Here is a 48,044-nt window from a genome sequence, read left to right as displayed (position 1 = left end):
GCCACCGACCGGGCGGTGGCCTCGCCCCGGCTGCCGCAGACCACCAACAGGCGCCGCAGACCGAGGCGTTGGGCCTCCTCCGGGGTCGCGTTCACGGACGCGCCGGGCCGGAAGACGACCCGCACGGGCCGGGTCTCGTACACGAAGTCGGCGGAGAATGTCATGACGCACGCTCCAGGACGAGGTCGAAGCACGCATGCCGGAAGGGGTTCGAGACGCCGAACTCCCGGGCCAGCGCCGGATCGTCGGTCTCCGTGAACTCCTGCACCAGGCTCTGCTTCACCGCGAACACGGCGTCGGAGTCCAGGTAGTCGCTGCCGGCCACGAAGATGTGTGTGGTGACGGGGGTATGTCCGTCGGCCGTGGCGATGAAGTGGATGTGCGCGGGGCGGTAGGGGTGCCGGCCGGTGGCGCGCAGCAGTGCGCCGACCGGGCCGTCGGTGGGGATCGGGTACGGGGCCGGTACGCAGGTGCGGAACCAGAAGCGCCCTTCGGCGTCGGCGGTGAACAGTCCGCGGCCGTTGCCCGCGGGCTGGAGGTCCGGCTGCTGTACGTCGTAGTAGCCCTCGGCGTCCGCCTGCCAGACGTCCAGGACCGCGCCCGGCAGCGCAGTACCGTCCCGGGACAGTACCTGGCCGCTGACGACGCACGGCTCGCCGCCGCCCACCAGGTCGATGTCGTCGCCGAGCCGCCGTACGGGCGACTCGGTCAGGTGGAAGGGGCCGAGGACGGTCGACTCGGTGGCGCCGGGGGCGCGGTCACCGTTCATGGTCTCGACGAGCATGGACAGACCGAGGACGTCCGACAGCAGGATGAACTCCTGCCGGGTGTCGGTGCAGGTCTGCCCGGTCGCTGTCAGGAAGCCGATGGCCTTCTCCCACTCTTCCTGGGTGAGCCGGGTCTCGCGCACGAAGTCATGCAGATGGCGGATCAGTCCGCTGAGCAACTTGCGCAGCCGGGGATCGGCTGCCCCGCGCAGACTGGCGACGGCCTCCTCGGTGACAGCCTCTCCCGTCCCGGTGGTCCCAATAGTCCCGGTGGTCCCGGTGGTCATGCCCGCTCCTCGTCGTCTACGCCGTCCCGCGTCCCGCTGCCCATAGCGACCGGCTTCCTCCATGGTCCCGTGCTCAAACGTGTCCGAGGATCTGCCGCACCGCGCCGGTCAGCAGTTTCCCGACGTCCGGGGCCGCAGCCGCGTACCGGAAGGCGACGAAGCCGCCGGGCCGCACCAGCAGGGCACCCGCGTCGGACACCTCGCTCAGCCCCCCGTCGCCGTACGGATCCTCGTACTCCTGCCCCGGGCTGATGACCACGGTGGCGATGTCGATCTCCTCTGCCTGTGCCGCGTGCACTCAGCCGTCGCCGCCGATGCCGGTCAGCAGGGTGATCGGCCCTTGCCGACCGTGTCGAGCGTGGAGAGCCTGCGGGTGCCGGAGGTGATCCAGGCGTGCGGCAGCTTGGCGCCCGCGCGGCAGGGGGCTGGTGGTACAGCTCCGGGTCACGGGCGGGGCGCGCTCGGCGGTGTATGTGCCGAGGAGCCGGGGGCGGCGGTCCCGTCGAGGACCTTCTTCAGCTTTCAGGCCAGGTTGTCCGAGTCCTGGACCGAGGTGTCGCAGCCGAGGCCGTTGGACGGCGGATGGCGGTGGGTGGCGACCGGCGCAGAAGACGGGCGGCTGTTGGCATACATCTCGGTGTACTTCTCGTTGACCGTCCACGCGGACGACGACTTGATGGTCACGGGGATGTCGTCGTCGCCGACGAGTTTGCGGACGACGGACTCGACGGACTCGACGGACTCGGCGGACTCGACGGTGAGGTCGGGGGCGCCCTCGGCGGCGCCGTACGTACCCCCGCACGATCAGCCACTCGTGCCACGGACGGACGCAGCGCACCAGCCCAGCGCCTGTGCCGCCGACCGTCGCGCCCGGGGCGAGCACCCACTAGAGGGTCGACGGACGATGCGGGGTGTACCGGGTCAGGTCCGTGTCCTCGGCGGCCTTCGAGCGGCCGCCGTCCGCGCCGATGAGGTACTCGGCGCGGATCCCCTACGTGTCCCCGCGCAGCCGGTCGCGGACGGTGACCATGACGCCGTCGGCGTCCTGGGCGCGGGGGAGGTACTCGGTCTGGAGGCAGAGCCGGGTGCCGCGGGCCACGGCCGCGTCGAAGAGGCCCGGCTCCATGAGGTGCTGGGGCATGTCGCACATACGGGTCGGGCTCGCGAGCTCGTGTGCGGCCTGTACCAGCGGGTCGTTGCCCAGGAGCGGACCCGGCCGACTTCCTCGCCGGCCAGGCTGGTGCAGAAGGCCGTGCCGCCCGTCAGGTGCTGCGGGGTGGCCCGGCCGATGACGTCTTGTTCGACGCCGAGGTCGCGCAGCACCTCCATTGGGCGCTGGTTGATGATGTGGGCGCGGGGCGTGTCGGCGAGGCTCGGCAGCACGGGCCACAGTGCGTCGAGCAGCTGGCCCGCCAGCAGCCGGCGAGCCAGAACCGGGCCTCGTCGGGCGTGCGCTGGTTCATCAGCGTCCCGGCCGACGTGCAGGAAAGCGGCACGAGTTGGAGCACGGCTGCGCGGCGGCTGCGACCTGGGCAATCCTTGAATCCTGTACCGGCTGGCGGCCTGCAAGGTGACATTGCTCACGAAAAAATCCCCCCGGTCCGGCAATCGCCGTCCTGCAGGGGAAAACGGACCTGCATCCGACGGCATCGCACCCTGGCTCGCTGCCCAGCGAATGAAGGACAGCGGTTAGGGTGACGAAGCGATCAATTCGCTTTGAACATGGACAGAGGTGGTGGAGGGCGCAAGGTGACGGTGGAGGCACGGCTCATCGCCGGTCGGTACCGGCTCATGGAGCAGATCGGCCGCGGCGGCATGGGCACCGTATGGCGGGCCATGGACGAGATGCTCGGCCGCGAGGTCGCGCTCAAGCGGCTGCACGTACAGCCTCACCTGTCCGCCGACGAGGTCACCACGCTGTACGAACGCACCCGGCGTGAGGCGCGCAGCGCCGCCCGTATCACCCACCCCAACGTGATCGTCGTCCACGACGTCGTGGACGACGACGGGCGGCCCTGCATCGTCATGGAGTACGTCCCCGGCAGTACGCTCGGTGACCTCCTGAAGGGCGGCGGAACCGTCCCGCCCGCGGAGGCCGCCCGTATCGGTCTCAGCATGATCGCCGCTCTGCGGGCCGCACACTCCGCCGGTGTGCTGCACCGCGACGTCAAACCCGGCAACGTGCTCCTCGGCGCCGAGGACCGCGTGGTCCTCACCGACTTCGGCATCGCCATGACGACTGGGGCGTCGACGCTGACCCAGACCGGCGAGATGGTCGGCTCCATCGACTACATGGCCCCGGAACGGATTCGCGGGCAGCAGCCCGGACCGGCGTGCGACCTGTGGGCGCTGGGCGCGACGCTCTACCAGGCCACGGAGGGCCGGCCACCGTTCCGCCGGGACACGGCGATGGAGACCGCGTACGCCATCGCCGTGGACCCGCTGGATCCCCCGACACAGGCCGGACCGCTGGCGCCCCTCGTCGAGGCACTCCTGTCCAAGAACCCCGACGAGCGGCCGTCCTCGGAACAGACGCAACGCGCACTGGAGGCGGCACGAGCTGCCGAGACGACAGTGGTGGCGCCCTCGGCGGACCCGGCGGGAGGCTACGACGGGCGCGGAGGCGGAACGGCGTCCGGACGCGAAGCCGACGGCGCGCCCACGCAGGAGCCGGAACCTCCCACGGTCACCCGGTCCGCCAGCCGTAACCACAGGAAGCGGCGGCGGAAGCGCACAGGCGCCGTCGCGGTGACGGCGGCCCTCGCGGTAGCCGCGGGCGCGGCGTTCTACGCGGTGTGGCAGCAGGATCAGGGCAGACCCGGTCCCGACCGGGTCCACCAGGCCGCAACACCGTTCCCCGCGACCTCCACCCTGCCCAAGGGCTACCGTCTGGTCCATGACGCCCGGCTCGGCGTCTCCTTCCCCGTGCCGGACGACTGGAAGGTCCGCAAGCAGGCAGCCGACGAAGTCATCTACGCAGACCCGTCCGGCCTGGCCGGCGTCACGATCGGGACCGTTGCCCCGGCCGGGCACACCCCCTCCGCCCACTTCGCCGACATCGAGTCCAACACCAAGGCCAACTACGCCACTTACCGCCGACTGCGGATGCAACAGACGACGTTCCGTGGGCAGCCCGCGGCCGTATGGGAGTTCACCTTCAAGGGACGTGCGCGCTCCTTCCGTGCGATCGACCTCGGCTACGGCCGCGAGGGCGGCCGCGAATACGACATCTACCTGTCGGCTCCCGAGGCGCAGTGGGACGCCTACCGTCCTGTCTTCGACCAGGTCACACAAGGCTTCACGGCAAACACCTCCTGACGGCAGCCGATTCGAGTCGACCGGCGACTTCACGGCAACTGCGAGTCGGAGGCACACATGTCCGATGCGGTGCGACGCGCCCACCGTGCAGAACCCGATCATCGCTGATCCGACCTTCCGGCCCGCAGGACACCGCACTTCCCGGTGCCTCGTGGGACGACGAGACGAACGACCAACCGGACGCCGCCGGGGAAGGCGGCCAGGAGTAGCAAGTCACCGTCACTCAGGAGCATCTGGGACGGTTGCTGAGGGCGATGAGCCGGTGCCTTTCAGCCGGCTCTTGCCCTCGTCCCGCCGTCCGGTAGGACATCAGGGTGGATCTTCGGTGTCGGCACGGTGAGGGTACCTACGGTGCCGTGCCCGGCCGTCATGCTCCTGGCGGGAGCGGCTGAAGCCGGTCCCGCACGAAAGGATGATCATGCCGCGAACCGCTAGAGCCATCATGACCGCCGTCCTGGGAGGCCTGCTGCTGACCACCGGCATCGCCCAGGCAACTCCCGCTCACAAGCCCGATCCTGAACAGTGCACCACGCCGATCTACATCGGCGACATTCAGCTCCTGGAGTCACGTCCTCGGCCCCCGGAGGGGTGCAAGACCCGCGGGACCCCTGCGTACAGCCCTCAGGCCCAGCGCCGGCTGCTGGGGTGGCCGGCGTGGCTGCAGGGCGAAGACCAGAGTTAGTGCGGTCGGCCTCGACGAGCCATCGGGCGTGCGCACCGCGGGCCGGCCAAGGGACCCGGCCCGGGGCGTGGGCCCACGCGGCCCAGTGGTGGCCACCGTCCCGCCGGAGTGCCGGCCTGGACCGAGCCGCGGTCATGCGACGCGGCCAAGCCCAGCCGTCGGGCGCTGCCTTGCGGTACGGGAGTCCCGCTGTCGCGGCCGTTCGGCCGTGACGACGTAGTAGTCGAGGATGCGCCGCTCGTAGGCTCGCAGGAAGTTCCGTGGCCAGGTTCCTGGTGCCCACCATCGGCTGAGCCGCAGATCCCGCTCCGGCCACACATGCGCGCCGATCGATTCGGCGCGCACTGCTGTGAGTCCTGCCCTGCTGATCGCGTCGGTGAGCGCTGTCACCCGGCGTGCGATGTCCAGGCCGTTCGCGAACGTCTCCAGCAGGCTTGCAAGTTCCTCGGTCCGGCCGGACTCATCGTCGACGGTGAAGAATCTTGTGCGGGGCTCTTCGCCATCCGTCCTCACCCATGGGGGTCGGGTTGGACCGTGTGTGGTCACCGGAAGCCTCCAAGGTGATTCCTGGGCGATCGCGCGGGCCGGTTCACTGAGGGGTACCTTCGGTAACCCCGCTGAGGTCCCGCTCGGCGATGCGCTCCACGTGCCGGGCGAATACGGCGGCGGCGTCGGGATTCATGCGGACCAACGCGACCATGCCGGTGACGATGACGTCGCAGACCTCCGCCTCGACATCCTCCCAGGTGTGGGAGTAGCCCTTCCGGGGGTTCTGCCCCATCGCTCCGATCACAGCCTCGGCGACCTCGCCTGCCTCCTCCTGGATCTTGAGCAGTTGAAGGAGGACGCGCTGTTCGCGCGGGAGCGTGGAATGGTCTTCCAGGCGATCGGCGAGGCGGGTAATCGTCTGCCAGGTGTCCGTCACTTGTGCCTCGATTCTGTTCTGTGCCGTGTGAGGGCGCTTACCGGTCTCAGCTCTCCTGGCGACTGGCCATCACCTGTCCTTCGCCAGGGCGAGAAGGTCGGCGAACAGGCCGCCCGCGTCCGCGAGTTCGTCGTATCGGCCCTGTTCGGTGATCCGGCCGTGCTCCATCACGATGATGCGGTCGGCGACCTTCGAGTTCTCCAACTGGTGTGTGACGACGATCGTGATGCGGTCCGAGGCGCCGCTCTTGATCTTCTCGAAGATCTGGTGCTCGCCACGGGCGTCCATCTGGGACGTCGGCTCGTCCAGGATGAGCAGTTCGGGCTTGCGGTAGATCGCGCGAGAGCAGGCCAGCCGCTGCCACTGTCCGCCGGAGAGTTCGGCGCCGCCGAAGACCTCTCGTGCGAGCAGGGTTTCGATGCCGCTGGGCAGGGCGTCGACTGCCTCACGCATCCCTACGGCGTCGATCGCCTCCCATACCGGGTCGTCGTGGTGGGTGCGGGGCTGGCCGAGGGTGACGTTCTCGCGTACGCGAAGGGGCCATTGGGCGAAGAGCTGCGGCACGAGGCCGGTGCGCGCCCAGACGGTGTCCTGGTCGGCGGTGGCGAGGTCCGATCCGTTCCACAGCACGCGCCCCTTGTCGGCGAGATAGATGCCGGTGATCAGGCGCAGGAGAGTGGACTTGCCGCTGCCGTTCTCGCCGACGATGGCCACGATCTCGCCGCGCCGCAAGGTGAGCGAGACCCCGTCGACGGCGGGCCGGTCCTTGCCCGGGTACTGGTACACGACCCCGTCGAGACGAATGTCGTTCACGGATGCGACGGTCAACTCACCGCGCTGAGGCGCTTGTCGGGCGGCGTCGTCGAGGAACGTCTGCATGTCCGTGAGGTAGAGGCTGGTGTGGAACAGCGCCGCCCCGTTGATGACGACCTGCGACAGTGCGGCCAGCGTGGTCTGCACGGCCACGACGGCGGTCGCGGCGACGGCCAGCTCGATGCGACCGGTCGTCGTCAGCCAGGCGAGCGCGGCCCACGTCAGGATGAGGAAGAACCCGCCGGCCGTGGAGGAGAGCAAGGTGATCCACAGGGTGCGGGGCGCGGCGGCGAGGAGACGGCGGTCGATGCGCTCCGACAGTGACCGGTACCAGAACAGCAGGTAGCCGGTCATGCCGTTGGCGCGGACCTCGTCGCCGTGCTTGGGGGTGGTGGCCCACCACCGCATCATGTGCCGTACGTTACGGTCCGAGACGTTCGTGTAGTGCATCTCGTAGTCGACCCGGGCCGAGAGAACCGCGCCGACGCCGGCCGGCAGCACCGCGAGGATCAGCAGCGGCAGCATCGCCCAGTGCAGCGTCGAAAGCACCCCGCTCGCGGCCACCATCCTGATCAGCGCGGACACGAACCGTTGCGCGTCGTTGACCATCACATGGGTGCGGATCACACCCATCTCCGCCGCTTCCTGCCGGTCGGCGAAGCCGTCCGTGGCATACGCGGCGGACTCGACCCGGCACACGGCCTCGACGAGCCCGGTGTCGGCGCACGTCGTCAACTGCGGGGTCAGCCTTCCGTCGGCGTAGGAGGAGAGGGCACCGGCCAGTCGGCCGAGGGCCGCCGTGCTCGTCACGACGAGCAGCGCGGGCAGTGCGTGATGGAGCCGGTCGCTCACCGCGCCCGCACCGAGGAGCGACTGCATGGCGTGGGCGGTCGCGGCCAGGCCCACGGCGGCGGCCGCACCTGTGACGAGCTGGCAGACGACGAGGAGTGCCGCCGCCCTGCGATCCAGCGCCCAGGCCATACGGCAGATGCGGTGCAGTACGGACGGCAGGCGGGCGCACATGTGCGTGAACGACACATCGCCGAGCGGATTGATCGAGTACTCGCCGCTGTAGTGGATCTCCGCCGGGGGCGGAGGCGGAGGTGTCTCCTCATACGCGGCCGAGGCGTCAGTCATCGTCACGTGCATCCCTCCCGGAGGTCGCTGCCGCACCTGGATGGCTCGGCGGTGCACGGCTTAACGACGTGCCACGGGATTCGAACGCGCTCGGTTCCGGACGCACCGGGGCCCTTGAAACGCAAGGGGGCGAACGCTTGGCCGCCGGGACAGGGCCGCCCTCGGGCGACGCGGACTGGCCGAATCGCCGGTGCCTGAAACGCGTGTGACGAATGAGGAAAGGGACCGGGTCCTGCCGGCTTCCGCGATGTACAGCTCAGGTTCCCGACGATGGTCGTGGCATGCGGTGTCTTGAGGTGTCCCCGGGCTCGGGGCGCCGCCGCCTCAGCGCCGTCGGCCGCAGTCGTAGAGGGCGAAACCACCCTCGGTGCGCCACCCGTAGGCTCCGGAGCGGATACGTGTCCAAGTGGGACTTCACCCAAAGCAGCAACGTCAGCGTGGCGGAGGCGTTCCGGCCTCAGCAGTTCTTCGATCCAGCGGCTGGTCTCCTGCGCGTGCCGGCGACCCAGGGCTGCCCGGCGTACGGTCGCAGGGGCACCGTATCGCGCCGTGCAGCCGCCCGACGCAGTCGGAAGCAGTCGCCCCGGCGGCGCGTTGCACGGGCGCCGAGCGGAACGGTTCCGGCCGTCAGTCGGTGCGGGGCGGGATGCGGAGGGCCACTTCGTAGCCGCCGTCGGCGGTGGGCCCGGACTCGAAGGTGCCGCCCAGGAGTTCGGCGCGTTCTCTGAGGCCGATCAGGCCCTGATGGGAACCGGGGAGAGGGAGTGAGGGGCGGGTGGGGGGTGTGTTCGTGACGGTCACGCCGAAGGCGGCGCCGTCGTCGGCGCGCCAGAGCCTCACGGTCGCCGAGGCGCCAGGGGCGTGTTTGCGGACGTTGGTGAGGGCTTCCTGGACGGTGCGGTAGACGGCGCGCTGTGCGGTGGTGCTGACCTCCGGAGGGAGTTCGCCGGTCAGTTCGGCGTCGATGCCGCTGGTCGTGACGAGCTTGTGCAGGTCGGCCAGAGTGGGTTGCGGGGTGAGCTCGGTGGCCCGGCCTCCGGAGGCCCGTAGCAATGTGACCATGTGGCGCAGTTCGTCGAGGGTGCCGACACTGAGGGACCGGATGGTGCGGGCGCCCTCTTTGAAGTCCGGGTCCGTAGCGGCGACTTGGAGCGCGCCGGCCTGTACGGCGATCAGACTGACCTGGTGGGAGACGACGTCGTGCATCTCGCGGGCGAGCTGGGCGCGTTCGCGGGCGAGGACGGCCTGGGAGTGCAGCAGGCGTTCGTGCTCGCGTGCTTCTTCGATCTCGACGAGCCGGCGGGCCAGGTCCCGGCGCGCCTGGACGAGTTGGCCGAGCAGGACGGGGGCGGCGGCGGTGGCGAGCGTGTAGAAGAAGTAGACCAGGGTCCAAGTCCGGTCGTGCGCGGTGAGGTCGTACAGCGGCCAGGGGGCGGCGGAGGCGAGCGCGAACAGGACGGCGCACACGACGAGCAGGCGGCGGTTGCGGGAGCGTTCGGCCAGTGTGAACAGGGCGGCGAACGGGGCGAACACGATGTCCAGCATGAGACTGGCGGGGAGAGTGAGCAGGAACACCGGAAGCGGAAAGCGTCGTCGTACGACGAGCGCGGCGCAGGCGAGGGCGGCCATGGACTGCGCGACGGGGCCGGCGTCCGCCAGGCTGAGCAGTACGTCCCCGACGGCGACCGCGACGACCATGGCGTCGATGACCGGATCGGGGACCCGCGTCCACCATGCCCTGGGCGCGGTCATCGCCCGGACTCCGGGCGCCGCTGTCCCTCGTCGAGCAGTCCCGCCCGCTGCGCGAGCAGCGCCGCCTGCACTCTGCTGCCGACCCGCAGCTTGGTCAGGATCGCGCTGACGTGATCCTTGACGGTGCCCGCGCTGAGATGGATCCGCGTACCGATCTCGGCGTTGGACAGCCCCTGCGCGATCAGCACGAGCACCTCGCGCTCGCGCTCGGTGAGCCGGCCGACGCGGGTGGCCTCCTCGTCGTCGACGACCTCCGCACCGGGGTGACTCTGCCAGACGGCGCGGGACGCCTTCGGTGACATCACGACCCCGCCCGCGGCCAGGGTGCGAACGAGCTGGGCGAGCTGGTCGGGCTCGGTGTCCTTGAGCAGGAACCCGGCCGCGCCGGAGCGCAGCGCGGTGAGGATGTACTCGTCGGCGTCGAAGGTCGTCAGCATCGCCACCACCGGCGGTTCCGGCAGGGCGCGCAACTGCCGCAGCACGGTCAGCCCATCCACGTCGGGCATCCGGATGTCGAGGAGCACGACGTCGGGACCTTTCCGCCGTACGGTGTCGACCGCAGCCGCGCCGGCCGTGGTCGCGACGACCTCGATGTCGTCGGCCGCGCTCAGGACGAGCTTGAAGCCGGAGCGCACCAGCGCCTCGTCGTCGACCACCATGACCCGGATCACGTGCGTCCCGCCTCGCCGTCCCTGTGCGTACGGCTCCGGCGGCCGCACGTCGATGTCGATGTCGATGTCACCGTTCCGACCGTAGCCCGGGACCCGCCGTCCGAGGCGGGGTGGCGGGACGTTCCCGCCGGTCGGGGGGAGGGTTCCAGCCGGACGGGGGGAGCCCGGGACCCATGGACCGGGTGGTTCCGGAAGGGTGAGGGATGGTGCCGTCGGGATCGCACCGGCTGTCCCGGGAGACCGGCCGCTCCGGCCCGGCACCCCCAGTTCCGAGGAAGCTTCCCATGCGTACCCGTGGGCCAGGGCCGAGGCGACGGCGGTGATCAGCAGCCACCGGGCGTCGTACAGCCGCTCGCCTGGTGCCGTCTCGCCGTACCGCGTCGGCGCGCTGCGTGTGCTGGCCGGCGAATGGCCCCTCCTCATGGCCACCGTGCCCACGACGGTGATGCTGCTCGGCGCGGGCTGGGGCTGGTGGTGCTCCGCGGGTATCGAGTACGTGGCCTTCGGTTTCAACATCGCCCTGCTCTTCGCCTGGGGTCTGTCCGCCGCCCGCGCATCGGGCCGCGCATGGCGCTCGGCTCTGGCGGTCGGCTGTGCGGACGCACTGCTGGGTGTGATCGTCGTGGTCGCCAACGCGGTCATCAAGTAGCGTGCGACACCGCCCGCGGGTCTCTCCTCGTCTGGCTCGTACCCCGCCGGGTGGCGGGGTAGGACCGGACAGTCGCCGGATACTCCTGGCCCGGGCTGATCTCCAGCCTGGAGATCATGACCCACAACGCAGACGACACGGCGCTCACGGCACCGGTCGGCGTCCCGCCGGGGGCAGCGGAGAACAACCCGTCCAAGGCTCCCGAGAGCCCACGAGTTCCGGTCGGCCGCCTGATAGGCGTGGACCTGGCCCGGGGCCTCGCGGTCTTCGGGATGTACGCGGCCCACGTCGGCCCCGACCCGTCCCGGGGCGGCGTCACCGGGCACCTCATGGAACTGGCGCACGGCCGCGCCTCGGCCCTCTTCGCCTTCCTGGCCGGTTTCTCGATCCTGCTGATCACCGGCCGCCGTACCCCCAAGACGGGCCTGGCGGGCCGTCAGGCGGTCGCCAAGGTGGTGATCCGTGCGCTCGTCCTGCTGGCGCTGGGCACCGCGCTGACCATGTGCGGCACCCCGGTCGAGGTGATCCTCGCCTTCTACGGCCTGTACTTCCTGCTCGTCCTGCCGCTGTACCGGCTCGGCGCCCGCCCGCTGGCCGTCATCGCCGCAGCCAGTGCTCTGGTCCTGCCGCAGCTCCTGTACGTCATCCAGCACGCGCTCCCCGCCGACGGCGCCGACGGCGTGTGGACCTGGCCCGCGGACGCCGACGGCATCGTCTCGCTCCTCTTCACGGGCAGCTATCCGGCCCTGACCTGGATCCCCTTCGTCATCGCCGGAATGGCGGTGGCCCGCCTCGACCTGGCCGCCACCGCCGTCCGCGTACGCCTCGCGCTCACCGGCATCGGTCTCGCCGTGCTCGGCCACGGCGGTTCCTGGCTGGCCCTGCACATGGTCCCCGGCGCGCTGTCGGAGTTGAGTGCCGGCGGTCGGAGCGAGGGAGGATCAGCCGCCTCCGCCTGGTGGTCCGACACCTGGGGCTACCCCGACGGCAGCACCCCGGCCGGGCTTCTGGTGGCCTCGCCGCACAGTGAGACGACCCTCTCGATCTTGGCCAACACCGGCGTGGCGATCGCGGTCCTGGCGGCCTGCCTCGCCGCGGTCGACGCCGTCCCGCGCGTCCAACGCCTCGCCCGCCCGGTCATCGCGGTCGGGTCGATGTCCCTGACCGCGTACGTCTTCCATGTCGTCGGCATCCAGTTCCTCGGCATCGAGGAACTGCCCGGCTCCCCGCCGCACGTCCTCCTCGGCTTCATCGCCGCCGTCACCGTGTTCGCGACGCTCTGGGCCCGCTTCTTCCGGCGCGGGCCGCTGGAGTGGCTGCTCGGCCAGGCCACGAGGGCCGCGGAGCTGGTGCGGTGAGCCGTCTGCCGCACGGCCGCGGGGAGTTGTGGTGGCTGACCGTAGCCGCGGTGGCCGCTGTCCTCGCCGTACTGCGCCCGGACCTGTACGCGGCTGCGGTGCGGCACCTCATCACCGCTGCCATCGGACACCGCTGACGCGCTGCGGAATCGGAACCGCGATCGATCCGCCGGCCCAGAGCCCTCGCGGCCCCCACCGTCTCCACGTGCGTGGCCGCGGTCGGCCCTGCACTGGGGGCCGCAACCCAAGGCCGGGCGGCAGCGTCAGGCGGTGTCATCGGGGGAGAGTGGCTGTGGACCACCTTGGGCAGTTGGGTGACCGCACGCTCCGACGCGTCCACGTCCGCACGGGTGTGCTGCACCGCCCATCTTTTGAGAGGGTTCAGTTCTGGGCCGTGGGCCGGACGACGATCTCGTTCACGGCGACGGTTGCAGGCTGCTCGATGACGAACGCGATGGCTTGGGCGATCGCCTCAGGCGGGATCGCGATCCGGTCTCGCATCTCCGTGATCTGCGATCGGACCTGCGGATTCGTTGATGCTTCGGCGAAGTCGGTGCCGTTTCCGGGTGATTGTCCGGAACGTGTCGGTGCTCCGGTGCCGCCCGGCTCAGGGATGAGCGGCCGGTGCATGGACGTCTTCGAGAGCGACCACGCCGGGCCCGGCACCCACACCGTGCTGTTCAACTGCGAAGACCCGAACAGCAAGAACGACGGCACCGGACACTGCTGGCAGGCGCAGCCCTACGCCGACGGCAGTCTGCGCTTCCGCAACGAGGCCACGCACCTGTGACCGCCGACATCGCGTGCCCGATCACCTCGGCCGGCCGCTCAGTGGTCTCCCGCATCTGACAACGGTTTTGAAGCCGTTCGCGCCACGAATCGGCAACGCATGGCGGGAATCGACGTCAGTCCGTGCCTTCAAGCCGGTCATGACACGGCATCGTCCTGCGCCGGTAGTACGCGACCGTCGTGGCCGCCAGGAGAGGCGCCCAGGCCAGCAACGGAGAGTAGCAAACCACGAGGAGCACCTGTTGGGTTGGCGTCTGTGTGACACGCTCAATCAGGCCTGCCGCCTGGCTACAGGTGAACCAGCCCCCTATCGTGCACAGCGCCGCTACCCCGAGCAGGGCTGGTATCACCGCCGCGAGCGTATGCACTCGCCGTCCGCCGATGAGCGGGAGCCAGCGGGGTGCGATCTCGCCCCAAGGCCGCACCAGTCCGAGGGTGAGCAGGGCGAGGCCTTCGGTTATCAAGGTCAGCAAGACCGCCACCACCACCTCGCGTCCGTTCCGGCCGAACTGCTCGGCCACCGGGAGCCCGGCAACCTGGGCGATCCGCCACAGGCCGGACGGCAGGGTGACGAGGGGCACGATGTGGGCGCCGAGGGCTGCCCAGCGTGGAACGTTGGGCAGCGTGTCGATCTTCAGCATGCGTCCCATCGTGCTCAGGCGGAGATGCCCGCACATCAGCACCCGGGATGACGTTCTCCCCCATACGGGGGGCGCCCGCTACGACGTCGGGATGACCGTCAAACGCGAAACTGACGATCGCCGCACATCATTCGGGATCCACGTCACAGCGATCGAGCCCGGCCCCTTCCGCACCGACTGGGCCGGACGGTCCATGACACGCGCTGCGCGGTCCCTCGACGACTACGACGAGTTGTTCACCCGATCCGTCGTGGACGAGGACATCCGCGCGTGGGAGACGCTCTCACGTACGACCGACTCCGCCGAGGGTGCTCAGCTCTGATGCCCGGCCACCACCCCGCGCGAAGCCGACGCACTACCGTACGAATGGGCGATGTCCGGGAGCGGCCATCCTGGACACCTGCGAAGCTCTGCCGGCGCAAATGGGCTACGCCGCCATGATCGGCGAGCTGTGGAACGATGCGACGTCGTTCATGCCGGTTTACAACGCGTGGTGTTGACTGGCGGCACCTGAACAGCCATGCGTCACTGGATGGTCCAGCCCACGCTGCCGACACCGGTGCTGTAGAACGCGCAGGAGCCCGTGGACTCGCCGTACTCTCCCGGGTTCAGCGTCACCCAGTTGCCGGAGACGTCCGGGGCCCAGCCGCAGACGATCTCGGCACGGAACGTGACGGCGTGGTCGGTGTTGTTCTGGCAGCCCGCGATGCCGACGTCCGAATCGTTGTTGTGCACCCAGCCGTCGCAGTCGACGGTCCCCTGGGCAGGGGCTGCCTGCGCCGGCACCGCCACACCGGCGACGGTGAGAGCCGCCGCGGAGATCGCGGTGGCCAGGCCGGCTGCAAGGATGCGCTTCCTGCTGTGCATGTGTACCCCCGTGAGTTCGAGCTGCTGTGTTCTGTGATCAGTGAAGACCACCGACGCCCGGGCGTGAACCTGAGACATCCGAGGGTGCACCCGCGACAACCAGCCCTCGATGGTGCCGAAATACCACTCCACGTACCGAAAGCTGGAGATGCCGCCACTCACCAGTCCTGGAGTACAGCGGTGGCGTGAGCAGTAGCTCGGCCTGAAGCTGCCTTGGGTTCCGACCCTGATCCGGGTGCAACGATGGCATCCGGGTGTGGACCGGCCCGGCGATGTCGCTCTCGCTCCTGCGCCACCTCAGGAGTTCGCCGCGCGTCCCGTCGCCTTCCGGCAAGCGATCTTCCAGTCTTCCCCCCACCCACCTACGAAGCCGGTTGTGGGTCGAAGGTCGAACACCTCACCCGTTTCCGCGACGCCCATCGCGGCGAGCTCACGGCTTGCCGGAATGCCGTCATCGACGAGGCGCTGCGGATCGCCTCCGACGCGTCGCACTTGGCCCCGGTCCTCAAGGCGCGTGCCCCACACAGGATCAGCCCGCTCGGAAGATGGTCATCACGAAACAGCGGGCATAACAACCGTCCGGTCGGCCAGAGAAGCCGGGTCGGCCGGCCCGTCACGGGCTCCTTCTTGATGCAGGCACCCCTAGGGAAGGGACCAGGATGTCGCAACCGGAGCAGCCCGACCACGCAGCGGCCCGGGCGCAGCTCAGTCTCGGGATCGCCGCCGCCCGCAACCTGGCGACCATCACCAAGACCGTGCCACAGATGCAGGGCATCAGCTCACGGTGGCTGCTGCGCATGCTGCCCTGGGTGGAGGCGAAGGGCGGCACCTACCGGGTCAACCGGTGCCTGGTGTACGAGGTCGGTGACGGCCGGGTGAGGTTCGTCCAGGAGGGCGCCGCGGTCAAGGTCGTCCCCGCCGAATTGGGCGAACTGCCGCTGCTGCAGCCGGGTGATGGCGCGGGGCCTGCCGGTCCGGCACCCCGAGGCCGGCCCGCCACCAGCTTCGGCCCTGGCTCTGGTGGCAACGGCTCGACCAGCGACCACAAGGGGGCATGTGGGTTGTCGTAGCGTCAGGTCTCCGGCAGCACGAGCGTGCACGTCTCCCCGGGCGAGATGGTCACCGCGCGGTCGGCCAGCACCACGCGGATCGGTGACTGCTCCGAGTCGGGCACGTTGATCTCCAGGTGCCCGCTCCGGCGTCGTATACCGACACCCCAGTGGCCGCGGTAGTGGATCGTGAATCCGTATTCGGAGAGCGCGGGGAGGGGGACCGGGTCCAGCCACAGGGCGTCCTCGCGTGTCTCCAGCCCGGTCAGGCCGCGCTGGACCAGGTCGAGGGTCCCGGCCATGGCTCCCAGGTGGATGCCTTCGCCGGTGGTGCCGCCTTGGATGTCGGCGATGTCCGCCTCCAGGGCCTCATGGACGTACTGCCATGCCTCGGCCCGTCTGGCTCTGGCCAGGACCAGGCCGTGGACGAGTTCGCTGAGCGTGGAGCCGTGGCTGGTGCGCCGCAGGTAGTAGTCCACGGTGCTGCGCCAGACGTCGTCGTCGAGGTCGTATCCCAGGCGTACGAACAACTGCCGGAGCTCGGCGGGTGAGAACAGGTATCCGAGCATGAGGACGTCGGCCTGTTTGGACGCCTTGTAGCGGTTGACCGTGTCGCCCTCGGCCTCCAGGATGCGGTCCAGGCGCCGGATGGTGCCGTAGCGCGCACGGTAGGCGTCCCAGTCGAGTTCGGCGAGGTCGTCGTAGCCCTCGAACTGGCTGATGACGCCCTGGTGGAACGGCACCCGCAAGCGACGGGAGACCTCTTCCCACCGGGGCGGTTCGTCGGCGTCCAGGCCGGTTCGCTGGAACAGTTCCTCGCGGCGCCACGCGGGAAGGCGCCGCAGGAGTTCCAGGGTGCGGGTCAGGACCCAGGCGGCGGTGACATTGGTGTACGCGTTGTCGTCGAGCCCCGGCAGGGCGGAATCCGGGTAGCTGTCGTGATACTCGTCGGGGCCGACGACCCCGCGGATCCGGTAGCGGCCCGCGTCGGGGTCGAAGTCGGCGAGGTCCGCCCAGAAACGGGCGATCTGCAGCAGCATCTCCGCGCCCTTGGTGTACAGGTACTCCGTGTCACCGGTGGCCTCGCAGTACTGCCACACGTTGTAGGCGATCGCCGAGCCCACGTGGTGCTGGAGCCATGAGTGATCCGGCAGCCAGCGGCCGGAGGCGGGATTGAGATGCCACTCCTGGGACTCCTCACGGCCGTCGCTGCCGCTCTGCCACGGATACATCGCCCCGGTCCGGCCGGCCGCCGCCGCGGCTCTGCGGGCGCGTGGGAGGCGCCGGTAGCGGTAGTCGAGTAGCGCTCGGGAGACATCCGGGACGTGCAGATTGAGATACGGCAGGACGAAGAGCTCGTCCCAGAAGACATGACCCCGGTAGGCCTCGCCGTGCAGGCCTCGTGCGGGCACGCCCACGTCCAGGTCCGCGGTGTGCGGGGACAGCGTCTGCAGAACGTGGAAGAGGTGGAAGCGCAGGATGCGGCCGGCCTCTCCCGGCACCTGGATGTCGGTGCGTCGCCACAGCCGCTCCCATGCGGCGGCGTGGGAGTCCAGCAGGCTCGGGAAGTCCGCCGCTGTGGACACGCGGTCGATCGCTTCGCCGAGCGGGTCGCTGATCGCCGTGTCCCGTGAGGTGTGCAGCGCGATGGTCTTCTCCACGGCGACGGGCCGGCCGGGCGCGATCGGGACGACCAGGCGGTGGACGGCACGGTGGCGGGCCGGACGAAGCTCCGAGGCGGCCGGAGCCCGGTCGGCGACGACCGTCGTTCGGCCGGCCATGGCGACGGCGATGTCGGATGTGCTGGTCCGGCAGGTCAGCCAGACCGTGTGTGGCTCATGCGTCCCGGTCCGCACCTGCGTTACATGGCGACGGTTGAGTGCGCGGTAACGGTGCACGTTTCCGTTGATCACCTCCCCGTCGAGGCAGCTCTCGATCTCGATCTCCCCCGACCAGTCCTCGGCCGTGAAGAGCGTCCGCAGCGCGGCCAGGTGGGGATCGCCCATGTGCACCAGACGGGTCTGCTCGACGCCGAGTACGCCCGCCTCGTCGTTGCCGTGGCGGAAGGTCCGGGTGAGCGTGGCGCGGCGCAGATCCAGGGTGTGCCGGTGGTCCTGGAGCGTGTGCGGGTGGGGGGAGAACCACGGGCCCCAGTCGCCCTCGGCGCGGCGCAGACGGAAGCGGAGCAGCAGCCAGTTCGGGAGGTTGACCAGGTCCTCGTTCACCACGTGCCGACCTGCCACGGTCGACTCCAGGCGGTTGTAGCACCCGGCGGCGTAAGTGCCGGGGCAGTGCACCAGACCGGCCCGGCATTCCGGCAGCGCGCCCCGCGTGGCGAAGTAGCCGTTGCCGAGCGTGCAGAGCGATTCACGCAGCCGCTCGGCAGCGGGGTCGTAGCCCGTCCACTCCCAAGTCCACTCCGACATCCGCCACCCGTCCCTCTGCTCCGGAGGCCGTGCAGGCTCAGGGCCGCACGGTCGGCCTCAGACCGGCTGGGGAACGACGGCGACCGGGCATGCCGAGTGGTGAAGCAGGGTGTGGGCGACCCTGCCGAGCTGCAGACCGAAGCGACCGTGCCGGCGAAGAGCGCCGACGACGATCAGGTCGGCCTCGGCCGTCGCGTCCAGCAGGACCCGGCGGGCGGGGCCCTCGACCGCCTGGCGAAGGACATGGACCCGGGGGTGTTCCCGTACGGCGTCGCGCAGTGCCTCGTCGAGCCCGGCCGAGGCCCGCTCCTCGCGCAGCCGGGCGGCGTCATCGGCGATCAGCATGTGGTCCACGGGCTCGCTGACCGGGGTGCGCCAGGCTCGTACGGCGGTCAGGTCGCACCCACGCGCCTCCGCCTCGCGCACGGCGAACCGTACGGCGCCCGCGCTGCCGCTCGGATCCCCGACCCCCACCACGACCCGCCCGAGCGCCCCCTGGCGGTTGCGCTCCGCGCCACGGACCACGACGACCGGGCACACGGCGCGGGCCGCCACCGCGAGGCTGACAGAACCCAGCAGCAGTCCGGCGATCTCACCACGCCCACGAACGCCGGTGACCAAGGCGAACGCCTCGGGTCCCGCCCGCAGCAGCGCGGAGACGGCGTCATCGGCCAGTACCTCGCCCGACGCCTTGACCTCGGGGTTGCGAAGCCGGGCACGTTCCACACAGGAGGCGACGATGTGCTGCGCCATGACCTCCTCGGCGGGGCGGCCGGTGCCGAAGGAAGGCTGGAGCGCCTCATAGCGCTCCCACAGGGAGGCGTGGACCAGGCGCAGCGGCAGCCCGTGACGAGCCGCCTCGTCCACCGCCCAGTCGACCGCCAGCAGACTGGAGTCCGATCCGTCGACGCCCACGACCAGCGGGAGTTCCATCCTCGCCACCGCCTTCTCCGTCGGGCTGCTCCGTCGGGCTGCAGAGAGACCCCCTGCGAATACCGTCGCACGGTCCGCGAACCCCTGCGACATGCCGGCCGCGCTCGCCGGAGAGACCGGTCGGCGCTTCGCCGCCCGGGGTCGCCCTACTGCCCGGCCGAAGTGATGCGACGGCCCGTGAGGCTCATGGGCCGGATCGACACCCACATCTCGCGCTCACCGCCCGCCCACGGCGCGGTGTGGGCATGCTGGGTGAGCCTGCGTACCGCGTCGGGTTCCGTCACGACGCTCGCGGGGCCGACGGCGAGCACGCTCCAGCCCTGGCTCAAGGCATCGTCCACATGGTCGACCTCGAAGGCGACCTCCTTGCCCGCGGCCGCCGCGGTCACGGAGCCGGGCGCGGTCCGGAAGGCGATCGCGTCGTCGACGACCTCGTAATTGACCGGGACGACCGCCGGGCGCCCGTCGGAGTCCGACACCGCGACGCGCCCCACGCCGTGCGTCGAGAGCAGGGCGCGGCATTCCTCCGGGCTGAGATCCCGCAGCCGAGGGTGGAGCAGTGCGTGTCCCTGGCCCGGTGGGAGGTCGATGCCGCCGCCGCGCAGGGCGGTGGCCGAGGTGCCCAGTGCGTCGGCCAGCCTGATGAGAGTCGCCATGGTCGGGTCCGCGGGCCGTTCCTCCAGGTACGCGAGGTAGCCGGGCGACATCCGGGCGCGGCCGGCTGTCTCCTCCCTGCTGAGCCCGAGTCTCCGGCGCTCGACGGCCACGCGCCGTCCGATGTCGCCAGGGCTGGCCGCCTCGGTGGGCGGGGCGACCACGGACACGATCTGCTCCTCGCCCGCGTCCGGTTGTGGCTCGCCCGTGGTCCTGGGCTCTGCCTGCTCAAGGTGGCGGATGTGTGCGTCGGGCCCGGGGAATACGAGGGTGACCTCGTCCGTGTCCGACCAGCGCACGTCGTAGGGAGGTGTTCCGTCCTGGTGGTGAAGGCCGACGATCTCGCCGTCGCGCCTGGCGGCGCCGGTCGTCGGACTCTCGATGACGAGCTGGTCGCCGAGGTGCGCTCGCATGATCGCCGTCCTCTCCTCAGAATGGTGCTGTATCCAACCTGCCACGCGGGACATACCGCCGCATGGGGGGCGTGAGCCCTGAATCCGCGAGGTGGACGGCCCGCATCCGGGAGGCACCATGCACCACCGAACGGTCGAGGAGCTCATGACCCGGGACGTCGTCCGGGCGCGGCGCGACACGCCGTTCAAGGAACTCGTCAGGCTGCTGGCGGAGAACGACGTCACCGCCGTGCCCGTCGTGGACGATCTGGACCGCCCCATGGGGGTGGTGTCCGAGGCCGATCTGCTGCGCAAGAGCGCCGATCAGGCCGACCCGTCGGGCAGGACCCCCATGCCGAACCTGGAGGCGTGGGAGCGGGCCAAGGCCGAGGGTTCCCGTGCCGAGGAACTCATGTCGGCTCCCGCCGTATGCGCGCGTCCGGAGTGGAGTGTGGTCGAGGCCGCCCGTCTCATGGAGACCCAGAACGTCAAGCGGCTGCCCGTGGTGGACGAGGCGGACCGGCTCCTGGGCATCGTCAGCCGCGGCGATCTGCTGCGGGTCTTCCTGCGCCGCGACGACGCCATCCGCGAGGAGATCACCGGGGACGTGCTGCGGCGCACCTTGGGGCTCGATCCGAGGGACGTGACGGTCGAGGTGCGCGACGGACGGGTCACTCTCGGCGGAACCGTGGAGTACAGGAGCCTGATCCCCGTCATCGAACAGCTGTGCCGTGGCGTCGACGGCGTCGTCTCGGTCGCCGGCCGCATCGAATGGCGCACGGATGGCTGACGCGTACTCGGCCGGGTCGCACCCGTGCCCCGTATATCGCGTCAGGTTCCCTGCTCGACCGGCGTCCGGCCCCAAGGCGGCCGTCACATCTGGGGTACGACAGCGACCGGGCATGGTGCGTGATGCAGTACCGCATGATTGATCAGGCCCAGTTGCAGTCCCGGGTGCCCGAGCCGCCGGCGGGCGCCCACGATCAGCAGATCGGCCACTGACGCGGCCTCCAGCAGGGCCTGGCGAGCCGGTCCTTCGATCACCTGTCGGATCACCTGGGCGTCGCCGTACTGTTGGGCCGAGGTGCGCAGTGCGTCGTCGAGTACCTGCGCTGGTGGGCGCTGGTGGGCCTCCAGCGGCCACGACGGGGCTTGAGCGGTCGTACACGCACCGGACGGAGCGCTCCAGGCGTGTACCGCGACCAGCCGGCAGCGCCGCGCCTGGGCCTCGCGGAACGCGAAGTGCATGGCCGTGCCGCTGCTCTTCTCCTCCTTCACACCCACGACGATGCTCCCGAACCGGGCCTCGCGGTGCTCGGCCGCGCCGCGGACCACCACGACCGGGCAGTCGGCCCGTGCCGCCACCGCGAGACTCACCGAGCCCAGGAGCAAGCCGGCGAGGTCTCCGAGCCCGCGGGACCCCAGCACGAGCGCGAAGGCGTTGCGCCCGACGCCGACCAGGGCCGTGGCCGCGTCCTCGGGCGACACGTCGGAAGAGATCCGTACCGCGGGAGAGCTCTTCCTGGCACGTGCGGTGGCAGTGCTGATCACTCGAGACGCCTCGTGCTCCCCGCCCGCCGCGTGCAGGAGGTGGAGCGGCACGCCGTGCCGGACCGCCTCTTGGGCGGCCCAGTCGACCGCCTCCAGGCTCGCCTCGGAGCCGTCGACGCCGACCACCAGGGGTATCGTCACCGCCCCGGTCTCCTCTCGTGCGGGATGCAGGCGACGCCCGGACCAGCACTCGGTCGGACTCGTTCACCGTCATGCCCAGCTTCGTACGAGACGGAAGCCACCGCCATGCAACGACTCGTCCGGAAGGCCGGCCGACTCCGACCTGGCAGGTTGCCCGGGAGCCGTGCGGGGGTGACCGTGAAGGTGGGGGAGCGAGGGAGTGATGACCCGTGCGAGCGCTTGTCTATCACGGCCCGGCACAGATCTCCTGGGACACCGTCCCGGACCCTGTGGTCGAGGAGGCCACCGACGCGATCGTGCGCGTCGACGCGACGACCATCTGCGGCAGCGATCTGCGCATCCTGCGGGGAGACCTCCCCGAGGTGAAGCCGGGGACCGTCCTCGGCCACGAGGCCGTCGGCGAGGTCGTGGAGGTCGGTGACGAAGTGCGTCATCTGCGCCCGGGGGATCAGGTGATCGTGTCGTCCGTCTCCGCGTGCGGTGACTGCAGGGCGTGCCGTGACGCCATGTACGGACAGTGCGGCGGAGGCGGCGGATGGATTCTGGGGAGTCTCATCAACGGGGCCCAGGCCGAGTTCGTGCGGGTGCCCTTCGCCGACCACTCCACCACCCGACGCCCGTCCGACCTCCCGCTCGACGACGCGGTGCTGCTCGCCGAGCTGCTCCCGACCGCCTACGAAGTCGGGGTACGCAACGGACATGTGTGCCCCGGAGACATCGTCGTCGTGGTGGGCGCGGGCCCTGTCGGTCTTGCCACGGTGATCGTCGCCCGGCTCTACTCACCCCGCCGCGTCATCGTGGTGGATCTGGCCGGACCCCGGCTGGAGAACGCGGTCCGTGTGGGAGCCGACGCCGCCGAATCGCCGGGGGCCATGATCGCCGAGCTGGCCGAGGGACCGGGCGCCGATGTGGCCATCGAGGCGTCGGGTGATCCGGACGGCTTCGTCCTGTGCACGCGCGCCGTCCGCGCGGGAGGGCACGTCGCCAACATCGGCGCGCAAGGCGGGCCGGTGACGCTGCATCTCGAATCGCTGTGGCGCAAGAACCTGACGATCAGTACGGGTCAGGTGGACACGTCCTCCACGGCGTGGCTGCTGGAGCTCATGAGGTTCGGGCGCCTGCCCGTCTCCGGGTTGGTCACCCACACCTTCGGCCTCGACAGGATGGAAGACGCCTACGAGGTTTTCGCAGGCGGTACCGCCTCGGGGGCCCTGAAAGTCGTCCTGCGCGGCGAGTGAACCCAGCCGCGCCTCGGCGCAGCCACCGAGCCCGCGATCTGCGCTTCCGGTCCGCGAGGGAGGCCTCAAGTGTGAGGCCCGTCCAGCATGCCCAGCCGACTGGCTGCAAGGCCCAGAAGCCGATGATGCGGTAGAAGAACGTGGCGGCGATCGCCTGGCCGGGCTGCAGGCCGTAGACGGCGAGCAGCACGGACAGGGTCGCCTCGGTGATGACCAGGTTCCCGGGAGTCAGGCGCAAGGTGCTCGCGATCTGTGTCAGTGCGTAGGCGAAGAGCAGTCCGTGCCAGGGCACGCCGATACCGAGCGCCCACATCCCGGCAGCCAGACATGCCGCATCGAGCACCCAGTTGAGAACGGCGAAGGCGAACGGTCGCAGCCAGGGCAGCAACCGGGGCTGCACTTCGCGGACTTGCTCCGTCAGCCGGATCAGAGCGTCCTCGGCGTTCACGACTCGCCTGGAGTGCCGCCCCGTAGAGGCCCAGGCACGTCGCAGCACACGGCGGAAGCCGGCGAACCGGGACAGGCCGAGGATCACCAGACCGAACGCGAGGGCCAGCACCAGGGCACCGACCACGGGACGAACGTAGACGTCGGGGCCGCTCGGGCCTGCCACGAGCACACCCGTCACCAGCAGCAGGAAGAGGCTGAAGACTGACAGTGCGCCCGCGGTCACCAGAACAGCGGCCGCGAGTGCTTGTCCCGCGCCTCGGCGGGACAAGTACCGGAACATCCAGGCGGCCGAGAACGCCGCACCACCCGGCAGGGCGCCCGCCATCGCATTGCCGGCCATGGTGGTGCATGCCATTCTGCGCATGCTCCACCGGGAACCGCCCGTCTGCAGCAGCCAGTGCGGCACGGCGGCGAAGCACAGGACGGACATCGATTCGAGTGCCACGGCGGCCACCAGGCCGGGCAGGCGCACCCGGGTGATCAGGTGGTACGCCTCGACGAGCTCGCGACGCCGGGAGAGCGCGACCACGCCGGCGGCCACCAGGATGAGCCCGGTGCACAGCCACCAGACCCAGCCCGGCCGGGCCGCGGCGCCCGGTGCCGCGCCGGCCTTCCGGGGCCCGGGATCTGGCTGTGCCATGGCTCCTCACCTTTGAGAGGCCGCTCGGTACGCGATCGTGACTGCCTCAAGGCACTCCAAGTCTCTTACTCAACCCGTACAGCTACTCAACCCGTAGAGCAGAGGGTCCGGACACTGCCAGGGCGGGGCCTGCCGGAAGCCAAGCGGGCGGTCCGGGAGAGGGAGATCGGCCAGTCCGCGCAGCGACGGGGACGCGCCGAACAGGTGCCGCATCATGGGCAGGGAGCTGCCGCTCACCGCCTGGCGGTCGGAGACAGTATCCGGTTTCGCGGTGCCGGGAGCCTCGGACAGTGACATGGCCGCTCCTCCTCTTTGTTCGATACGGCCCCCCTTCGCGGCGGCTCACGGGGCTGCGCCAGGGCTCTCCTTCGATCTGTCGACCAGGAAGCGTGTGGCGCCGGACAGCGTGGTCAGTTCCGGGTAGTCCTCCTCGTCGATCCGGATGCCCGTGCGCTCGGACAGCAGCTGTACCAGGCTGAGGAAATCGAGCGAATCGAGTTCGAGCACGTCACGGAACTTGTCGTCCGGCTCGACCTGAGCGAAGTCCGCGTCGGGCACGATCTGGGTGATCGACTCCTTGATCACGGACATCGCCTCCGCGTGGTCCAAGGGTTTCATCCGACTCACAACTCCTCCGGTTTCTGCAGCAGTTGGTCGACCGCCGTGAGGTACCGGGCGCCGACCGCACCGTCCGTGGCCCGGTGGTCGGCGGCCAGGGTCGCGGTCACCACGGGGCGCACGCCGAGCATGCCGCCGGTCGCCCAGGGCCGTTCGACGACCGCGCCGAAGCCGACCAGGGCCACCTGGGGTGGATGGATGACGCCGAACACACTCTCCACGCCCTGGTCGCCCAGGTTGGTGACGGTCAGGGTGGCGCCGGACATCTCGCTGCCCCGCAGCCGTCCCCGGCGAGCCCGCTGCACCAGATCCTTGAGGCGGGCCATGAGGGCGTCGGGCGACAGGGTGTCGGCGCGGTCGATCACGGGTGCGAGCAGTCCGCCCTGCCGGAGCGACACCGCGACACCCAGGTTGACCGCGGCGCCGGGGACGAAGCCGCCATTCTGCCAGTAGCCGTTCAGGGCCGGCACCTCGCGCGCCGCCACGGCGGCGGCCTTCAGCAGCAGAGCCGCCGGCACGAGGCGGTCGGCGGGCGGCCGGCTGCGGTTGAACCGGCGCAGCCAGTCCATGGCCGCCGCGAGGTCGATCGTGGTGGACAGGTAGTAGTGCGGGATCTCCCGTTTGGATCTGCTCACGAGGTCGGCGACGGCCCGGCGCATGGTGTCCGTACGTTGCTCCGGCCGGGTGTCTCCCGCCACAGCCACCTGCGTGCGCTCCTCGTCCCGCTGCTGTGCGGTCGGCCGCTCGGGTTCGTGTCGTACGGCTCGTGCGCGCACAGCCGCGTGCACATCCGCCGCCCGCACGGCTCCGCTGTCTCCCGTGCCGCGCAGCGCCGCCAGGTCGACGCCCAGGTCATGGGCGAGGCGCCGGGCGTACGGGGTGGCCCGCACCCTGGTCACCGGGCCTGGCCGGGCGTGCTCGACGTCGCCACGGGTGATCCGTCCGCCGCGCCCGGTGCCGTGCAGTGTCGTCAGGTCGACGCCTCGCCGCACCGCGAGGTGCCGTACGAGCGGTCCGGTCCCGGGAATCGAGTCGGTCTCTGCGGACACGACGGGCTGCTGGGCAGTTGGGCCGGCCGCCGTGTGTGCGGACTTCTTCCCGGGTTCCGATCGGATCTCCGGGACGGACTTGAGCCCCCCGACCGTCTGCCGCCGAGGTTTCGGGTGTTCGACCCCTGCGGCCCGTTCCCGATCGGCCTTCGCGCGCATCGGCGGCTCCTGCGGGAGGGGCCCCCTGACGGATGCAGCGACGGATGCGGCGACCATGGGCGGGACCGCCTCAGCCCCGGTCGCCGTCGGCTCCCCACGAGCGTCCGCCCGCGCGCCGCTCGCGCCCTCGCCCTCGATGACCGCGAGTGGTGCGCCCACCGGCACCCTGGTGCCCGGTGGGACGAGCAGCCGTCCCACCGTGCCCGACTCGAAACACTCGACCTCGATGGCCGCCTTGTCGGTCTCCACGACGGCCACGACGTCGCCGTTGCGCACTCGGTCCCCTGGGCCCACGAGCCACTCCTTCAGTACGCCTTCGTCCATGTCCGCGCCGAGCGAGGGCATGGTGAACTCGGTCATCTCAGCCCGCCCTCCCGATGGACCGGCAGCCGCTTCGCCTCGTCGGTACCGGACGCCGGCATGGGGTCGCCGACCGTTCGGTGTGCGGCAGCGACGATCCCGTGGACCTGGGGCAGTGCGGCCTCCTCCAGCCTGCGCGCATACGGCATGGGAACCTCGGCGCTGCACACCCGCTCGACGGGGGCGTCCAGGTCGTAGAAGTGCTGTTCCGTCAGGCGGGCGGAGATCTCCGCGGCGAGGCTGCCGCTGCGCCAGCCCTCGTCCACGACGACGGCGCGGTGGGTGCGGGCGACCGAGTCGCCGATGGTGGCGTCGTCCAAGGGGCGAAGGGTGCGCAGGTCTACGACCTCCGCGCTGATGCCGCCGCCCGCGAGGTCGTCGGCGGCGGCCAGGGCCTTGGGAAGTGAGCCGCCGTAGGTGATCAGGGAGACGTCCGTCCCGGCGCGGCGGACCGCAGCGTGGTCGATGCCGACCGGACCGGCGTCGGCCGGCAGTTCTCCGGAGGCGTTGTACAGGCTGCCGTGCTCGAAGATCAGTACGGGGTCGGGGTCGGCCAGCGCGGGGGCCAGCATGTACCGGGCGTCGGTGAGGGTCGCCGGGGCCAGGACCCGCAGGCCGGGGATGTGCGCGTACCAGCCCTCCAGGCTGTGCGAGTGCTGGGCGGCGAGCTGCCGCCCCGCCCCGGTGGTCATCCGGATCACGATCGGCACCGGCAGCTGGCCGCCCGACATGTGCAGCAGCGTCGCCGCGTTGTTGAGGATCTGGTCCAGGGCCAGCAGGCTGAAGTTGACCGTCATGATCTCGACGATCGGCCGCATGCCCGCCAGGGCCGCGCCGATGCCGGCGCCGACGAACGCGGACTCCGACAGCGGGGCGTCGCGGATCCGCTCGGGTCCGAACTCCTCCAGCAGACCGAGGCTGACACCGAAACAGCCGCCGTACCGGCCCACGTCCTCGCCCATCAGGAACACCCGCTCATCGGTGCGCAGCGCCTCGCGCAGGGCCTCGCGCATCGCCTCCCGATACGTGGTCTTCCGGTCGGCGGGAGCCGTGGGGACGGCGGTACGGGTGTGGGTCGCGGTCATGGTGGGCTCGCCTCCACCGGGCTGGTGACGTACTTCAGCAGATCCTCGACGGGTTCTTCCGCCGCCCGCTCGGCGGCTGCGACGGCGCCGTCGATCTCGGTGGCCAGGCGGTCCTCCAGGGCGCTACGGGCCTTGTCGGTCAGCTCGTTCGCCTCCCGCAGCCGCCGGGCGAGCCCCTCGACCGGGTCCCGCTCCTTCCAGTGCTCGATCTCGGCCTTGTCGCGGTAGCGGTCGGAGTCGTACATGGAGTGGGCGCGGAAACGGTACGTGCGCATCTCCAGGAAGTGCGGTCCGGTTCCGGCCCGTACCCCTTCGGCGGCCCGGCGGGCGGCGTCCTCGACGGCGAAGACGTCCATGCCGTCCACGGCCCAGGAGACCATGCCGTACCCGGCGGCACGCAGCGCGAGGTCGGTCTGGGCCTGGTGACGCGCGAGCGCGGTGCCCATGGCGTACAGGTTGTTCTCGCAGACCAGCAGCAGGGGCAGTCCCCAGAGCGCGGCGAGGTTGGCCGTCTCGTGGAACTCGCCCTCGGCGAAGGCGCCGTCGCCGAAGAAACAGCAGGTGACACGGTTCCGTTCGGTCATGCGGTCGGCTAGGGCGAGGCCGGCCGCAAGGGGGAGCCCGCCGCCGACGATCGCGTTGCCGCCGTAGAAACGACGGCCGGCGTCGAAGAGGTGCATGGAACCGCCGCGGCCCCGGCTGCACCCGGTGACCCTGCCGAACATCTCCGCCATGATCGCCTCGGCCGGAACCCCGCGGGCGAGGGCGTGTCCGTGTTCGCGGTACGTCGACACGACCGCGTCGTCGGCCGTGAGTGCCTCGTTGACGCCGACCGCGACGGCTTCCTCGCCGATGTAGAGGTGCATGAAACCCCGGATGCGGGCGGCGCTGTACAGCTCCACACAGCGTTCCTCGAACCGGCGGACGCGCAGCATCGACTCCAGCAGGGCCAGACGGTGCGCCGCTTGGCGGTTCGGCCGGGTCGCGGGCCGCGGCGCGCGCGGGGTACGGGTGGTGCTCATACGGACTGCTCCGTCCTCTCCGCGGAGGAAGCCTTCGAGGCGGAGTCTTCCGGCGTGGAGTCCTCCAGAGTGGATATGTCACCCTCGGGCAGACCGAGTTCACGTGCCCGCAGCAGGCGGCGCATGACCTTCCCGCTGCGGGTGTGCGGCAGATGCTGGTCGAAGTCGATCTCACGGGGTGCCACGGCGGGACCCAGCCGGCGCCTTGCGAAAGCCAGCAGTTCCCGCCTGGTCTCGGGGGTCGCCTCGAAGCCCGGCTGCAGCGTGACGAACGCCTTGACGATGTTCCCGGCGACCGCATCCGGCCGGCCGATCACCCCGGACTCGGCGACCGCCGGATGCTCGATCAGGGCGCTCTCGACCTCGAACGGCCCGATGAGGTGCCCCGCCGACTTGATGACGTCGTCGGCCCGCCCCACGAACCAGTACCAGCCGTCCGCGTCGCGCCGTACCAGGTCGCCGGTGAGGTACCAGCCGCCCGCGAAAGCCGCCGCGGAGCGTGGCTCGTCGTGCAGATAGCCGCGGAACATGGACGGCCAGCCGGGCCGCAGCGCCAACTCGCCCTCCATGCCCGGCTTCTCCAGTACGGTGACGTGCCCAGCGATGACCTCGGCCCGGCCGTCCTCCCCGCGCCGCAGCACCGCCGCCTCCACACCGGGCAGCGGACGCCCCATCGAGCCGGGACGGATCTCGCAGCCGGCGAAGTTGGCGATCATGATGGCGCCGGTCTCCGTCTGCCACCAGTTGTCGTGGACCGGCAGACCGAGCACGTCCCGCCCCCACACCACAGCCTCCGGATTCAGCGGCTCGCCGACCGAGGCGATGAACCGCAGCGCGCTCAGGTCGAACGAGCGGGGCAGGTCGTACGGCCCGGTCCGCGGCGTCGTCCGCATCAGCATGCGCAGGGCCGTCGGCGCGGTGTACCAGACGCTCACCCGCTGCTCGGCGAGGATGCGGTACCAGCGGCGGGCGTCGTAGTCGCCCTCGTCCACCACGACCGTCACGCCGTGCATGAGCGGTGCGAGGATCCCGTACGACATGCCGGTGACCCAGCCCGGATCGGCGGTGCACCAGAACACGTCGTCCGGGTGCAGGTCGAGGGCGTACAGCGCGGACATGTAGTGGGCCACGGCCGCCTCGTGCACATGCACCGCGCCCTTGGGGATGCCCGTCGTGCCGCTCGTGAAGTGCAGCAGGGCCATGTCGTGGGGCGAGGTCGGCGGAATGGTGAAGGTGTCGGCTGCGTCGGCCATCAGCGTGGCGAATGACATGGTGCCGGGCAGTTCGTCCGTGCCCTCGCCGACGATCAGTACGTGGCGCAGGGCGGCGAGCCCGCCGCGTCGTCCGGCGACCTTCCTGCGGTACAGGTCCGCCGTGGTGACCATGACCTGCGCGTCGCTCAGCGTCACCCGCTGGGACACCGGGTCCGGTCCGAAGGCGGAGAACAGCGGGCACAGGACGCTGGTGTTCTTCAGCGTGCCCAGGACCACGGTGTACAGCTCGGGGCACCGGCCCAGCAGCGTCACCACCCGGTCGCCGTGACCGATACCGAGGGCACGGAGCACGTTGGCGAACCGCGCCGTGGCACGGGCCAGCTCCTCGTACGTCACCGAGGTGACCGAGTCGTCCCGCCCGACACAGCGCAGCGCGACCGCCGTCGCGCGGGCCGATGCCGCGTGCCGGTCCACGGCTTCGTGCGCGATGTTCAGCCCGCGCCCGCCGGGCAGTCCCTGAAGCCTGGCCCGCGCGTCCGACCACGAGAAGCCCGCGCACTCCTTGTCGTAGTCGCCCAGATGGGGGGCGATCCGAGGCGGGGTGTCCTTCCGGATGGTCTCCCACGGCATGCCGGACCCTCCTTCCTCCGGGCCTGCTTCGACCATCCGCCCCTGCTGCCCCGGCCGCACTGGGTCGAACGGCCTTCGTACGCGGCCGGACGGCTCAGGTACGCGGCCACGGCGCGGCTGGGACGATGACCGGGGCGATCCCAGGGAGGTGACGGGTATGGCGCCGCGGCTACGACTCACGCTGCTGGGCGTGGGCGCCATGGCGTCGCCGCGCTTCGCACCGGCCGGCCTGCTGGTCGTCCACGGCCGCCATCGCGTCGTCTTCGACGGCGGTCCCGGCGCGGAGCCGCCCGAGGGCCGGGTGGACGCCTGGCTCGTCACCGACGAGCATGCCGAACTCCGCTCCGCCCTGCGTCACCTCGCCGCGGAGCGCGGGCTGGTGCCCCGCATGGCGGACGCGGACCTCGGCGAGCTGCGGGTCCGCGCGCATCCGGTCGCGCACACCTCGCATCCGACCTGCGGTTACCGGATCGAGGCAGGGGCGGCGGCGGTGGTGTGGGCTCCTGAGTTCTGGGCCTTCCCGGCCTGGGCGGCGGACGCGGACCTGATGTTCGCGGAAGCCTCGGGCTGGGACCGCCCCATCCGCTTCCGCGGAGGAGTGGGCGGGCACGCCCCCGTGCGGGACATCGGCCCGGAAGCGGTACGGCACCGGATCGGGCGCCTGGTCTACGCGCACATCGGCCGCCCCTGTCTGCGGGCGATGGACGCCGGTCTGATCCCCGAGTACGGGGAGTGGGGACGCGAGGGCCGTACCTACCTCGTCTTCCCACAGCGGCGAGCGTGCTGAACCATGCTCAACGAGGACAACGGGACGAACGGACCAGTCCCCTGCCCGCATGGCTCCATCGACTACCCGCATGGCTCTATCGACGTCCCATCGCAGGGGAAATGCTGCGGTCATGAGCACCGACGCCGATGTGAACGCCTCCGCGCCCGCCGGGACCGACGGGCTCGTGATGGGCAAGGACGGCATGGCCGCGCTCGTGGACGTGCTGATCGGACGCGGGTTCACCGTGATCGGGCCCACGGTCCGCGACGGTGCCATCGTGCTGGCGGAACTGGGGTCGGCTGACGAGCTGCCGTACGGATGGGGCGTGGAGCTGGAGGCCGGGCGGTACCGGCTGCGCGAGCGGTCCGACGGCGCGGCCTTCGCCAACGCGGCGGGTCCCCAGTCCTGGAAGTCCTTCCTGCATCCGTCGAGGGTGCGGGAGTGGAGCGCCGACCGGGTGGAGGGCCAGTTGGTCTTCGAGGCGGACCAGGCGCCGCCTCCTCGGTACGCGTTCCTGGGCGTGCGTCCCTGCGATCTGCGGGCCATCGCCGTCCAGGACCGGGTCCTGACCGGTGGGGCGCACCGCGACCCCGGCTACGACGGGCGACGCTCCGGGGCCTTGCTGATCGCGGTCGAATGCACGGAACCCGGTGCCACCTGCTTCTGCGTCTCGATGAACACCGGCCCCGCCGCCGGCCCCGGCTACGACCTGGTGATGACCGAAGTGGCCGATGACGACGGGCACCGCTTCTGGATCCGCGGCGGCAGCCAGGAGGGCGCCGAGATCCTGGCCGAGCTGCCAGGCCGCCCCGCCGACCCGCAGACCCAGGAGGCGGCTCGCGCAGGCGTTACCGCGGCCGCGGACCGCATGGGACGGACCATGCCCGAAGCGGACCTCAGGGAACTGATGGCCGGAACGCTCGACGCGCCCCGCTGGGACGATGTCGCCGGACGGTGTCTGACCTGCGGAAACTGCACCATGGTCTGCCCCACCTGCTTCTGCACCACCACCGAGGACGTCACCGACCTCACCGGCGACCACGCGGAGCGGTGGCGGCTGTGGGACTCGTGCTTCGACCTGGACTTCTCCCATCTCCACGGCGGCCCGGTCCGCGCCTCCTCGCGCAGTCGCTACCGGCAGTGGATGACCCACAAACTCGGCACCTGGTACGACCAGTTCGGCTCGTCCGGCTGTGTGGGCTGCGGCCGTTGCATCGTGTGGTGCCCGGTCGGCATCGACATCACCGAGGAAGCCGCCGCTCTGCACGATTGGGCTGCCTCCACCGGCTCACCGGAACCGGACCCGGCGGGCGGAGACGGCACGCCATGAGCACTGTCGCGCCCCCGCTGCCGTACCGCGTGGCCGAGACCCTGGCCGAGACCGCCGACACACGGTCCATCGAACTCGTGCCGGTCGGAGGCGAACTGCCCTCCTTCGCACCGGGGCAGTTCGCGATGATCTACGCGTTCGGGGTCGGCGAGATCCCCCTCTCGGCCAGCGGTCTGCGCGGACGCCACGGCGGGCTGGTGCACACCGTGCGCGCCGTGGGTGCGGTCTCGACCGCTCTCTGCCGGCTGCGCCGGGGGGACACCGTGGGGCTCAGCGGGCCGTACGGAACAGGCTGGGACCTTCGGGCGGCAGCCGGTCACGATGTGCTGGTGATCGCCGGTGGCATCGGGCTGGCCCCGCTCCGGCCGGTCGTGCACGAGGTCCTGGACCGGCCGGATCACTACGGCTCGCTTGCGATCCTGGTGGGCACCCGTACTCCCGCGGACCTGGTCTACCGGGACGAGATCGAGAGCTGGTGCGGCCCGGCGCGGGTGGAGGTGACTGTCGACCGTCCCGGGCCGGGCTGGCGCGGTGCGGTGGGTGTGGTCACCACCCTCCTCGACCGTCTCGATCTGCGGCCCGAGCGAACCTGCGCGCTTGTGTGCGGGCCCGAGGTGATGATGCGGCACACCGCACGCGACCTGCTGGTCCGGGGTCTGGTCGCGCAGCGCGTGCAGGTGTCCCTGGAACGCAATATGCGCTGTGCCACCGGGCACTGCGGCCACTGCCAGCTCGGCCCGCTCCTGCTGTGCCGCGACGGTCCGGTCGTCAGCTACGACCGCGTGGCCCCGCTGCTTCTCGTGCGGGAGTTGTGACGTGAGGGAGCTGTGACATGACCACTGAACCGGGACGGGCCACCGACCCACGGCCGACGCTCGCCGTGTGGAAGTTCGCCTCCTGCGACGGGTGCCAGCTGACCCTGCTCGACTGTGAGGACGAACTGCTCGGCCTCACCGACCGCGTACGGATCGAGCACTTCCTGGAGATGACCCCGGCCGAGGGCGCCGGCGGGGAACGTGCGCGGCTGGACGGCCGGGGGCCGTACGACCTCTCCCTGGTCGAAGGATCGATCACCACCGCCGAGGACGCCGAGCGGATCCAGCACGTCCGCCGCATCTCCCGGTACCTCGTGACCATCGGAGCCTGCGCCACCGCGGGCGGCATCCAGGCGCTGCGCAACTTCTCGGACGTCGACGAGTTCATCGCCGCGGTCTACGCCCGCCCGGAGTACATCTCCACGCTGGAGACTTCCACCCCGATCTCGGCCCATGTCCCGGTCGACCTCGAACTGCGCGGCTGTCCCATCGACCGACGCCAGCTCCTCGAAGTCATCACCGCCTACCTGGCCGGGCGTAGACCCCGGGTCCCCGGCCACAGCGTCTGCTTCGAGTGCAAGAGGCGCGGCACCACCTGTATCACCGTGGCCCACGGCATCCCCTGTCTGGGCCCGGTCACGCACGCGGGGTGCGGTGCCATCTGCCCCGCCTTCGGACGCGGCTGCTACGGCTGCTTCGGACCCATGAGCCGGCCCAACCTGCGCTCGATGGTCGCCCAGTTGCGCCACGACGGGATGAGTGAGCAGGACATCCAGCGTGTCTTCCGCACGTTCAACGCCGCGTCGCCCGAACATGCCCCCGTACCCGACCTCGCGGCCGAGAAGCAGGAGAGGCCGCCGGCGACGACGGAAACCCACCCGGAAAGGCCCGCATGAACCCTCGCGGAACCCGCGTCCTGCGACTCGACGCGCTGGCCAGGGTGGAAGGCGAGGCAGCCCTTCATCTGCGTGTCGACGGGGGGACCGTCGCGGAGACACGGCTCCGCATCTACGAACCGCCCCGTTTCTTCGAGGCGCTCCTGAGCGGCCGGGGCCATACCGAACCCCCCGACATCACGTCGCGCATCTGCGGCATCTGCCCGGTCGCGTACCAGATGAGCGCCTGCCAGGCGATCGAGAACGCCTGCGGTGTCACGGTGGACGGCCCGCTCGCGGACCTGCGGCGCCTGCTGTACTGCGGCGAATGGATCGAGAGCCACACCCTGCACATCTATCTGCTGCACGCGCCGGACTTCCTCGGCCTTGCGGACGTGGTGGGACTCGCCCGCGACCAACGTGCCGCCGTGGAGCGCGGCCTGAGGCTCAAGCAGTCCGGTAACGCGATCCTCGAACAGCTCGGCGGTCGGCCCATCCACCCCGTCAACGTCCGGATCGGCGGCTTCTACCGGACCCCGGCGCCGCGGGAACTCCGTCCGCTGGCGGAAAGGCTGCGGCAGGCCCGGGAGGACGCGCTGGAGACCGTGCGCTGGGTCGCCGCGTTCGACTTCCCCGACGCTGTGTACGATCACGACCTGCTCGCCCTCCGCGACCCTGGCCACTACGCCATCGACTCCGGAACACCGGCGGTCATCGCCGCCCGGGGCGGACCCCGGGCGGCCCGCGAGTTCGCCCTCTCCGATTTCGAACAGCACGTCCGGGAACGGCAGGTCCCGCACTCCACGGCCCTGACCGCCACACTCGACGACCGCCGCTTCCTGACCGGCCCGCTGGCCCGCTACGCGATCAACGGCCAGTGGCTGCACCCAGTGGCGGCCGAAGCGGCGCGGGACGCGGGACTGGGCGACCCCGCCCTGGGCGCGATCTGCGACAACCCCTTCCGGAGCATCGTCGTACGTGCCGTGGAGGTGGTCCATGCCGTCGAAGAGGCCCTGCGGATCATCGACGGATACGCACAGCCTCCCCGACCGGCCGTGGAGGTCCCGCCGCGCAGGGCGGTCGGCGCCGGGGCCACAGAGGCACCCCGGGGGCTGCTGTACCACCGCTACGCCCTCACGGAGGACGGCACGCTCACCGGGGCCCGCATCATCCCGCCCACGGCCCAGAACCAGACGGCCATCGAGGAGGACGTACGCAGGGCGGTGCAGACGCGTCTGGACAGGGACGGGCCCGACGCCGACGACGAGGAGCTCACTCTCCTGTGCGAACGAGCCATCCGTAATCACGATCCCTGTATCTCCTGTTCCGCGCACTTCCTCGACCTGACCGTGGAGCGCACATGAGCGGCCGGGTGGTGGTGATCGGGGTGGGCAATCCGCTGCGCGGTGATGACGGGGCCGGCCCGGCAGTGGTGGAGGCGTTGCGGGGGCGTGTTCCGGACGACACCGTCCTGACGGTCAGCGACGGTGAACCCGCACGCATGCTCGACCTGTGGCGCGGTGCGGACACCGTGGTCGTGGTGGAAGCCCTCCGTACACGGTCGGGCCGGCCGGGTGAGCTGCACACCCTGACACCGGAGGAGGTGGCCGGACACCCAGCGGGGACGGCGAGCACGCATGCCTTCGGGCTGGCGGAGTGTCTCGCCCTGGCGGAGGCTCTCGGCCGGCTGCCGCAGAAGCTGGTGGTGCATGCCGTCGAGGTGGCCGACGTCGCACTGGGCGCGGGCCTGAGCGAAGCGGTGCGGTCGGCTCTCCCCGAGTTGACCGACCGGGTTGCCGCCCGCGTGCGGCAGGCGTACGAAGGGAGCTGACGGCGCCGGTTCTCGATAGGGGGCCGAAGGTCCTCCGGCGCGGGCCGAAGCGCCCCTCGCGGCTTCAGGGGCGGAGTGCCACGGTGAAGTTCACCTCCATGCGTTGCACGAGGTGGCGGCCTTGTGAAAGGTGGTGGCGAGATGGCACGTCCCCTGGTGGTGGGCGTCGACGGGTCGGACCCGAGTCTGCTCGCGGTCGACTGGGCCCTGGACGAGGCCGCACGCCACGGTCTGCCGCTGAGGCTGGTCCACGCCTCCCTGTGGGCGCGTTATGAGGACGCCCTCCCGTCGGTGAGCCAGGGGCGCCCTTCCGAGCAGGTGCTGGCGGAGCACATCGTGGCCTCCGCGGCCGAACGTGCCGAGCGCCGCAACCCCGATGTGAAGGTGACCGCCGACATCATTCCCGAGGACGCCGCGGACACTCTCGTACGCGAGGGTGACGATGCCTTCGCGCTGGTGACGGGATCGCGCGGCCGTGGTGGGCTCAAGGGAATGCTTCTCGGATCGGTCAGTCTGGCCGTGGCGGGCCGCGCGCCCTGCCCGGTGGTCGTGGTCCGGGGCGATCGGGCCGGGCTCGCGGGCACGCACGAGCGGATCCTGCTCGGCCTCGGGGAAGCCGACGCGAGCGCGGAGGCCCTGCGGTTCGCCTTCCGCGAAGCCGAGGTGCGCGGTTGCGTCCTGGACGTGGTACGGGCCTGGCGCAGGCCCGCCTACGAGCGGAGCGGCGAGCGGGTACGAACCGGAGCAGCGGCGGACGTGTACGAGGAGCGGGCCTCCGCCCTCCTCGACGCGCAGCTCAACGCCGTGACCGCCGAGTATCCGCACGTCCGAACGCGGCCGACGACGCTGGAAGGCTCCGCCGGAAAGGTCCTCGCGGACCGGTCCGCGGCCGCCGATCTCGTGATCGTCGGCGCACGTCGCAGGACGGGCCGCTTCGGGTTCCAGCTCGGTCGCGTGAGCCACGCCGTGCTGCACCATGGCCAGTGCCCCGTCGCGGTCGTACCGCAGCGGCGGTGAGCGCGTCCCCTGTGGACGGAGGGACGATGAGCAAGCGCACCCGAATCGACCCGCGAGCCGAGCGCACCGGCTGCGGTGCCCGGCGGCTCCCCTCGCCGAGGTCGGCGCGCCTCCGGGCAGCGCGGCCGACGGCCGGCTCCGCCCGCAGGAACGCCCAACGCGGGGCCGGGGATTGGATACTGCTGCCCGGCGGGACGTGGCGGCAGGTCGAGACCATCCGCGTGCGGACTCTGTTCGGCTGACGAAGTCTGTCTGGCTGAGAACGAGAGACACGCGCCGAAGCGGTCGCCGGCACGTCCGCGCCCACGTACTGGACCGCCCTGTCTCCTGGCTTCTTGGGGCCGAACGGCACTGGTGAGGCCCGTGGGGCTCATACCGGGCGGATCCACGGTGCGGGACGGCGACAGTCGTACGGAGCCGACGAACCGAGAGCGGAGGGCCGTGCCACGCGGACACCGGATCCTCCCGGCCACCGGCCTTCCCCCGGCTCACCCGCCCAGTGGGGCCCGCTCGGGCCCGCCAGCGGCCGGAGCCCCTTGGAACGGCCGGCGGACAGGCTGGAGCGCAGGCTTCGCGCCTTCCTGACGGCCCTCGCCGTGCTGGCCCTGCCGCTCGCGGTGTGGGCCGCCGGACAGGCGACCTACAGCCACTACACGCAAGTACGGCAGACGCAGCCGGCGCGGCTGCACCCCGTCACCGCGCTCCTGCTGACGGACGCACGGTCGGGCGGCGACCGTCCCGGCGCGCAGTCGGGTTTCGACGCGCTCGCGCGGTGGAGCGACCACAACGGCCAACACGCGGGTGTCGCGCCGGTGCGGGCCTGGCTCCACCAGGGGGCCACCGCGACCGTCTGGCTGGACGCCCACGGCACCATCGCCGCCCCTCCGGAAGGGCGGGATTTCGCGGCGACCGCCGGAGTGGCGGTGGGCTGCGGGACGGCACTCGCGGGCGTCGCGGGCGCGTACACCACGCGGTGGGCCGTCGGACAGTACTTCGAACGCCGCCGCGCGGCCCGGTGGACCCGCGAGCGGGAACGCTTCGAGCCCGGCTGGACGGCGCGCTGTCGCAGCTGATCGCAGCGCCGTTCGTCATGCGCCCGGAGGCGTAACTCTGGCGATGTGGCCATGCCTCGCGCAGCGTGGGGACGAAGGCGCGACCGCTCGGGCGGCCTGACAGCCGTAGGAGAGGTGGGACAGATGGACAAGGATGTCTCCGGGCCGAGGATCGTGGTCGGCGTCGACGGGTCGCGGTCCTCGTACGCGGCTCTGCGCTGGGCCGTGCGCTACGCGGGCCTCGTCGGCGGCACGGTGGACGCGGTCGCGGTGTGGGAGCTGCCGGGGCTGTACGGCTGGTCGGCGCCCGCCGTGGACATGGACGTCGACGAGGACGAGACCCGGCAGAAGGTGACGCGGGAACTGACCGACGTACTCGGCGAGGACGCGACGGACACCGTCCGGACCCATGTGGTCCACGGCAACGCCGCCGACGTCCTGTTGCGGGCGGCCGAAGGCGCCGAGGTCCTGGTGGTGGGCAGCCGGGGCAGGGGCGGGTTCGCCCGCGCCCTGCTCGGTTCCGTCAGCCAGCATGTGTCGCAGCACGCGAGCTGTCCGGTGGTGATCGTGCGCGCCGAGCCGTCCTGAACTTTCAGCCGAGGTCCGAGCGACCCGGGACTCCTCGGTGATCGCGGTTTCGATGACCTCGACTCCCGCCTTGCTGAGCCATCGAGGAGGCCAGGTGTTCTCCGCCTCGTTGACCCGCGCGGCCACGCGCGACGCCGAACCGGCCCCTCGCGAGCAGGCTGATGACGAGGTTGTCCTCGCCCCGTCCGGTGGCGGCGATGACGAGGTCGCAGGTCAGCGCGCCCGCGCGCTCCAGCAGTACGAGCTCGCACGCGTCCTCGGCCTCTGGGGCCGTTCCAGGACGTACGCGAGGAAGGTGATCGCCGAAGAGACGAGCAGCACCACCGCGAAGAGGTCGGTGAACTGGGCGACCAGCCGCCGCTGCACGTGCCCGCGGCTCACGCCGGGCAGTTCCTTGGAGCCGTAGCGGGCTTGCCGTGCGGCGGCCTCGGCCGGGGTGAGACCGCGCGGCCGCCCTCGCGCGGTGCGGCCGTCGCCCGGCGGGCCGGTTCAGGGCACATGCGGAACTCCGCATGCCGACGACGGCCCGGGCGGCTCATGGAGCACGCTCCAGGCGACCGCTCCCAGCAGGTCGCCCAGCCGCCGGAAGACGTCCAGGAACAGGTCGTCGACCGTCAGCATCCCGACCACCCGGTGCCCGTCGAGCACCGGAAGGCGGCGCACCCCGGTACGGCGGAACGCCAGGTACGCGACCTGGAGGTCGTCGTCGGCCTCGACCGTGACGACCTCGGCCGACATCACCCTGTCCACCGGTGCGTCCGGGGCCAGGCCGCCGCCCAAGCCGCGCAGGGCGACGTCGCGGTCGGTGACGATGCCGAGGAGTGCGTCATCCTCCACGACGAGGACGGAGCCCACGGCGTACTCGGTCATCCGCCGGGTCACCTCCACCAGCGATACGTGGGGCGTGACGCACACCGGCGGGGCGGTCATCGCCTCGGAGACCTTCATGCGCATACTCCTCACTGTCGGGTCCGGACCCTGTGGCTGCGCCGGGACGCAAGGGACGCTCTCAGACGATGTCGAGCACGTCGTCGACCGGTCGGCGCGGGCTCGGGTGGCCCTCGGGGCCGTAGCCGAGCCGGAGCACCATCTGCACATGAGCCATAGCCGAGACGGGGTCACGAGCCGCCCACCTGAGGTCGGGCCATTCCAAAGGCTGCGAGATCACCGAGGCGACCAGCCCGTCCGTGGTGGCCAGGAGCAGGACCCGCTCCAGTGCCTGCCCGGCGCACAGCCAGTCCGAAGGCTCGTCATAGGCCGTGCCCAGCAGGGCGATGTTCGGGTTCTTCTCGAACGACGCCCAGGGGCGGTCCGGCATCGGGCGTCCAGCGGCGAAGTCACGTACGAGAGTGCCGCCACCGCGTGGGGCGGGGCCGAACGCCTCGGCGGGGATGCCGTCCGTCGCCCCTTCGGTCCCCGACGGTTCCGTGTGCGCCCACTGTTCCGTCTCACCGCGTATCCCCGCGTCCAGCGCCTCCGATCCCTCGGCGTCCCGCACCAGCTCCAGGATCGACTGCACGTGCCAGGCTCCCGGGAACAGCAGGTGCGCGCCCTCGGCACGGGCCGCGTCGTGCAGACGCTCCCGCACGGCGGCGGAGATCCCCTCGTCGCGGAACGGGTGGCGGCTGGAGTGCCGGCGTACGATCGCCGGCCGCAACAGGGCGAGCGCCTGGTCGGGGTGAGCGGTGCCGCGCAGACGCACCTCGGCGAGGAACTCCGCGTCGGCCGGGTCCGGGAGCAGCCGGACCTCCGGCGCCAGCTCCGCCGCGGCGGCGGCCACCCGGAGGTTGAGCAACGCGGCGCCGCACCCTATGTGCAGACCTCGTTTCTCCGGGTCGGTGCGCGGCAGGGTGCGTTCCAGGTCGGCGTACAGGCGCAGGACGCCGAGGCCGCGAAGGTAACGGAACCTCCAGGGCTGTGCGTTGTGCAGCGAGGGCGCCGCCGTGGCATCCGCCACGAGGTCCGTGATGGTGTGTTCGTCAAAGGGTTCTGCAGACACGGTGGCTTCCCTTCGCCGCGGGTGTGCCGGTTCAGGCCAGAGAGGCCGACGCCCGCGCCGCGGACGACAGACCGAGCGCCTCCGTCCGATGCCTCCACCCTGTGCTCCGGGCGCCGCGGCGGGGCAGGGGCCGAGCGGGCCTGATGCGGGGCCGAGAGGGCCTGACGTGAGGCCGAGCGGACTTCCTCTGCCCACTGCGTACCGGCCGCGTGGCCTACACAGGTGCGGACGGTACGGCGATCACGGGGCAGCGCGCGTGGTGCAGTACGCCTTGGCTGACCGAGCCCAGCAACATGCCGGTGAATCCTCCGCGGCCCCGGGTGCCCACCACCAGTCCCAGCGCGTGGGCCGAGGCCTCGGTCAGCACCTGCACGGGATGCCCGACGACCAGTTCGTGACGCAGGTCCACCTCGGGGTAGCGGGCGCGGCGACCGGCCACGATCTCGGAGAGCAGCCGGCGGGACTCCTGCTGCGGCCCGTGCTCGTCGAACACCCTGAACGGACCGGCCTCCCAGACGAACAGGGCCCGCAGCTCGGCGCCGCGCAGGGCCGCCTCCTCGAACGCCATGTCGACCGCGGCCGCGGAGTGGTCACTGCCGTCGACGCCGACGACGAAGTACGCGGGATCCTGGGTGATGTGCTCCGGCTCGGGTACGACGACCACCGGGCAGTGTGCGCGGGCCATGACGGGCACGGCGACCGACGCGGAGCCGAAGATCTCCTGCGCCCGGCTCAGGTGCCGCGAGCCGAGTACGACGGCCGCTGCGTCGCGGCTCTGCTCGCGCAGCACCCACACGGGATCGCCCTCCGTCAGCACGGTGTCCACCTGGAGCTGAGGGTGCTTCGCCGCGACGAACTCCGCGACCTCTTCGACTACCTGCTGGCCCGCCTTGTGCAGTGCCGCGTTCCACTCCTCCCAGGACGGCCGGATCTCCCGTCCCCGATAGCCCCTGGTCGGCACGCCCTCGGCGTGGACCGCACGCAACGGCAGCCGACGGCGAGCGGCTTCGTCGGCCGCCCAGGCCAGCGCCATCCGGTGGGTGGGATCGGGATCGACGCCCACCACGATCGGCCGTCGGTCACCGGGCCGGGACATGACCGCCTCCGGTGATCGGCTCGTCGTGGGCCGACGGGGCTGCCGCAGACCTGCATGCCACAGACCTGCCTGCTGCATGTCCGTCGTCGGCCCGGCGCACGTCGTAGGCCCGGGCTGTGACTCCGGCCCTGGTGCCGCGTACCACCATCTCGTCCCCCGCACCGGCGCGCATCGAGGCCCCGGCCGCCGCAGGGCCGGTACTCGGCACAGCCGGGTGGATCGTCTTCGTTGATGCGGGAGCGGACATCGCCCTCGCCTCCTCCCTGCGGTTGGCACCGAGGAGTGCCGCCGCCGATTCCATTGCAGGCCGCGCTACGGCCGATCTGCCAGGGGCCATTGGTCCCGAGGCCGGGCTCGGCGACCCCCTCCGCGCCGGGATTGTTGACTACGTGCGCTCGGCCAGCGCTGGGCCGCAGGAGGGCGCCGGACCCGCGTGCTCCGGGTCCAGTCGGGCTTCGATGCCGGCGCGTACCCTGGCGGTCAGCTCGGCAAGGGCCCGGGAACGGACCGGCCTGACCGGATCGGGGTCGTGGATGCGACGGGCCGGTTCGGGGAGACCGGCCATGTCCTCGCGGAACCGCTCGCGGGCGTCCTGCCAGTGGTCCGGCGGTCCGGTTCGCCGACCGCCCCGCATGACGGTGCGCAGCAGCGGCCGGGCGGAGTCCGGCGGCTCCTCCCCGCACAGCGCGATGACGTCGGGCCGTCCGGTGCGGCGGAACACCTGCTTGCGGCCCGGTGCCGTGACCTTCGCCGAGGACAGCTTCATCACGGGGCGGCCGTCGTACTCGACGAGCTTGTACGCGGCGTCCAGATAGGGGGCGTCCGCCGCCACGCCCACCCGCGTGCCCACGGCGTACACGTCGATCGGGGCGCCGGCGCGGACCAGCCGGGCCACGCCGTACTCGTCGAGCCCGCCGCTGGCCACGATCCGCACGTCGGCCAGACCGGCGGCGTCCAGAACGGCGCGTGCCCGGCGTGCCAGCGCTTCTAGGTCGCCGCTGTCCAGGCGGATGGCGCAACCCGGACCGCGCCGGAGCTCGCTCAGGACCCGGGCGGCTGTGCGCACGCCTTCCTCGGTGTCGTAGGTGTCGACGAGAAAGGTGACCGGCCCGGGGTGGGTGCGCGCGAAAGCGCGGAACGCCTCTTCCTCGCCCGGAAACGCCTCGACGTACGAGTGAGCCATGGTGCCCGACGCCGGGATGCCGAGGGCGGTGGCGGCGGCGACGTTGCTGGTGCCGGCGAAACCCACCAGGGCACCCAGCCGGGCCGCCTGGTGGCCGGCCCACGGGCCGTGCGTGCGGCGCAGCGAGAAGTCCACGACAGGCTTACCCTCTGCGGCCAGGACGCAGCGTGCCGCCTTGGACGCCACGGCCGTCTGGTGGCACACCTGGTTCAGCAGGTACGTCTCGACGAGCTGGGCCTGCGGCAGCGGGGCGGTCACCTCCAGCAGCGGCTCGTCGGCGAACACCGTATGACCCTCCGGCACCGCACGCACCTCGCCCTCGAAGGCGAGGCCGAGGAGGGGTTCGAGGTCCCGGACCGGTCGGTGCAGCGCGGCCGCGAACTCCTCGACGTCCTCCCGCTCCACACGGTAGTCGGCCAGGAAGTCCAGGGCGGGTTCCAGACCCGCGGCGACGAGGAAGCCCCGGCCGCGCGGGAGGTCGCGGACGAAGAGGCTGAAAGTGGCCGGGGCCCGCATGTCCTCCCGGAGGTAGGACAGGGCCATGGTCACTTCGTAGAGATCGGTCGTGGTGACGTCGGACATGGTGATCGCCGCCGTGTGTGGTCGTTCCCTCGTTACCAGTCTGATCGCGCCAGGTGTGGGTAAAAAGGACATAAGGCCCCTGGTGTGGGCTGTTCGGCCTCAGTACGACAGCTCCGGGCGCGCTGCACCGGAGGTGTCGGCAGACGACGACAACCGAGGAGGTACGGTGATGGCAACGCTGAAACGCGCGCAGAGGTTCCCGTTCCCGGACATCCCGGACTGGTTCGAGAATCTTCCCGCCCGGTTCGCGATGCCCACCATGGGCGAGCTGTACACGGTGCGCATCGAGGACTACACGGAGGAAGGCCGTTATGTGATGCGGGCGGAGCTTCCGGGCGTGGCGCCCGAGAACATCGACGTCTTCATCAGCGACGGGGTACTCACGGTCCAGGCCGAACGCAGCGAGCGGGACGTGTCGAAGAACCACAGCGAGATCCGGTACGGCGTGATGAGCCGCAGCGTGACGCTGCCGCCCGGCGCCGACGAGGACGACGTCACGGCCGACTACACCGACGGCATGCTCACGGTGAGTGTCGGCATGGGCGCCGAGAAGCCGGCGGCCAAGCACGTCGAGATCAAGCACGGCACCTGACGGCAGCCGGCTGCGCGGGGCGGGCCCGGCCACGGGCCCGCCATCGGTGTGCCGGCGGCTTTCACGCGGCTCCGTGCGTCGCGGCCCAGCGGCGTCGTACCGCTTCCTCGTGTTCGGCTTCCTCCAGGGCGAGTTCCACCGCCGCCACTTCACCGCGCAGCCGGGGGATCCAGTGGCGGCGCAGGGCGCGGACCCGCTGCCGGGTCCGTGCCGCTTCGGCGGCGAGCAGTTCGGCGGCCGACCGGTGGGCGGCGTGGTCCGCCGCGGCGCGGACCGCGGCACGGTAGGCCGTCTCCGCGTGCGCGAGCGCCGTGTTGGACGGCGTCGGTTCCGCCGGTGAGCGGACGGGTCCGGTCCAGGCCACGCCCGCGGGATGGCGTACACCCATCAGCGCGTCCCACCGGACCTCGACGGAGGCCTGGTCCGCCGGGACCGCCTCCGCCAGCGCTCGCTCGCCGCCGAGCAACACCCCGCGCACCAGCCAGGATTCGGCGTCAGCCAGCCGTTCCCGCCAGACGCGACCGGCTTCCTCAGCCGCTCGTCGCTCCGCGCGCTCCCGGTCCAGCAGGAGCCGGAGCTTGCGTTCCAGCAGGTCCGCTCCGCGCAGCGCGGTGGCGAGGCTGTGGCGAAGCCGTAGCCGGCCGGCACGCCCCGCCGGTACCCGGCGCCCGTGCTCGCTCATGGCGTCTCCTCGTGCCGGGGCGGGGCATGGGCGTCGAGCAGGTCGGCGGGGATCATGCCGAGCTGGCTGGTCGGAAGGGTCAACAGCACCTCCCAGGCCCGGTCCAGGGACTCGTCCAACGACCGGTTCTCGTCCGCGCCCTGGGCGAGGAACCGGTGGCGGAAGGCGTCCTCCAGGTCCAGGAAACGCAGGTCGGTCGGGCTGAGCGCGGGGCGTCCGATCAGGTCGGCGAGGTCGCGCACCTGCCGGGAGCGGGCCAGCGCGGCGATCAACTGCGCGGCGACGGACGGATGATCGGCGCGGGTGCGCCCTGGTCCGGTTCCCTTGCGCATCAGCCGGGACAGCGAGGCCAGTGGGTCGACCGGGGGATATGTGCCGGTGGCGTGGACCTCGGCGGAGAGCACGATCTGGCCCTCCGTGATGTAGCCCGTGAGGTCCGGCACGGGGTGGGTGATGTCGCCCGCGGGCATGGTGAGTACCGGGAGGACGGTCACCGATCCCGGGCGGCCCCTGATCCTGCCGCAGCGTTCGTAGAGGGACGCGAGGTCGCTGTAGAGGTAGCCCGGGTAGGCCCGGCGCGCCGGTATCTCGCCCCGCGCGGCCGACACTTCGCGCAACGCCTCCGCGTAGGCCGTCATGTCGGTCATCACCGCCAGGACGTGCCGGCCCTCCGTGAACGCGAGGTGCTCGGCGACGGTCAGCGCGAGACGTGGGGTGAGCAATCGTTCGATCACCGGGTCGTCGGCCGTGTTCACGAGGAGGGCCAGTTCCCGTGCGGCGGAGCGGGCGGCGAGCCCGTCCCGGACGAACGCCGCGTCGGCGTGCGTGAGCCCCATGCCGGCGAACACGACGGCGAACGGCTCACCGCCGCACGTCGCCTGGGCCGCGATCTGCACCGCCAGCTCCAGATGGGGCAGGCCTGCCGCCGAGAACACCGGCAGCTTCTGGCCCCGCACCAGCGTGGTGAGGACATCGACGGCGGCCACCCCGGTCAGCACCGGCTCGGTCGGCGGCTCACGGCGCACCGGGTTGATCGGCGCGCCGCCGACCGGCGCGTAGGTTCCGCCGAGCACGGGCGGCCCGCCGTCGGCCGGTTCGCCCCGCCCGTTGCACACCCGTCCCAGCCACCCGGAGCCCACCGGCATGCGCAGCGGCGTCCCGGCGAAGGCGATGCGGGTGCCGGTCCGGTCCATGCCGGCCGTGTCCTCAAGCACCTGAACCACCGCGAGGTCCCGGTCCACTTCGAGGACCAGCCCGTGCCGTCGTTCACCGGAGTCGAGCACGATCGTCGCGAACTCGTCCCAGCCCACCCCGCGCACGCCTTCGACGACCACGAGCGGCCCGCGCAGTTCCCGCACGCCCGTGTACTCGACGCCCACCGCGTTGCCTGTGCCGCTCATGTCGCTCCCCGTGTCACTGCCTTGAGCCGATCCAGCACGGTGTCCCGTGCGGCTGCCACCGGAGCGGTCTCGGCGGGGCCCGCGGTCTCACGGGCGCGCAGGAGCGGCGTGAAGTCCACTGCCTCGACCGTGTCCGCCGGAGCGCCGGAGTCCACCAGTTCCAGACAGCGGTCGATCACCGTCAGCGCAGCTTCGACGAGTACGGTGGTCTTCTCGGGGGCGCTGTAGGCATCTGCCGATGACAGTGCGTTCTGCTGGATCACGGCCTCGCGCAGCAGCCGCCCCGCGAGCACGCTGACCCGCTCCCGTGGCGGCAGCGCCGTGATGCCCACCAACTCCACCAGATCGGCGAGCCGGTCCGCCTCCGCGAGCAGCCGTGCCACCCGTCCGCGCCGCTCGGCCCACCCCGGGTCACCGGCCCGGGCCTGGGAGGCGGTCAGTGCGGCGGCGTCCCGAGAGAAGGATTCCGCCCAGGAGACGGCGGGGTAGTGGCGGGCGTAGGCAAGGTCGCGGTCCAGGCTCCACAGGCACCGTACGAAGCGTTCGGTGTGCGCGGTGACCGGCTCGGTGCGGTCGCCGCCCGGCGGGGACACGGCACCGATCACCGTGACGGAGCCGGTCGCACCGCCCAGGGTGCGCACAGTGGCGGCCCGCTCGTAGAACGCGGCCAGTCGGGAGGCGAGCCCCGCCGGATAGCCCTCCTCGGCAGGGAGTTCGCCCATCCGGGAGGCGAACTCACGCAGTGCCTCCGCCCAACGGGAGGTCGAGTCGGCGATGAGCACGACGTCCAAGCCCATGTCGCGGAAGTACTCGGCCACCGTCGCACCCGTGTGCACGCTCGCCTCGCGGGCCATCATCGGCATGTTGGAGGTGTTCGCGATGGTCACCGTGCGATCGGCCAGGCGTCCTCCGGTGCGGGGGTCGGTCAGCTCCGCCAACTCCGCGATGACGTCCGCCATTTCATTCCCGCGCTCGCCGCAGCCGACGTAGACGATCACGTCGGCGTCGCACCACTTGGCGATCTGCTGCAACAGCATGGTCTTCCCGGTGCCGAAGCCGCCCGGCGCGGCGACCGTACTGCCGCGGGCCACCGGGAAGAGCAGATCGACGGCGCGCTGCCCGGTGTGCAGCGCCAGGTCCGCCGGCAGTCGCTCCGCGACCGGCCGCGGCGTGCGCACCGGCCAGGACTGTGCCATGCGCACCTCCTGCCCGCCCACCACGGCGAGTACGGTGTCCGGGGAGTGATCACCCGCCGCCGCGATCCGGGTCACCGTGCCCGAGAGGTCCGGAGGCACCAGGAGGCGGAGCGACACGCTCGCTCCTATCTCCCCCAGAAGGTCCCCGGCCGAGACCAGTGCGCCCTCGGCGACATGTGGAGTGAACGGCCAACTACGCTCGTCCGGCGCCGCGTTGGATCCGCTCGTCAGAAGGTCACCGGCGCAGGCCAAGGGCCGCAGCAGACCGTCGAACACACCGCGCAGCAGATCCGGGGCCAGCCGTACGGACAACGGCCGGCCCTGGGGCTCCGCCGGATGTCCGGGGGCGAGCCCGCCGGTGTACTCGTACGCCTGGACGGTGGCCGTATCGCCCTTGATGGCGACCACCTCGCCCGGCAGCCGGGCGGCGCCCAGCATCACCAGGTCGTGCATGGCGACCGAGGCGGGGCAGGCGATCTCCACGAGGGGGCCGGCGACCCGGAGGATCCGTGGGCGCGCTGCGCCGTCCGTTCGTGAGAGTGCCGGTTCGGCGTCTGCTCCCTGGATGCCGCCCGCGGTCACGGTGGCCCCCACAGCGTCTCGGCCCGCGCGCCCAGCCGGTCCAGGGCGCGGTCGGCGAGGGCGTCCGCCGACAGATCGACCCGGCGGCCGGGCACCTCGGCCGTCACCCCGCCCCCTGCGACAGCCGAGACCCGTGCCTGCGCGCCCAGCATGGCTCGTGCCGTCTCCGCGAGCCGGGCCCGCGGTAC

The 48,044-nt window shown here is 71.4% G+C and carries 46 protein-coding genes and 5 pseudogenes; 20 read left to right on the top strand and 31 right to left on the bottom strand.

All coding sequences use genetic code 11. The features are described 5' to 3' along the window. The 3 genes and pseudogenes from M878_RS000000101685 to M878_RS95990 form a co-directional block, all read right to left on the bottom strand. Nucleotides 1–164, bottom strand: a pseudogene (locus tag M878_RS000000101685) (maleylacetate reductase); the annotation flags it as partial. Further along, the gene (locus tag M878_RS52355) at nucleotides 161–1,054 is read right to left on the bottom strand and encodes an intradiol ring-cleavage dioxygenase (RefSeq protein WP_023544442.1); all 894 of its coding nucleotides are present in this window, start codon (nucleotides 1,052–1,054) and stop codon (nucleotides 161–163) included. The pseudogene M878_RS000000101685 and the gene M878_RS52355, both read right to left, overlap by 4 nt. Before the next feature lie 73 nt (nucleotides 1,055–1,127). Next, nucleotides 1,128–2,425 (bottom strand): annotated as a pseudogene (locus tag M878_RS95990) (FAD-dependent monooxygenase); the annotation flags it as partial. Between the two features lie 351 nt (nucleotides 2,426–2,776). Here M878_RS95990 and M878_RS52345 point away from each other — a divergent pair. Both M878_RS52345 and M878_RS52340 read left to right on the top strand, forming a co-directional pair. Next, nucleotides 2,777–4,372 carry a serine/threonine-protein kinase gene (locus M878_RS52345; RefSeq protein ID WP_031223718.1) on the top strand — a complete coding sequence of 532 codons (1,596 nt, stop codon included), beginning with the start codon at nucleotides 2,777–2,779 and terminating at the stop codon, nucleotides 4,370–4,372. Nucleotides 4,373–4,790: 418 nt separating this feature from the next. Then, nucleotides 4,791–5,054, top strand: a complete 264-nt coding sequence (locus tag M878_RS52340) for a hypothetical protein (RefSeq protein ID WP_158692622.1) — start codon at nucleotides 4,791–4,793, stop codon at nucleotides 5,052–5,054. A 132-nt stretch (nucleotides 5,055–5,186) separates the two neighbouring features. Here the strand turns inward: M878_RS52340 and M878_RS52335 are convergent, their stop codons facing one another. The 5 genes from M878_RS52335 to M878_RS52315 all read right to left on the bottom strand — a co-directional run bounded on the left by M878_RS52335 (nucleotide 5,187) and on the right by M878_RS52315 (nucleotide 10,340). Beyond that, a complete protein-coding gene (locus M878_RS52335; protein WP_023544436.1) occupies nucleotides 5,187–5,567 on the bottom strand; it encodes a hypothetical protein in 381 nt (126 codons plus the stop codon). 76 nt (nucleotides 5,568–5,643) lie between these two features. Beyond that, entirely contained in the window at nucleotides 5,644–5,979 is a 336-nt protein-coding gene (locus M878_RS52330; protein WP_023544435.1) for a MazG-like family protein, read from the bottom strand. A 69-nt stretch (nucleotides 5,980–6,048) separates the two neighbouring features. Further along, the gene (locus M878_RS52325) at nucleotides 6,049–7,929 is read right to left on the bottom strand and encodes an ATP-binding cassette domain-containing protein (RefSeq protein ID WP_031223716.1); all 1,881 of its coding nucleotides are present in this window, start codon (nucleotides 7,927–7,929) and stop codon (nucleotides 6,049–6,051) included. A gap of 627 nt (nucleotides 7,930–8,556) precedes the next feature. Next, nucleotides 8,557–9,681, bottom strand: coding sequence for a sensor histidine kinase (locus M878_RS52320; protein WP_023544433.1), 1,125 nt, complete (start codon nucleotides 9,679–9,681; stop codon nucleotides 8,557–8,559). Continuing rightward, complete coding sequence (locus M878_RS52315; RefSeq protein WP_051430181.1) at nucleotides 9,678–10,340, bottom strand: response regulator; 663 nt, start codon at nucleotides 10,338–10,340, stop codon at nucleotides 9,678–9,680. The genes M878_RS52320 and M878_RS52315 overlap by 4 nt, the downstream gene beginning before the upstream one ends. 331 nt (nucleotides 10,341–10,671) lie before the next feature. Here M878_RS52315 and M878_RS46685 point away from each other — a divergent pair, with 331 nt between their 5' ends. The 3 genes from M878_RS46685 (at nucleotide 10,672) to M878_RS97250 (ending at nucleotide 12,496) form a co-directional block, all read left to right on the top strand. Continuing rightward, nucleotides 10,672–11,001, top strand: coding sequence for a hypothetical protein (locus M878_RS46685; RefSeq protein ID WP_209445486.1), 330 nt, complete (start codon nucleotides 10,672–10,674; stop codon nucleotides 10,999–11,001). Between the two features lie 116 nt (nucleotides 11,002–11,117). After that, on the top strand, nucleotides 11,118–12,359 hold the full coding sequence (locus M878_RS52310; RefSeq protein ID WP_023544430.1) for a DUF418 domain-containing protein: 1,242 nt from the start codon (nucleotides 11,118–11,120) through the stop codon (nucleotides 12,357–12,359). Beyond that, a complete protein-coding gene (locus tag M878_RS97250) occupies nucleotides 12,356–12,496 on the top strand; it encodes a hypothetical protein (RefSeq protein WP_023544429.1) in 141 nt (46 codons plus the stop codon). Before M878_RS52310 ends, M878_RS97250 begins: the two co-directional genes overlap by 4 nt. Before the next feature lie 244 nt (nucleotides 12,497–12,740). Here M878_RS97250 and M878_RS000000101680 read toward each other — a convergent pair. Further along, a pseudogene (locus tag M878_RS000000101680) lies at nucleotides 12,741–12,929 on the bottom strand (oxidoreductase); the annotation flags it as partial. Between the two features lie 58 nt (nucleotides 12,930–12,987). Here M878_RS000000101680 and M878_RS97245 point away from each other — a divergent pair. Further along, nucleotides 12,988–13,149 (top strand): hypothetical protein, encoded by a 162-nt coding sequence (locus tag M878_RS97245; protein ID WP_023544427.1) that lies wholly within the window; start codon nucleotides 12,988–12,990, stop codon nucleotides 13,147–13,149. A gap of 115 nt (nucleotides 13,150–13,264) precedes the next feature. Here M878_RS97245 and M878_RS52300 read toward each other — a convergent pair whose 3' ends face one another. Further along, nucleotides 13,265–13,789, bottom strand: a complete 525-nt coding sequence (locus tag M878_RS52300; RefSeq protein ID WP_023544426.1) for a hypothetical protein — start codon at nucleotides 13,787–13,789, stop codon at nucleotides 13,265–13,267. A gap of 130 nt (nucleotides 13,790–13,919) precedes the next feature. Here M878_RS52300 and M878_RS93440 point away from each other — a divergent pair. Continuing rightward, a pseudogene (locus M878_RS93440) lies at nucleotides 13,920–14,111 on the top strand (short-chain dehydrogenase/reductase); the annotation flags it as partial. A gap of 203 nt (nucleotides 14,112–14,314) precedes the next feature. Here the strand turns inward: M878_RS93440 and M878_RS46680 are convergent. Beyond that, nucleotides 14,315–14,656: a hypothetical protein gene (locus tag M878_RS46680; RefSeq protein ID WP_031223713.1), complete on the bottom strand. Its 342-nt coding sequence runs from the start codon at nucleotides 14,654–14,656 to the stop codon at nucleotides 14,315–14,317. A gap of 659 nt (nucleotides 14,657–15,315) precedes the next feature. Between M878_RS46680 and M878_RS52290 the strand changes: the two are divergent. Continuing rightward, a pseudogene (locus M878_RS52290) lies at nucleotides 15,316–15,604 on the top strand (Crp/Fnr family transcriptional regulator); the annotation flags it as partial. 124 nt (nucleotides 15,605–15,728) lie between these two features. Here the strand turns inward: M878_RS52290 and M878_RS52285 are convergent. From M878_RS52285 to M878_RS52275, 3 genes are all read right to left on the bottom strand, one after another. Next, nucleotides 15,729–18,131 carry a glycoside hydrolase family 65 protein gene (locus M878_RS52285; protein WP_023544422.1) on the bottom strand — a complete coding sequence of 801 codons (2,403 nt, stop codon included), beginning with the start codon at nucleotides 18,129–18,131 and terminating at the stop codon, nucleotides 15,729–15,731. 57 nt (nucleotides 18,132–18,188) lie between these two features. After that, complete coding sequence (locus M878_RS52280; RefSeq protein ID WP_023544421.1) at nucleotides 18,189–19,064, bottom strand: universal stress protein; 876 nt, start codon at nucleotides 19,062–19,064, stop codon at nucleotides 18,189–18,191. 146 nt (nucleotides 19,065–19,210) lie between these two features. Further along, nucleotides 19,211–20,131, bottom strand: a complete 921-nt coding sequence (locus tag M878_RS52275) for a pyridoxamine 5'-phosphate oxidase family protein (protein WP_023544420.1) — start codon at nucleotides 20,129–20,131, stop codon at nucleotides 19,211–19,213. Between the two features lie 118 nt (nucleotides 20,132–20,249). Between M878_RS52275 and M878_RS52270 the strand changes: the two genes are divergently transcribed. Further along, nucleotides 20,250–20,900: a CBS domain-containing protein gene (locus tag M878_RS52270; protein ID WP_023544419.1), complete on the top strand. Its 651-nt coding sequence runs from the start codon at nucleotides 20,250–20,252 to the stop codon at nucleotides 20,898–20,900. A gap of 83 nt (nucleotides 20,901–20,983) precedes the next feature. On the opposite strand, the gene M878_RS52265 is transcribed toward M878_RS52270, so the two are convergent. Beyond that, a complete protein-coding gene (locus M878_RS52265) occupies nucleotides 20,984–21,802 on the bottom strand; it encodes a universal stress protein (protein WP_023544418.1) in 819 nt (272 codons plus the stop codon). A 209-nt stretch (nucleotides 21,803–22,011) separates the two neighbouring features. On the opposite strand from M878_RS52265, the gene M878_RS52260 reads away from it, so the two are divergent. Continuing rightward, nucleotides 22,012–23,040, top strand: a complete 1,029-nt coding sequence (locus tag M878_RS52260; protein WP_023544417.1) for an alcohol dehydrogenase catalytic domain-containing protein — start codon at nucleotides 22,012–22,014, stop codon at nucleotides 23,038–23,040. On the opposite strand, the gene M878_RS46675 is transcribed toward M878_RS52260, so the two are convergent. The 7 genes from M878_RS46675 to acsA all read right to left on the bottom strand — a co-directional run bounded on the left by M878_RS46675 (nucleotide 22,940) and on the right by acsA (nucleotide 30,267). Further along, nucleotides 22,940–24,130 (bottom strand): lysylphosphatidylglycerol synthase transmembrane domain-containing protein, encoded by a 1,191-nt coding sequence (locus tag M878_RS46675; protein ID WP_063750611.1) that lies wholly within the window; start codon nucleotides 24,128–24,130, stop codon nucleotides 22,940–22,942. The genes M878_RS52260 and M878_RS46675 overlap by 101 nt on opposite strands. Nucleotides 24,131–24,199: 69 nt before the next feature. After that, the gene (locus tag M878_RS52255; RefSeq protein ID WP_023544415.1) at nucleotides 24,200–24,427 is read right to left on the bottom strand and encodes a hypothetical protein; all 228 of its coding nucleotides are present in this window, start codon (nucleotides 24,425–24,427) and stop codon (nucleotides 24,200–24,202) included. A 45-nt stretch (nucleotides 24,428–24,472) separates the two neighbouring features. Beyond that, a complete protein-coding gene (locus M878_RS52250) occupies nucleotides 24,473–24,748 on the bottom strand; it encodes an acyl carrier protein (protein WP_023544414.1) in 276 nt (91 codons plus the stop codon). 5 nt (nucleotides 24,749–24,753) lie between these two features. After that, a complete protein-coding gene (locus M878_RS52245) occupies nucleotides 24,754–26,316 on the bottom strand; it encodes a 2-oxo acid dehydrogenase subunit E2 (RefSeq protein ID WP_023544413.1) in 1,563 nt (520 codons plus the stop codon). After that, nucleotides 26,313–27,401, bottom strand: coding sequence for an alpha-ketoacid dehydrogenase subunit beta (locus M878_RS52240; protein WP_023544412.1), 1,089 nt, complete (start codon nucleotides 27,399–27,401; stop codon nucleotides 26,313–26,315). The genes M878_RS52245 and M878_RS52240 overlap by 4 nt, the downstream gene beginning before the upstream one ends. Beyond that, on the bottom strand, nucleotides 27,398–28,423 hold the full coding sequence (gene pdhA / locus M878_RS52235) for a pyruvate dehydrogenase (acetyl-transferring) E1 component subunit alpha (protein WP_023544411.1): 1,026 nt from the start codon (nucleotides 28,421–28,423) through the stop codon (nucleotides 27,398–27,400). Before pdhA ends, M878_RS52240 begins: the two co-directional genes overlap by 4 nt. Beyond that, nucleotides 28,420–30,267: an acetate--CoA ligase gene (gene acsA, locus M878_RS52230; RefSeq protein WP_023544410.1), complete on the bottom strand. Its 1,848-nt coding sequence runs from the start codon at nucleotides 30,265–30,267 to the stop codon at nucleotides 28,420–28,422. Before acsA ends, pdhA begins: the two co-directional genes overlap by 4 nt. Nucleotides 30,268–30,424: 157 nt before the next feature. Between acsA and M878_RS52225 the strand changes: the two genes are divergently transcribed. From M878_RS52225 to M878_RS52185, 9 genes are all read left to right on the top strand, one after another. Next, nucleotides 30,425–31,054: an MBL fold metallo-hydrolase gene (locus M878_RS52225; protein WP_023544409.1), complete on the top strand. Its 630-nt coding sequence runs from the start codon at nucleotides 30,425–30,427 to the stop codon at nucleotides 31,052–31,054. Between the two features lie 112 nt (nucleotides 31,055–31,166). Beyond that, nucleotides 31,167–32,366, top strand: coding sequence for a 4Fe-4S dicluster domain-containing protein (locus M878_RS52220; protein WP_023544408.1), 1,200 nt, complete (start codon nucleotides 31,167–31,169; stop codon nucleotides 32,364–32,366). Next, a complete protein-coding gene (locus tag M878_RS52215; RefSeq protein WP_023544407.1) occupies nucleotides 32,363–33,181 on the top strand; it encodes an FAD/NAD(P)-binding protein in 819 nt (272 codons plus the stop codon). The genes M878_RS52220 and M878_RS52215 overlap by 4 nt, the downstream gene beginning before the upstream one ends. A gap of 17 nt (nucleotides 33,182–33,198) precedes the next feature. Beyond that, nucleotides 33,199–34,077 carry an NADH-quinone oxidoreductase subunit B family protein gene (locus tag M878_RS52210; protein WP_023544406.1) on the top strand — a complete coding sequence of 293 codons (879 nt, stop codon included), beginning with the start codon at nucleotides 33,199–33,201 and terminating at the stop codon, nucleotides 34,075–34,077. Beyond that, on the top strand, nucleotides 34,074–35,420 hold the full coding sequence (locus tag M878_RS52205) for a Ni/Fe hydrogenase subunit alpha (protein WP_023544405.1): 1,347 nt from the start codon (nucleotides 34,074–34,076) through the stop codon (nucleotides 35,418–35,420). The genes M878_RS52210 and M878_RS52205 overlap by 4 nt, the downstream gene beginning before the upstream one ends. After that, nucleotides 35,417–35,887 (top strand): hydrogenase maturation protease, encoded by a 471-nt coding sequence (locus M878_RS52200; RefSeq protein ID WP_023544404.1) that lies wholly within the window; start codon nucleotides 35,417–35,419, stop codon nucleotides 35,885–35,887. Before M878_RS52205 ends, M878_RS52200 begins: the two co-directional genes overlap by 4 nt. 141 nt (nucleotides 35,888–36,028) lie before the next feature. Then, nucleotides 36,029–36,904 (top strand): universal stress protein, encoded by an 876-nt coding sequence (locus tag M878_RS52195; protein ID WP_023544403.1) that lies wholly within the window; start codon nucleotides 36,029–36,031, stop codon nucleotides 36,902–36,904. Nucleotides 36,905–37,440: 536 nt separating this feature from the next. Beyond that, nucleotides 37,441–37,977 carry an Rv1733c family protein gene (locus tag M878_RS52190; protein ID WP_023544402.1) on the top strand — a complete coding sequence of 179 codons (537 nt, stop codon included), beginning with the start codon at nucleotides 37,441–37,443 and terminating at the stop codon, nucleotides 37,975–37,977. A 123-nt stretch (nucleotides 37,978–38,100) separates the two neighbouring features. Continuing rightward, complete coding sequence (locus tag M878_RS52185) at nucleotides 38,101–38,544, top strand: universal stress protein (RefSeq protein WP_023544401.1); 444 nt, start codon at nucleotides 38,101–38,103, stop codon at nucleotides 38,542–38,544. 213 nt (nucleotides 38,545–38,757) lie between these two features. On the opposite strand, the gene M878_RS93430 is transcribed toward M878_RS52185, so the two are convergent. The 5 genes from M878_RS93430 to M878_RS52160 form a co-directional block, all read right to left on the bottom strand. Then, a complete protein-coding gene (locus tag M878_RS93430) occupies nucleotides 38,758–38,934 on the bottom strand; it encodes a hypothetical protein (RefSeq protein WP_245238358.1) in 177 nt (58 codons plus the stop codon). 99 nt (nucleotides 38,935–39,033) lie between these two features. Then, on the bottom strand, nucleotides 39,034–39,492 hold the full coding sequence (locus M878_RS52175; RefSeq protein ID WP_023544399.1) for a CBS domain-containing protein: 459 nt from the start codon (nucleotides 39,490–39,492) through the stop codon (nucleotides 39,034–39,036). 61 nt (nucleotides 39,493–39,553) lie between these two features. Further along, the gene (locus M878_RS52170) at nucleotides 39,554–40,543 is read right to left on the bottom strand and encodes an Acg family FMN-binding oxidoreductase (protein ID WP_023544398.1); all 990 of its coding nucleotides are present in this window, start codon (nucleotides 40,541–40,543) and stop codon (nucleotides 39,554–39,556) included. 214 nt (nucleotides 40,544–40,757) lie between these two features. Next, nucleotides 40,758–41,639 carry a universal stress protein gene (locus M878_RS92835; RefSeq protein ID WP_023544397.1) on the bottom strand — a complete coding sequence of 294 codons (882 nt, stop codon included), beginning with the start codon at nucleotides 41,637–41,639 and terminating at the stop codon, nucleotides 40,758–40,760. A 385-nt stretch (nucleotides 41,640–42,024) separates the two neighbouring features. Continuing rightward, nucleotides 42,025–43,404, bottom strand: coding sequence for a nicotinate phosphoribosyltransferase (locus M878_RS52160; RefSeq protein ID WP_023544396.1), 1,380 nt, complete (start codon nucleotides 43,402–43,404; stop codon nucleotides 42,025–42,027). Between the two features lie 169 nt (nucleotides 43,405–43,573). Between M878_RS52160 and M878_RS52155 the strand changes: the two genes are divergently transcribed. After that, entirely contained in the window at nucleotides 43,574–43,996 is a 423-nt protein-coding gene (locus M878_RS52155; RefSeq protein WP_023544395.1) for an Hsp20/alpha crystallin family protein, read from the top strand. 61 nt (nucleotides 43,997–44,057) lie between these two features. Here the strand turns inward: M878_RS52155 and M878_RS52150 are convergent, their stop codons facing one another. From M878_RS52150 to M878_RS97240, 4 genes are all read right to left on the bottom strand, one after another. Further along, complete coding sequence (locus tag M878_RS52150) at nucleotides 44,058–44,678, bottom strand: V-type ATP synthase subunit D (RefSeq protein WP_023544394.1); 621 nt, start codon at nucleotides 44,676–44,678, stop codon at nucleotides 44,058–44,060. After that, the gene (locus M878_RS52145) at nucleotides 44,675–46,078 is read right to left on the bottom strand and encodes a V-type ATP synthase subunit B (protein ID WP_023544393.1); all 1,404 of its coding nucleotides are present in this window, start codon (nucleotides 46,076–46,078) and stop codon (nucleotides 44,675–44,677) included. Before M878_RS52145 ends, M878_RS52150 begins: the two co-directional genes overlap by 4 nt. Next, nucleotides 46,075–47,856, bottom strand: a complete 1,782-nt coding sequence (locus M878_RS52140; RefSeq protein WP_245238010.1) for a V-type ATP synthase subunit A — start codon at nucleotides 47,854–47,856, stop codon at nucleotides 46,075–46,077. The genes M878_RS52145 and M878_RS52140 overlap by 4 nt, the downstream gene beginning before the upstream one ends. Then, nucleotides 47,853–48,044: hypothetical protein (locus M878_RS97240; RefSeq protein ID WP_158692621.1), on the bottom strand; the 192-nt coding region annotated here is incomplete at its 5' end. The genes M878_RS52140 and M878_RS97240, both read right to left, overlap by 4 nt.

The sequence above is a fragment of the Streptomyces roseochromogenus subsp. oscitans DS 12.976 genome, assembly GCF_000497445.1.
Classification (GTDB): domain Bacteria; phylum Actinomycetota; class Actinomycetes; order Streptomycetales; family Streptomycetaceae; genus Streptomyces; species Streptomyces oscitans.
Note: the sequence above shows the minus strand (reverse complement) of the source record. Positions and strands in the feature narration are given on the sequence as shown.

Bases quoted from the DNA above. Each gene is read 5' to 3' on its own strand.
- M878_RS52355 (WP_023544442.1), bottom strand. From the start codon at position 1,054: ATGACCACCGGGACCACCGGGACTATTGGGACCACCGGGACGGGAGAG.
- M878_RS52345 (WP_031223718.1), top strand. From the start codon at position 2,777: ATGGACAGAGGTGGTGGAGGGCGCAAGGTGACGGTGGAGGCACGGCTC.
- M878_RS52340 (WP_158692622.1), top strand. From the start codon at position 4,791: ATGCCGCGAACCGCTAGAGCCATCATGACCGCCGTCCTGGGAGGCCTG.
- M878_RS52325 (WP_031223716.1), bottom strand. From the start codon at position 7,929: ATGACTGACGCCTCGGCCGCGTATGAGGAGACACCTCCGCCTCCGCCC.
- M878_RS52320 (WP_023544433.1), bottom strand. From the start codon at position 9,681: ATGACCGCGCCCAGGGCATGGTGGACGCGGGTCCCCGATCCGGTCATC.
- M878_RS52315 (WP_051430181.1), bottom strand. From the start codon at position 10,340: ATGGTGGTCGACGACGAGGCGCTGGTGCGCTCCGGCTTCAAGCTCGTC.
- M878_RS52310 (WP_023544430.1), top strand. From the start codon at position 11,118: ATGACCCACAACGCAGACGACACGGCGCTCACGGCACCGGTCGGCGTC.
- M878_RS97245 (WP_023544427.1), top strand. From the start codon at position 12,988: ATGGACGTCTTCGAGAGCGACCACGCCGGGCCCGGCACCCACACCGTG.
- M878_RS52300 (WP_023544426.1), bottom strand. From the start codon at position 13,789: ATGCTGAAGATCGACACGCTGCCCAACGTTCCACGCTGGGCAGCCCTC.
- M878_RS46680 (WP_031223713.1), bottom strand. From the start codon at position 14,656: ATGCACAGCAGGAAGCGCATCCTTGCAGCCGGCCTGGCCACCGCGATC.
- M878_RS52285 (WP_023544422.1), bottom strand. From the start codon at position 18,131: ATGTCGGAGTGGACTTGGGAGTGGACGGGCTACGACCCCGCTGCCGAG.
- M878_RS52280 (WP_023544421.1), bottom strand. From the start codon at position 19,064: ATGGAACTCCCGCTGGTCGTGGGCGTCGACGGATCGGACTCCAGTCTG.
- M878_RS52275 (WP_023544420.1), bottom strand. From the start codon at position 20,131: ATGCGAGCGCACCTCGGCGACCAGCTCGTCATCGAGAGTCCGACGACC.
- M878_RS52270 (WP_023544419.1), top strand. From the start codon at position 20,250: ATGCACCACCGAACGGTCGAGGAGCTCATGACCCGGGACGTCGTCCGG.
- M878_RS46675 (WP_063750611.1), bottom strand. From the start codon at position 24,130: ATGGCACAGCCAGATCCCGGGCCCCGGAAGGCCGGCGCGGCACCGGGC.
- M878_RS52255 (WP_023544415.1), bottom strand. From the start codon at position 24,427: ATGTCACTGTCCGAGGCTCCCGGCACCGCGAAACCGGATACTGTCTCC.
- M878_RS52250 (WP_023544414.1), bottom strand. From the start codon at position 24,748: ATGAAACCCTTGGACCACGCGGAGGCGATGTCCGTGATCAAGGAGTCG.
- M878_RS52245 (WP_023544413.1), bottom strand. From the start codon at position 26,316: ATGACCGAGTTCACCATGCCCTCGCTCGGCGCGGACATGGACGAAGGC.
- M878_RS52240 (WP_023544412.1), bottom strand. From the start codon at position 27,401: ATGACCGCGACCCACACCCGTACCGCCGTCCCCACGGCTCCCGCCGAC.
- pdhA (WP_023544411.1), bottom strand. From the start codon at position 28,423: ATGAGCACCACCCGTACCCCGCGCGCGCCGCGGCCCGCGACCCGGCCG.
- acsA (WP_023544410.1), bottom strand. From the start codon at position 30,267: ATGCCGTGGGAGACCATCCGGAAGGACACCCCGCCTCGGATCGCCCCC.
- M878_RS52225 (WP_023544409.1), top strand. From the start codon at position 30,425: ATGGCGCCGCGGCTACGACTCACGCTGCTGGGCGTGGGCGCCATGGCG.
- M878_RS52220 (WP_023544408.1), top strand. From the start codon at position 31,167: ATGAGCACCGACGCCGATGTGAACGCCTCCGCGCCCGCCGGGACCGAC.
- M878_RS52215 (WP_023544407.1), top strand. From the start codon at position 32,363: ATGAGCACTGTCGCGCCCCCGCTGCCGTACCGCGTGGCCGAGACCCTG.
- M878_RS52210 (WP_023544406.1), top strand. From the start codon at position 33,199: ATGACCACTGAACCGGGACGGGCCACCGACCCACGGCCGACGCTCGCC.
- M878_RS52205 (WP_023544405.1), top strand. From the start codon at position 34,074: ATGAACCCTCGCGGAACCCGCGTCCTGCGACTCGACGCGCTGGCCAGG.
- M878_RS52200 (WP_023544404.1), top strand. From the start codon at position 35,417: ATGAGCGGCCGGGTGGTGGTGATCGGGGTGGGCAATCCGCTGCGCGGT.
- M878_RS52195 (WP_023544403.1), top strand. From the start codon at position 36,029: ATGGCACGTCCCCTGGTGGTGGGCGTCGACGGGTCGGACCCGAGTCTG.
- M878_RS52185 (WP_023544401.1), top strand. From the start codon at position 38,101: ATGGACAAGGATGTCTCCGGGCCGAGGATCGTGGTCGGCGTCGACGGG.
- M878_RS52175 (WP_023544399.1), bottom strand. From the start codon at position 39,492: ATGAAGGTCTCCGAGGCGATGACCGCCCCGCCGGTGTGCGTCACGCCC.
- M878_RS92835 (WP_023544397.1), bottom strand. From the start codon at position 41,639: ATGTCCCGGCCCGGTGACCGACGGCCGATCGTGGTGGGCGTCGATCCC.
- M878_RS52160 (WP_023544396.1), bottom strand. From the start codon at position 43,404: ATGTCCGACGTCACCACGACCGATCTCTACGAAGTGACCATGGCCCTG.
- M878_RS52155 (WP_023544395.1), top strand. From the start codon at position 43,574: ATGGCAACGCTGAAACGCGCGCAGAGGTTCCCGTTCCCGGACATCCCG.
- M878_RS52150 (WP_023544394.1), bottom strand. From the start codon at position 44,678: ATGAGCGAGCACGGGCGCCGGGTACCGGCGGGGCGTGCCGGCCGGCTA.
- M878_RS52145 (WP_023544393.1), bottom strand. From the start codon at position 46,078: ATGAGCGGCACAGGCAACGCGGTGGGCGTCGAGTACACGGGCGTGCGG.